This is a genomic window from Kitasatospora sp. NPDC042419 (genome assembly GCF_056437345.1).
Genome location: NZ_JBWKAW010000032.1, coordinates 57,672 through 113,027 on the forward strand (window position 1 = coordinate 57,672; position 55,356 = coordinate 113,027).

The 55,356-nt window shown below is 74.7% G+C and carries 44 protein-coding genes and 1 pseudogene (1 of these 45 cut by a window edge); 21 read left to right on the top strand and 24 right to left on the bottom strand.

The window, feature by feature from the left end; all coding sequences use genetic code 11:
- The 3 genes from AC067J_RS36985 to AC067J_RS36995 form a co-directional block, all read left to right on the top strand.
- Positions 1–172 carry the end of a sugar transferase gene (locus AC067J_RS36985; protein ID WP_478306891.1) on the top strand. The gene continues 695 nt to the left of window position 1, outside the view, so the window shows 172 of its 867 coding nt (coding positions 696–867); its start codon lies off the left edge, out of view; its stop codon occupies positions 170–172.
- 26 nt (positions 173–198) lie between these two features.
- A complete protein-coding gene (locus AC067J_RS36990) occupies positions 199–915 on the top strand; it encodes a NeuD/PglB/VioB family sugar acetyltransferase (RefSeq protein WP_478306893.1) in 717 nt (238 codons plus the stop codon).
- 224 nt (positions 916–1,139) lie between these two features.
- The gene (locus AC067J_RS36995) at positions 1,140–1,628 is read left to right on the top strand and encodes an NUDIX hydrolase (protein WP_478306895.1); all 489 of its coding nucleotides are present in this window, start codon (positions 1,140–1,142) and stop codon (positions 1,626–1,628) included.
- A gap of 18 nt (positions 1,629–1,646) precedes the next feature.
- Here the strand turns inward: AC067J_RS36995 and AC067J_RS37000 are convergent, their stop codons facing one another.
- Both AC067J_RS37000 and AC067J_RS37005 read right to left on the bottom strand, forming a co-directional pair.
- Positions 1,647–2,576: an NAD-dependent epimerase/dehydratase family protein gene (locus tag AC067J_RS37000; protein WP_478306897.1), complete on the bottom strand. Its 930-nt coding sequence runs from the start codon at positions 2,574–2,576 to the stop codon at positions 1,647–1,649.
- 155 nt (positions 2,577–2,731) lie between these two features.
- Positions 2,732–3,271: a PTS-dependent dihydroxyacetone kinase phosphotransferase subunit DhaM gene (locus AC067J_RS37005; protein WP_478306899.1), complete on the bottom strand. Its 540-nt coding sequence runs from the start codon at positions 3,269–3,271 to the stop codon at positions 2,732–2,734.
- Between the two features lie 257 nt (positions 3,272–3,528).
- On the opposite strand from AC067J_RS37005, the gene AC067J_RS37010 reads away from it, so the two are divergent.
- From AC067J_RS37010 to AC067J_RS37020, 3 genes are all read left to right on the top strand, one after another.
- Entirely contained in the window at positions 3,529–3,756 is a 228-nt protein-coding gene (locus AC067J_RS37010) for a DUF397 domain-containing protein (RefSeq protein ID WP_478306970.1), read from the top strand.
- Between the two features lie 783 nt (positions 3,757–4,539).
- On the top strand, positions 4,540–5,034 hold the full coding sequence (locus AC067J_RS37015; RefSeq protein WP_478306901.1) for a hypothetical protein: 495 nt from the start codon (positions 4,540–4,542) through the stop codon (positions 5,032–5,034).
- A 469-nt stretch (positions 5,035–5,503) separates the two neighbouring features.
- Positions 5,504–6,745 (top strand): acyl-CoA dehydrogenase family protein, encoded by a 1,242-nt coding sequence (locus AC067J_RS37020; protein ID WP_478306903.1) that lies wholly within the window; start codon positions 5,504–5,506, stop codon positions 6,743–6,745.
- Positions 6,746–6,850: 105 nt separating this feature from the next.
- Here the strand turns inward: AC067J_RS37020 and AC067J_RS37025 are convergent, their stop codons facing one another.
- Positions 6,851–8,077, bottom strand: a complete 1,227-nt coding sequence (locus AC067J_RS37025; protein WP_478306905.1) for an aminoglycoside phosphotransferase family protein — start codon at positions 8,075–8,077, stop codon at positions 6,851–6,853.
- Positions 8,078–8,552: 475 nt separating this feature from the next.
- On the opposite strand from AC067J_RS37025, the gene AC067J_RS37030 reads away from it, so the two are divergent.
- A complete protein-coding gene (locus AC067J_RS37030; RefSeq protein WP_478306907.1) occupies positions 8,553–10,040 on the top strand; it encodes a DNA-binding protein NsdB in 1,488 nt (495 codons plus the stop codon).
- Positions 10,041–10,143: 103 nt separating this feature from the next.
- Here the strand turns inward: AC067J_RS37030 and AC067J_RS37035 are convergent, their stop codons facing one another.
- Positions 10,144–10,659 (bottom strand): hypothetical protein, encoded by a 516-nt coding sequence (locus AC067J_RS37035; protein ID WP_478306909.1) that lies wholly within the window; start codon positions 10,657–10,659, stop codon positions 10,144–10,146.
- A gap of 283 nt (positions 10,660–10,942) precedes the next feature.
- Between AC067J_RS37035 and AC067J_RS37040 the strand changes: the two genes are divergently transcribed.
- Positions 10,943–12,475, top strand: coding sequence for a HEAT repeat domain-containing protein (locus tag AC067J_RS37040; RefSeq protein ID WP_478306911.1), 1,533 nt, complete (start codon positions 10,943–10,945; stop codon positions 12,473–12,475).
- A 231-nt stretch (positions 12,476–12,706) separates the two neighbouring features.
- Here the strand turns inward: AC067J_RS37040 and AC067J_RS37045 are convergent, their stop codons facing one another.
- Entirely contained in the window at positions 12,707–13,549 is an 843-nt protein-coding gene (locus AC067J_RS37045; protein WP_478306972.1) for an undecaprenyl-diphosphate phosphatase, read from the bottom strand.
- Between the two features lie 390 nt (positions 13,550–13,939).
- The gene (locus tag AC067J_RS37050; protein ID WP_478306913.1) at positions 13,940–14,635 is read right to left on the bottom strand and encodes a class I SAM-dependent methyltransferase; all 696 of its coding nucleotides are present in this window, start codon (positions 14,633–14,635) and stop codon (positions 13,940–13,942) included.
- A 250-nt stretch (positions 14,636–14,885) separates the two neighbouring features.
- Here AC067J_RS37050 and AC067J_RS37055 point away from each other — a divergent pair, with 250 nt between their 5' ends.
- Positions 14,886–15,437: a DUF4396 domain-containing protein gene (locus AC067J_RS37055; protein WP_478306974.1), complete on the top strand. Its 552-nt coding sequence runs from the start codon at positions 14,886–14,888 to the stop codon at positions 15,435–15,437.
- 102 nt (positions 15,438–15,539) lie between these two features.
- On the opposite strand, the gene AC067J_RS37060 is transcribed toward AC067J_RS37055, so the two are convergent.
- On the bottom strand, positions 15,540–16,073 hold the full coding sequence (locus AC067J_RS37060) for a PadR family transcriptional regulator (protein WP_478306915.1): 534 nt from the start codon (positions 16,071–16,073) through the stop codon (positions 15,540–15,542).
- Between the two features lie 105 nt (positions 16,074–16,178).
- Here AC067J_RS37060 and AC067J_RS37065 point away from each other — a divergent pair, with 105 nt between their 5' ends.
- Together AC067J_RS37065 and AC067J_RS37070 are read left to right on the top strand one after the other, a co-directional pair.
- Positions 16,179–16,949: an alpha/beta fold hydrolase gene (locus AC067J_RS37065; protein WP_478306917.1), complete on the top strand. Its 771-nt coding sequence runs from the start codon at positions 16,179–16,181 to the stop codon at positions 16,947–16,949.
- Positions 16,950–17,016: 67 nt separating this feature from the next.
- Complete coding sequence (locus tag AC067J_RS37070) at positions 17,017–17,940, top strand: aminoglycoside phosphotransferase family protein (protein WP_478306919.1); 924 nt, start codon at positions 17,017–17,019, stop codon at positions 17,938–17,940.
- Positions 17,941–18,048: 108 nt separating this feature from the next.
- Here the strand turns inward: AC067J_RS37070 and AC067J_RS37075 are convergent, their stop codons facing one another.
- Positions 18,049–18,996: a helix-turn-helix domain-containing protein gene (locus tag AC067J_RS37075; protein ID WP_478306921.1), complete on the bottom strand. Its 948-nt coding sequence runs from the start codon at positions 18,994–18,996 to the stop codon at positions 18,049–18,051.
- 97 nt (positions 18,997–19,093) lie between these two features.
- On the opposite strand from AC067J_RS37075, the gene AC067J_RS37080 reads away from it, so the two are divergent.
- The gene (locus AC067J_RS37080) at positions 19,094–20,125 is read left to right on the top strand and encodes a saccharopine dehydrogenase family protein (RefSeq protein ID WP_478306923.1); all 1,032 of its coding nucleotides are present in this window, start codon (positions 19,094–19,096) and stop codon (positions 20,123–20,125) included.
- A 437-nt stretch (positions 20,126–20,562) separates the two neighbouring features.
- On the opposite strand, the gene AC067J_RS37085 is transcribed toward AC067J_RS37080, so the two are convergent.
- The 5 genes and pseudogenes from AC067J_RS37085 to AC067J_RS37105 form a co-directional block, all read right to left on the bottom strand.
- Positions 20,563–21,417, bottom strand: coding sequence for a 5-oxoprolinase subunit C family protein (locus AC067J_RS37085; protein ID WP_478306976.1), 855 nt, complete (start codon positions 21,415–21,417; stop codon positions 20,563–20,565).
- Between the two features lie 650 nt (positions 21,418–22,067).
- Positions 22,068–22,670 (bottom strand): annotated as a pseudogene (pxpB, locus tag AC067J_RS37090) (5-oxoprolinase subunit PxpB); the annotation flags it as partial.
- 98 nt (positions 22,671–22,768) lie between these two features.
- Positions 22,769–23,545 (bottom strand): LamB/YcsF family protein, encoded by a 777-nt coding sequence (locus tag AC067J_RS37095; RefSeq protein ID WP_478306925.1) that lies wholly within the window; start codon positions 23,543–23,545, stop codon positions 22,769–22,771.
- Positions 23,546–23,619: 74 nt separating this feature from the next.
- Positions 23,620–24,174 carry a hypothetical protein gene (locus AC067J_RS37100; protein WP_478306927.1) on the bottom strand — a complete coding sequence of 185 codons (555 nt, stop codon included), beginning with the start codon at positions 24,172–24,174 and terminating at the stop codon, positions 23,620–23,622.
- Between the two features lie 186 nt (positions 24,175–24,360).
- Complete coding sequence (locus tag AC067J_RS37105) at positions 24,361–25,416, bottom strand: IPT/TIG domain-containing protein (protein WP_478306929.1); 1,056 nt, start codon at positions 25,414–25,416, stop codon at positions 24,361–24,363.
- Between the two features lie 296 nt (positions 25,417–25,712).
- Between AC067J_RS37105 and AC067J_RS37110 the strand changes: the two genes are divergently transcribed.
- From AC067J_RS37110 to AC067J_RS37125, 4 genes are all read left to right on the top strand, one after another.
- The gene (locus tag AC067J_RS37110; RefSeq protein WP_478306931.1) at positions 25,713–27,257 is read left to right on the top strand and encodes a hypothetical protein; all 1,545 of its coding nucleotides are present in this window, start codon (positions 25,713–25,715) and stop codon (positions 27,255–27,257) included.
- 136 nt (positions 27,258–27,393) lie between these two features.
- Positions 27,394–28,269 (top strand): hypothetical protein, encoded by an 876-nt coding sequence (locus tag AC067J_RS37115; RefSeq protein WP_478306933.1) that lies wholly within the window; start codon positions 27,394–27,396, stop codon positions 28,267–28,269.
- A 162-nt stretch (positions 28,270–28,431) separates the two neighbouring features.
- Positions 28,432–33,018 (top strand): hypothetical protein, encoded by a 4,587-nt coding sequence (locus tag AC067J_RS37120; protein ID WP_478306935.1) that lies wholly within the window; start codon positions 28,432–28,434, stop codon positions 33,016–33,018.
- Positions 33,019–33,037: 19 nt separating this feature from the next.
- On the top strand, positions 33,038–33,802 hold the full coding sequence (locus AC067J_RS37125; protein ID WP_478306936.1) for a metallophosphoesterase: 765 nt from the start codon (positions 33,038–33,040) through the stop codon (positions 33,800–33,802).
- On the opposite strand, the gene AC067J_RS37130 is transcribed toward AC067J_RS37125, so the two are convergent.
- The gene (locus tag AC067J_RS37130; RefSeq protein ID WP_478306938.1) at positions 33,778–34,272 is read right to left on the bottom strand and encodes a hypothetical protein; all 495 of its coding nucleotides are present in this window, start codon (positions 34,270–34,272) and stop codon (positions 33,778–33,780) included. The two genes, AC067J_RS37125 and AC067J_RS37130, sit on opposite strands and share 25 nt — an antisense overlap.
- A gap of 209 nt (positions 34,273–34,481) precedes the next feature.
- Positions 34,482–35,177 carry a FadR/GntR family transcriptional regulator gene (locus AC067J_RS37135; protein WP_478306940.1) on the bottom strand — a complete coding sequence of 232 codons (696 nt, stop codon included), beginning with the start codon at positions 35,175–35,177 and terminating at the stop codon, positions 34,482–34,484.
- A gap of 160 nt (positions 35,178–35,337) precedes the next feature.
- On the opposite strand from AC067J_RS37135, the gene AC067J_RS37140 reads away from it, so the two are divergent.
- Both AC067J_RS37140 and AC067J_RS37145 read left to right on the top strand, forming a co-directional pair.
- A complete protein-coding gene (locus AC067J_RS37140; protein ID WP_478306942.1) occupies positions 35,338–35,892 on the top strand; it encodes a gluconokinase in 555 nt (184 codons plus the stop codon).
- Positions 35,889–37,277: a GntT/GntP/DsdX family permease gene (locus tag AC067J_RS37145; protein WP_478306944.1), complete on the top strand. Its 1,389-nt coding sequence runs from the start codon at positions 35,889–35,891 to the stop codon at positions 37,275–37,277. The genes AC067J_RS37140 and AC067J_RS37145 overlap by 4 nt, the downstream gene beginning before the upstream one ends.
- Positions 37,278–37,397: 120 nt before the next feature.
- On the opposite strand, the gene AC067J_RS37150 is transcribed toward AC067J_RS37145, so the two are convergent.
- The 7 genes from AC067J_RS37150 to mmuM form a co-directional block, all read right to left on the bottom strand.
- A complete protein-coding gene (locus tag AC067J_RS37150; RefSeq protein WP_478306945.1) occupies positions 37,398–37,934 on the bottom strand; it encodes a hypothetical protein in 537 nt (178 codons plus the stop codon).
- Complete coding sequence (locus tag AC067J_RS37155) at positions 37,934–41,950, bottom strand: DNRLRE domain-containing protein (RefSeq protein WP_478306947.1); 4,017 nt, start codon at positions 41,948–41,950, stop codon at positions 37,934–37,936. The genes AC067J_RS37150 and AC067J_RS37155 overlap by 1 nt, the downstream gene beginning before the upstream one ends.
- A 279-nt stretch (positions 41,951–42,229) precedes the next feature.
- Positions 42,230–43,825, bottom strand: a complete 1,596-nt coding sequence (locus tag AC067J_RS37160; protein WP_478306949.1) for a glycerol-3-phosphate dehydrogenase/oxidase — start codon at positions 43,823–43,825, stop codon at positions 42,230–42,232.
- A 152-nt stretch (positions 43,826–43,977) separates the two neighbouring features.
- Positions 43,978–45,504 carry a glycerol kinase GlpK gene (glpK, locus tag AC067J_RS37165; protein ID WP_478306950.1) on the bottom strand — a complete coding sequence of 509 codons (1,527 nt, stop codon included), beginning with the start codon at positions 45,502–45,504 and terminating at the stop codon, positions 43,978–43,980.
- Positions 45,505–45,595: 91 nt separating this feature from the next.
- Positions 45,596–46,333 carry an MIP/aquaporin family protein gene (locus tag AC067J_RS37170; protein WP_478306951.1) on the bottom strand — a complete coding sequence of 246 codons (738 nt, stop codon included), beginning with the start codon at positions 46,331–46,333 and terminating at the stop codon, positions 45,596–45,598.
- A gap of 335 nt (positions 46,334–46,668) precedes the next feature.
- The gene (locus AC067J_RS37175) at positions 46,669–47,433 is read right to left on the bottom strand and encodes an IclR family transcriptional regulator (RefSeq protein ID WP_478306953.1); all 765 of its coding nucleotides are present in this window, start codon (positions 47,431–47,433) and stop codon (positions 46,669–46,671) included.
- Between the two features lie 198 nt (positions 47,434–47,631).
- Complete coding sequence (gene mmuM / locus AC067J_RS37180) at positions 47,632–48,552, bottom strand: homocysteine S-methyltransferase (protein ID WP_478306955.1); 921 nt, start codon at positions 48,550–48,552, stop codon at positions 47,632–47,634.
- A 173-nt stretch (positions 48,553–48,725) separates the two neighbouring features.
- Here mmuM and AC067J_RS37185 point away from each other — a divergent pair, with 173 nt between their 5' ends.
- The 3 genes from AC067J_RS37185 (at position 48,726) to AC067J_RS37195 (ending at position 52,492) form a co-directional block, all read left to right on the top strand.
- Positions 48,726–49,730, top strand: coding sequence for an NUDIX hydrolase (locus AC067J_RS37185; RefSeq protein WP_478306957.1), 1,005 nt, complete (start codon positions 48,726–48,728; stop codon positions 49,728–49,730).
- Between the two features lie 40 nt (positions 49,731–49,770).
- The gene (locus AC067J_RS37190; protein WP_478306959.1) at positions 49,771–50,319 is read left to right on the top strand and encodes an NUDIX domain-containing protein; all 549 of its coding nucleotides are present in this window, start codon (positions 49,771–49,773) and stop codon (positions 50,317–50,319) included.
- 136 nt (positions 50,320–50,455) lie between these two features.
- Complete coding sequence (locus AC067J_RS37195; RefSeq protein ID WP_478306960.1) at positions 50,456–52,492, top strand: acetoacetate--CoA ligase; 2,037 nt, start codon at positions 50,456–50,458, stop codon at positions 52,490–52,492.
- Positions 52,493–52,618: 126 nt separating this feature from the next.
- Here AC067J_RS37195 and ptsP read toward each other — a convergent pair whose 3' ends face one another.
- Together ptsP and AC067J_RS37205 are read right to left on the bottom strand one after the other, a co-directional pair.
- Positions 52,619–54,289: a phosphoenolpyruvate--protein phosphotransferase gene (gene ptsP, locus AC067J_RS37200; RefSeq protein ID WP_478306962.1), complete on the bottom strand. Its 1,671-nt coding sequence runs from the start codon at positions 54,287–54,289 to the stop codon at positions 52,619–52,621.
- 102 nt (positions 54,290–54,391) lie between these two features.
- Positions 54,392–54,841: a PTS sugar transporter subunit IIA gene (locus AC067J_RS37205; RefSeq protein ID WP_478306963.1), complete on the bottom strand. Its 450-nt coding sequence runs from the start codon at positions 54,839–54,841 to the stop codon at positions 54,392–54,394.
- Positions 54,842–55,356 lie beyond the last annotated feature (515 nt).

Sequence of the window (55,356 nt, forward strand, 5' to 3'; positions counted from 1 at the left end):
CCCCGGGCGCGAGCCGTTCCCCGCCATCAGCCTGCCCAGGCAGGCGACCGCACCGCGGCAGGCGGCGGCACCGAGGCAGGGCGTCCCGGCACGGCAGGCCGCCGCGTCCCGGCACGGCGGCACGCCGCGGCTGGCCCCGCCGGTCCGCACCGCCGTCGAGGAGGCGTCCTGAACCCGGAACCCGGCAGGATGGTCGCCATGACGTCCGAAACAGCACCGCACGGCCTCTGGATCGCCGGCGCCGGGGGTGTCGGCCGCGAGGCGCTGGACACCGCGCTCGCGGCCGGCGTCCCGGTCGCGGGGTTCCTCGACGACCGCCTGCACGGTGCCACCGTCCGCGGTCTGCCCGTCCGCAGGCCCGAGGACCTCGGACCCGGCGCCCGCTACCTGGTCGGCATCGCGGACCCGGCCATCCGGAAGCGGCTCACCGCCCTGCTGGACGGCCTGGGCGCGGAGCCGGTCACGCTGGTGCACCCGCGGGCGCTGATCGCACCGGAGACCGTGCTCGGCCCCGGCTGCCTGGTGATGGGCGGGGCGTACGTCTCCAGCGGGGTCCGGCTCGGCGCACACAGCCAGGTCCACTACAACGCCACCGTCGGCCACGACACCGTGTCCGGTGAGCGGGTGACGGTCTATCCGGGCGGGAACGTCTCCGGGGCGGTGCTGCTCGCCGACGGGGCCACCGTCGGCTCGAACGCGGTGGTGCTCCAGGGTCGGAAGGTCGGCGCGGGCGCTTTCGTCGGCGCGGCCGCCGTGGTGACCAGGGACGTGCCGCCCGGCGAGGTGGTGGTCGGTTCCCCGGCCCGGCCGCTGCACAAGGGCACGTCCCCGGGCACGTCGCCGAGCCCTTCCCCGGACACGTCCCCCGACACGTCCCCCGACGCCCCCGCGGGCGTCTCCCCGGGCGTCTCCTAGGCCGTGGGCCCGGGGGCGTACGCGACCCGGGCGGGAGGCGCCGTGCCCCCGCGCGCGGCACGCGGGAGCGGCGCGCGCCCGGCGCCGTGCGCCGATCCGGCGCGGCCGGCCGGGCTGCCCCTCCGGCGGGACCCGGCGGCCCCCTGACGGGCCCGGCGCCCCGGGCCGACCGGCCCGGGCCGAGCGGCCCGGACCGGCCCCGGGACCCGGATAGGCTGCGGGACATGGCCATTCCCGAATTCCTCGCGGACCTGCGCTCCGTGGTCGGCACCCGTCTGCTCTGGCTCAGCGCCGCCGTCTCGGTCGTGGTGGACGACGCCGGCCGGGTCCTGCTCGTCCAGCGCAAGGACGACGGCTGCTGGGCCCCGCCCGGCGGCATCCTCGACCCGGGCGAGCAGCCCGCCGACGGCGCGGTCCGCGAGTGCCTGGAGGAGACCGGGGTGGTCGCCGTGCCCGAGCGGCTCGCCTTCACCACCGTCTCGCCGCAGGTCACCTACCCCAACGGCGACATGACGCAGTACCTGGTGCTGGTCTTCCGCTGCCGGCCGGTGGGCGGTGAGGCCCGGGTCGACGAGGACGAGACGCTCGCGGTCGGCTGGTTCGCGCCGGACGAGCTGCCGCCGATGGCCGAGACGGAGCTGGAGTGCCTGCGGCACGCCCTCGCCGACCACCCCGGGGCGGCCTTCGCCTGGTCGGGCGCGGAACGGTCCTGAGGGCCCACCAGGCGGCCGCTAGAGCGTGCGGAACCAGGCGGCCGTGCGCTCCAGGCCCTCGCGCAGCGGCACCGGCCGGACGTCCGGGAACAGCTCGCGCAGCCGCGCGTTGTCGGCCTGCGAGTCCCGGACGTCGCCGCGCCGCGGCTCGGTGTGCGCGACCTCGACCGGGTGGCCGAGCACCGACTCCAGCTCGCCGACCAGCTCCAGCAGCGAGGTGCGGGTGCCGAACGCGAGGTTCACCGGGTCGGCGTGCACCACCCGGCGCAGCACCGCGTCGGTGATCACCTGGGTGACGGTGCCGACGTAGGTGAAGTCCCGGCTCTGCCCGCCGTCCCCGTGCACGGTCAGCGGCCGCCCGGCCAGTGCGGCGTCGAGGAAGGCCGGCACCACGGCCGCGTAGGCGTGCCCGGCGGGCTGCAGCGGGCCGAACACGTTGAAGAACCGCAGCGGCAGCACCCCCAGCCCGTAGCAGTGGTGGTACGCCGCGAGGTACGCCTCGGTGGCCAGCTTGCTGACCGCGTACGGGCTCATCGGCGCGGTCCGCATGGTCTCCCGCTTGGGGAGTTCGCGGTTGGCGCCGTAGACCGAGGAGGAGGACGCCGCGGCCACGTACGCGCCGCCGGCCCGGCGGGCCGCCTCCAGCACCTCCAGGGTGCCCGTGGCGTTGGCGTGGTGGCTGGCCAGCGGATCGGCCACCGAGCGGGGGACGGAGGGCAGCGCGGCCAGGTGGACGACCGCGTCGGCACCCGCGAAGGCCTCGTCCAGCAGCGCAGGGTCCAGGACGGTGCCCTCGTGGAGCACGGCGGCGGTCCCGGCCAGGTTGGCCTTGTCCCCGGTGGAGAGGTCGTCGACGACCCGGACCTCGTCCACCTCCGGCCGGTCCAGCAGGGCCCGGACCAGGTTGGCCCCGATGAATCCGGCTCCGCCGGTGACGACCACGCGCATGGCTGAGGTTCCCCCCTCGGACCACCCGGCCCGCTCGGCCGGTTCTGCGCCGATGGTAGCCGGGCGGTCACCGCCCGTGGGGTGGAACACCGAGAACGGCCGGAACCGGTGGGATCCGCCCGGGGCAGGACAGGTCCGGACGGGTCCGGACAGTCTCAGCCCTTGTGCTGGCGGTACGCCTCCTCGGCGGCGTCCAGGACGGCCGCGAGGTCGCCGCCGGCCGTGGCGGTGGCCACCGCCGCCACCGCGCCCTCCACGAACGGCGCGTCGGCGAACCGGACCGGGAACGGCAGGCCGTGCTCGTCCGCGTCGGTGAGCAGCGCGCGGACGGTGGTCACCGCGCCGCCGAGGTCGGCCAGGATCACCACCCCGTGCCCCTGGTCGACCCGGCGGGTGGCGGCGGCCACCAGCACCGCGCTGATGCCGGGTCCGGCGACGAGGTCCCCGCCGGTGGCGGAGACCGGTGCGGGGGAGTCGGAGTCGGCGAGCGAGAGCGCCATGGCCCGGACGGCGGTGGCCAGCTCCTGGCTGTGCGAGACCAGGACGACGCCCACCCGGCCGTGTGCGGGCGGGCGGCCCGGGGTCGGCCGGGGCAGCGGCGTGCGGGACGGCGGGGTGCGGGGCGCCGGGGGGTGGGCTGAGGGGGCCTCGGAGATGGGGATGACATCGGCGCGGGTGCCGTCCCGGCGGCTCATCGGCTGCTCCTGGGGGAGTTGGGCGGGGCGGTGGGGGCTTCCCACACTCTGGCAGCTCGTCCGCCGCCCGCCCGCGCGGGACACGCCCTAGCACAACCGGGGCGGCGGCGGGGCCGCTGACGGGCCGTCGGCCCCGGTCGGGGGAGTCCCGGGCGACCCGCTGACCGGGGCGGCCGCGGTGACTAGGCTGGGCCCGTCCAGGCCGTCGGGAGGAGATACCAGCAGTGGCAGCCAACAGCGGGACCGAGGTGGGTTCGGTGGAGCCGGTGGAGCTCGGGGCGAACGGGAAGCCGAAGGTGGACTTCGCGGGGGCCACCTGGCTGTGCAGCAGCCAGGGTGTCGGGGACGTCCAGATCGCTTTCGTGGACGGCTACATCGGCATGCGGGACGGCCGTCAGGAGGACGGCCCGGTCCTGGTGTTCACGCCGGCCGAGTGGCGCGCTTTCGTGCTCGGTGCGCGGGACGGCGAGTTCGACCTCACCTGAGGGTCGGAGCCGGGGCGGGGCAGGGGAGCCGGACCGCGGTCCGGATCGGGGTCCGGGCAGGGAGTCCGGACCCCGCCGCCCGGCGGTTCGGACGGCGTCCGGTGCCGGCCCGGACCCCCGGTCCGGCACCAAGGTCTCTGCTGGTCATCTTTCTGATCACATTTGAGCGTGCCCCGTCATAATTTCTGTTGACTGTTAGACAAACGCAGCTCAGAGTATGAGCACAGGCAGACGCCGTGCCCACCGCCCCCACGCGGCCAGACACGGCGCCTGCTGTGCAAGCCCGACAGCGCTGCCGGGCCTTCCTCCCAGTCATCCCCTGCGCACCGGGGTGCGTCGGCCGGTCCCGGCCCACGAGGGGCCGGCAGTCGCCGGGAGGATGGCGCCGAAACCGAGAGCGACTCGGAGCCGGTGCCTGTGCTCGGGACCCGCACGCCCCCACGCGGCGGCGTCCCGAGCAGGTCCACGGGAGCGACGGGCCGGGGCCCCGCGGACCTTGCTTGTGTGCATGGAACTGTTGGCTTGTGTGCTGTGCTGTGTGCGACGACGAAGCTGGGTGCTCGGCGGTTCGGCACGACGGTGTGCACAGTGAGGGAGTACGCGTGTAGGGCCGCGTTGCGACATGCCGTCCCCCCGAAGGGTGAAACCCAGAACGGCTGTCGTGCTGAACCGAACGTAGCCCGGACGGTTGCTCAGAGTCAACATTGGTCTCTGAGCGTGGATCTCCGTCCGGCGCCCCACCCACCCCGTGAGCGCGGTGTGCAGGGCACGTACGATGTTCCCATGTCTTTTCTCCGCCGTCGCTCCGGCCAGCCCACCGGCCCGGACTTCGACGTGCTCGCCATGGACCCGGGCGACTGGCCCGGGGACTTCGGCGCGGCCATGATGACCGGCCCCGACGGCTCCTGCCAGGGGATTTTCCTGCGCTACGACCTGTTCGGCGGCAGAGGTCCGGCGATGTTCATCGGCAACCTCCCCGAGGGGTCGCCGGCCCGCGAGACCGGGGACAGCGTGCCCTTCGAGGTCCGGCAGCTGCTCGCGGCGCTGGGCGACGAGGAACCGGTCGAGTTCGTCTCGGAGGAGGACTTCCCCGTCATGCTCGGGGATGACCTGCTGATCGTGAAGAAGGTCAAGGTCAGCGAGGGGCGGGTGTTCTGCTCCCAGTTCGGCAGGAGTGACGGGGTGCAGGTCACCATCGCCTCCTGGGACCGACCGATTTCGGACGACCTCTACCAGCTGCTCAAGCCGCTGCCCGCGGACATGTTCCAGCAGGGCTGACCGGAGCCGGAACCGTGCCCCGGAAGGCAGGGTTCCGCTTCCCGTTCGGCGCCCCTCCGGACGCCTGGCGGGGTGTCCCTCCAGGCATCCGGTCGCACATTCGGCCGAACGTCCGGTCGTGTGTTCGGTCGCACGTCCCGTCGTGGGGCCGGTCGGATGTCCGGTTCCGGGCACCGGGCGCTGCTTGACGGTTTCGATCACGGCTTCGTACAGTCGCGAACATGTCGTGCCGTCTCCCGCTGCTGACCCGCCGCAGCTACCTCGACCTGCGGCGCACCGCCAGCGCGGCGTGTCCGGGCTGCTGAGGGGGATTCGTCCCCGAGGCGGTGGGCGGCCGGCCGAGCGGCCGGCGCCGATCCGGGGGCGGGCGTTCCGCTGACCTCCGGGGCCGCCCACCGGTACCGCGCGCCCGTCCGGCGTGCCGCCCGCAGATGCCGAGCCCACGCTGCCGCCCGGAGGCACCAGCACCATGACCACCACCGCTGCCGACCAGTCGCCCGTCGCCCAGTCGCCCGTCGCGGCCGCCCTCGCGGGACTGCCCCGGGTCGTCGACCTGCTGGCCGCGCGGGCCGAGGAGCACGACCGCGACGCGACCTTCCCGTACCAGGGCATCGAGGCGGTGCACGAGGCCGGGCTGCTCACCCTGACCGTCGACCGCCGGTACGGCGGCCCCGGTGGCACGCTCGCCGACACCGTCCGGGTGCTGGCCCAACTCGGGCGCGGGGACGCCTCGGTGGCCGTGGTCACCGCGTTCACCCTGCTCCAGCACGCCGAGCAGGCCCGGGTGGCGGGCTGGCCGACGGCGGGCTACCGGCGGCTGCTCAACGAGTCCCGGCGCGGCCCGGCGCTGGTCAACACCCTGCGCGTGGAGCCCGGTGGCCGGACGGGCGCGCCGCCCGCCACGGTTGCCCGGCGGGACGGCGACGGCTGGCTGCTCAGCGGCCGGAAGACCTACTGCACGGGCGCCGAGGCGTTGGCGTGGATGGCGGTGACGGCGCGGACCGACGAACCGGTGCCGCGGGTCGGCACCTTCCTGGTCCGCGGCGAGAGCGAGGGTCTGGAGGTCGACCCGACCTGGGACCAGCTCGGCCTGCGCGCCAGCGCCAGCCACGACGTGGTCCTGGAGGACGTCTACGTCCCGGCGGAGCTCGCGCTCGGCCTCACAACGCCGAAGGGCGGGACCCCGAGGACCGGAACCGCCGCCTCCGCCCAGGCGCACGCCGCCGCCCCGGCCGCAGGCGTCCCGGCGGCCGAACTCACCCGTGCCTGGCACGACCTGGCGCTCTCGGCGGTCGCCGTCGGGGTCGCCCGCTCCGCCCAGGACTGGCTGGTCCGGTTCCTGCACCAGCGCACTCCGGCCAATCTGACCGAGCCGCTCGGCAGCCTGCCCCGGTACCGCTCCGCGCTGGGCGAGATCGAGGCCCAGCTGATCGGCGCCGAGGAACTGGTCCACGGCCTGGCCCCGCGCGTGGACCGGGCCGAGCCGGACGCGGTCGCCCGCACCGGTCCGGCCCACCTGCTGGCCACCCGGGCGGCCATATCGGCCGTCCAGCAGGCCGTTTCGCTCACCGGGAACCCGGGTCTGAGCCGGCGTCACCCCTTGGAGCGCTACCTCCGGGACGTGCTGAGCAGCAGGGTCCACCTCGCCCCGGAGGAGGCAGTCCTGGAAGCCGCCGGCCGGGCGGCGCTGGAGCGCGGCGCCCGACCCTGAGCCGAGGATCCGGAGCCCGGACCCCGAGCCGAGGACCCGGCCGCGGGGCCGGAGCCGGGTCCGGCCCCGGCCCCGGAGTTGGTGCCGGACCCGGGAAACGCCCGCTCAGCGGGTGCCGACGGCCGCCCGGACCGCGCGGCGGGCCAGCGCGGCGTCGTCGTACAGCCGGCGGATCATGATCCGCTGCTCCTCGCCGGCCCCCGGCACGTCGTACAGCCGGATCTCCCGCATCAGCACCAGCACCAGGTTCACCAGGAACGCGTCCCTGGCCATCGTGCCACCGCTCTGGGCGAGTTGGCTGATCTGGCGGCGGGCCGCGGTGTCCCCGGAGAGCACGCTCCACAGCACCGCCAGGTCGTAGCCGGGCAGGTACCAGCCGGCCTGCTCCCAGTCGACCAGGACCGGACCCGACGGCGCCAGCAGCATGTTGCTGAGCAGCGCGTCCCCGTGGCAGAGCTGGAGCGGCACGTGGCCGAGCCCGTGCAGCAGGCCGCGCAGGTCGCCGGCGTCCCGGTCGGTGAGCTGCCCCACCGAGTGGTACCGGGCGATCTCCAGCTGGTAGTCCAGCCGTGGCTGGAACACGTCGGTCGGCGGCCGCCAGAGGTTGAGCGTGCGGACGGCGGTGAGCAGCGCCCGGACCTCGCCCGGGGTGGGCGCGTTGACCGGGTGGCGCTCCCGCGCGGCCGGCCGGCCGGGGACGCGCTCCATGACGAGCACGCAGCGGTCGTGGTCGGCCGCCACCAGGCGGGGCAGCCGCACCGGCGGGCGGTGCCGGACGAACGCCCGGTAGACCGCGACCTCGTGGTGGAAGTCGGCCACCAGCTGCTCGAAGTACTCACTGCGGACCGCCTGCGGGGCCAGGCACTTGGCCACCACCGGCGCGCGGCCGATGGTGCCCGCCACCAGGATGTGGCGGCTCCCCTCGCGCAGCACCTGGCGCGGGGTGAACGCGGGGCATATCCGCGCGACCCCGGCGAGCGCGGCCCGGACCGCGGGGGTCTGCAGGGCCGCGGGGTCGATCCGCTCCTGGATGCCGGACTGGCCCGGGCGGAGCGGCGGGCGCAGCAGCCGGCCGTCGCCGGGGCGCGCGCCGGGAATCCGCGCGCCGGGGATTCGCGCGCCCGCCGGGAGGGCGGTTTCCGGTGCGCGCAGCCCCAGCGCGGTCCGGGCGGCCTGGCCCCGCGCGTCCGCGGACCGGCCGTCGGCGCCGCGAGGGGCGGCGGGCCGGGTCGGCGGCACCTGCTTCGGTCCGGGACGGCCGGCGGCTGCGGTGGGGGGGCGCAGCGCCGTGCGGGTCGCGGTCGGCGTCGGGGAGGTCGCTGAGGAGTACATGGGGTGAGGGGGGTCCCTTCCTGTCCGTCTGCGGGTGCACCCCGCCTGTGCGGGGAGGGCCGGTGCCGCGTGCTTCCTGGCGTGACGGCGGCCCTTGCTCGGTCCGTTGGGTGGTGCGCGGGCGCCGGGCACGGACGCCGGGGTCGGAACCCCGTGCTACGGCGGTGGACCGGCCGTCCGCACCCTGGGGAATGCGGTCGGCCGGTACTGCCGTGGCCGTGCCCGGCGCCCCCGCGCCACCCGGCCGCGCCACCCCCTCGGGTGAGGACCGGGGACGTCCCGCGATCCGCGGGGGCAACCCCCCTGACGGCCTGGGACGCCGCCCGACCCGGGGGTCGAGGTGGCGCACCTCTACATCACACCCGGATGCCGGTGGTTGGTAATGTGGCGGGCCCTGGCGAAGCCTGGCGAATGCTCGCCTGGCACATGACGGAGCCTCTAGCCTCGAACCAGCCGAGGAACCTGGGGGCTTCACGTGAGCAGGGGACCCAACACCCGACTCGCCGACCTGTTCGTCCTGACCGGATGGTCGAAGGGCGAGCTCGCGCGGCTGGTCAACCGGCGTGGTGCCGCGATGGGACAGCAGCAGCTGTCCACCGACACCTCGCGGGTCCGGCGGTGGATCGAGCAGGGCGAGGTCCCGCGCGACCCGGTGCCGAGGGTGCTGGCAGCCGTGTTCACGGAGCGGCTCGGCCGTGTCGTCACCACTGAGGACCTCGGTCTGGAACGACACCGGCCCACCAGGACCGGAGCGGCGCAGTCCGCCACCTCGTCGTTATGGGAGCCGGATCGAACGGCCGCGGTCCTCACCGAGTTCACGGGAATGGACCTCATGCTGAACCGACGTGGATTGGTGGGCGCGGGCGCCGCGCTCACGGCCGGGGCGGTCGTCGCCGACTCCCTCAAGGGCTGGCTGGGCGGGGACGCGGTCGCGTACGCGGCCTCGGCGCCCGGGCCCCGACCGGTGGTCGCCCAGGGCGGTGCCCGCCCGGTGGTGGACCTGTACGACGCGGGCCCGGTGGGGCCCGACGAGGTGGAGGCGCTGGAGCGCTCGGTGCAGGTGTTCCGGGCCTGGGACGCGGCCCGCGGCGGCGGCCTCCAGCGGAAGGCGGTGGTCGGTCAGCTCAACGAGGTGGGAGGCCTGCTGACGCACCGCCACGGTGCCGCCGTGGAGCAGCGGTTGTGGCTGGTCGCGGCCAACCTCGCGGTGCTGGCGGGCTGGATGTCGCACGACGTCGGCCTGGAGCCGACCGCGCAGAAGTACTTCATGCTCGCCGCCGAGGCGGCGAAGGAAGCCGGTGACCGGCCGCGCGCCGGGGAGGCGATCTCGCGGGCGGCCCGGCAGATGGTCCACCTCGGGCGGGCCGACGACGCGATCGACCTGATGACGGCGGCCAAGGCGGGCGGCGGCGGCCGGATGCTGCCGAGAACCCGGGCGATGCTGAACACCGTGGAGGCCTGGGCGCACGCCTCGATCGGGCAGTCGCAGGCGACCCGGCGGCTGCTCGGCGAGGCCGAGGACCTCTTCGCCGAGGAGGTCACCGGGCCGCCGCCGTCCTGGATGCAGGTCTTCGACGAGGCGGAGCTGCGCGGGATGCAGGCGCTGGTGCTGCGGACCCTCGCCGAGCACGACGCGTCGGCCGCCGCGGACGCGTGCCGGCACGCCGAGCGGGTGATCGCGCTGCGCGAGGGCACCGGTCAGCTGCGGTCGGCGCTGTTCGACCGGATCACGCTGGCCTCGGTGCACTGGATCACCGGGGAGCCGGACGCGGCGGGCCTCCAGGTCAAGATGGTGATGAACCTGATCGGCCAGAACTCCTCGCACCGGACCTGGGACCGGCTGCGGGAGATGTACCGGCTGACCGCGCGCTACCGGGGCGTGCCGGTGGTGGACGAGCTCCGGGCCGAGCTCGGCCGGGAGCTGCGGTCGGCGGACGCGAAGAACCGGCCGAGGCCGTCCTGAGCCCGGGTCGTCCTGAGTCCGGGCCGTCCGGCTCCCGGGCGGAGCCGCGGTGACGGGGTGGTGCGGCGGCTCGGTGGCGCGGTGACGAGGTGCGTCAGGAGGATCAGGAGGATTCGGCCCGGCGCAGCAGCATGCGCAGGGCGGTGACGGTGCCGTCGGTGCCGAGCACGGGCTCACCGCTGTACTCGACCGTGTCGTGCCCGCCGCCGGGGCGGCGGACCTGGAGGGTGCCGAAGGCGTGCCGCCCGTGCACCAGGGCGTCGGTCATCATCCGGCGCAGCTGGGGCCGGTCGGCGGCGTCCAGCCGGTCGGGCAGGCGGTCCAGGCTGAGCGGGCCGCGGCCGGGGTCGCATCCGAGCAGGCGGTAGGCGTCCGAGGACCACCGGGCGTCGTCGGTGAGCAGGTCCCATTCGGCCGAGCCGACCGTGGCGGAGTCGGGCGGCGCCTGCGTGGTGCCGTCCACTCTCTCGCCCGCCGGGTCGTCGTCGCCCGCGGGGCCGTCCCCGTCCGCCCGGACGTCCCCGTTCGCCGTGCGCGCGCCTGCCGTGGTGGCTGCGGTGGCCACGACGGCAGGCGCGGCGGCGCCCGGGGGGCCGGTGGCGGCATTCGTCATGATCATGGCAAGTCCAGTGATCCCGAGGTGGTGGGCGGGCCGGTCGGGTGGTGAGGAAGACTGTCGCACAGCGGCGTCACCCTTGTGGGCGATTTGGACAGAACGCAGGCAAAATTCCCCAGGCATATGCCAGTGCGCACAAAGGGTCGGTCGCCCTGTGTGCGGCAGGGTGCCCGAGGCGGTAACCTTCGGTGATTCCGGCGCCCGGGCGCCCACCGCAGTACCGACCAGAGACCCCGGCGACGGAAATCCCGTTGCCACTACGACCGCCGCAACGGATGCTGACCTCATGTTCGAGCCAGTGATAGCACCCAGTGCCAGCCTCCTCGGCCTCCTTCAGCGAGGTCGCGGTGACGGGCAGCTCCATGCGCTGGCCGCCGACCGCACCGAGGCCATCGCCGCGTTGGAGGAGTGCGTCACCAGGGACCCGAGAGCCGACTGGCAGGTCGAGAACCGTTCCCTCTACTACGCGCGCCTCTACATGGAACTGGAGGCGCCGCTCGACGGCATCGAGGACCACCTCCACTCCCCGGAGGACCTCCTCGACGAGGACGAGTCCCGGACCGGCCTCGCGCTCTCCGTCCTGGGCCACCTCGCCGCGTACGGACGCCGCGACGCGCTGCTGATGCTCCGCGAGTACGCCGCGACCGGCACCAACTGGGCCTGGGCCCTCGACGAGCTCGCGCTGCGCGACGACGACCGCGGCCTGCTGCTGCTCGGCACCGCCGTCCTGGACCACTTCGCGCCGGGCCCCGAGGGCGACGCCGAACTGCGCGAGACCATCCGCGCCGCCTACGAGCCCCGGCCCTGGCGGCTCTGGGCGGCCTACCACCCGCGGGTGGCGGCCGCCAGCGAGCAGTCCCCGTTCGACCTCTGGCAGCGCCAGCTGAACCGCAGCGGCGTCACCCCCGGCTGGTCCACCGCCGACGTGCTCGCCTGGGCCGACCAGGGCGAACTCGGGGGCCTGCGGGCCACCGCCTTCGCCGGGCGGCCCGACCGGACCGATCCGGCCCGTGACCTGCGGGACGGCCGCGATGCGGATGACACCGCCGGCCCCGACGCGGTGGACCGCCGCGCCGCCGCCGCCGCCCGCTGCCTGACCGCCGTGGTCCGGCCCGAGGACCGCCCCGCCGTACTGGAAGCCGCCCGCGCCGGCCTGCCCGGCGCCCGCCGCGCCGCCCTGCGGCACCTGGTGGACCAGCGGGACCCGGCCGCGGCCGACCTGATCGAGGCGGCCGCCTCCGACGTGGACGACCGGCTGGTCCGGTTCGCCCTGGAACTGCTCGGCCGGATGCGCGGCCCGGAGGCGCTGGCGCACGCCCGCCGCTGGGCCGACCCGGCCACCGGTGGCGCCGACAGCGCCCTCGGCGAGGCCGCCGTCCAGCTGCTGGCCGACGCGGGGGAGCCCATCGACGGCCCGCTGGTGGTGGCCGGGCTGCGCCGCTGGATCTCGGTCCGCGGGGTGGCCGGCGCCGGCACCGGGCTCGGGACGCTGGTCGACGGTGCGGGGCGGCTGGCCGCCGCCGGAGCCGTCCCGGTCCTGCGCCACATCTACGGGGAGTCCGTCTCCTCCGATCTGCGCGGCCGCGCCGCCCGGGCGCTCGCCGCGACGGACGTGCACTTCCCGGAGGGGCCGGCCGTCGAGTGCCTCTGGGACTGCGAGGAGTCCACTCGGGAGCTCGCCGCGAGGCACGTCGCCACCACCGGCGACGCCCGCGTGCTGGAGCGCCTGCGCCGCCTCGCCGCCGACCCGGCCGAGGAGGCCGAGGTCCACGCCGCCGTCCGGGGCCGGCTGACCGCCGCCCGGGAGCGGAGCCGGTAGCCGCCGGACACGACGAAGCGGGCCGGTCCACCTGGTGAAGGTGGGCCGGCCCGCTGTCGTCGGCGGGTGGAACGCGGTTCTAGTCGCGGTCCGATCCGGTGGTCCGGCCGTGGCGCCCGGCGCGGCTTCCGGCTCGGGCTCCGGCGCGGTTTCCGGCGTGGCTTCCGGCTCGGGCTCCGGCGCGGGAGCCCCGGCGGTTCCGGTCGCGGCCGAGCAGCCCGCCGGACCGCGTCACTTGACCACGCCGGCGTCCGGCGTCAGCGTCCCGACGGACACCAGGACGATGATCAGGATGCCGAGCGCGATGCGGTAGATCACGAACGGCATGAAGCTGTTGTTCGAGATGTACTTCAGGAACCAGGAGATCGCCGCGTAGCCGACCACGAAGGCGATCAGGGTGGCCAGGATGGTCGGCCCCCAGGCCGGTGCGGGGCCCTCGCCGATCTTGAACAGCTCCAGGACGCCGGAGGCCAGCACCGCCGGGATCGCCAGCAGGAACGAGTAGCGGGCCGCCGCCTCGCGGCTGTAGCCGAGCAGCAGGCCCGCGCTGATCGTGCCGCCGGAGCGGGAAACGCCGGGGATGAGGGCCAGAGCCTGGGCCATGCCGTAGCCGGCCGCGTGCGGCAGGGTCAGGTCGGTGATCGGCTTGGCGTGCCGGACGGCACGGGTCCGGTCGGCGACCGCCAGGATCACGCCGAACAGGATCAGCGTGGTGCCGATGATCCGCAGGTCGCGCAGGTCGTGCTCGATGGTGTCCTGGAACAGCTTGCCCAGGATGCCGATCGGCAGGGTGCCCATGATCACGAACCAGCCCATCCGGGCGTCCTGGTGCGAGCGGAGCGCGGGCCGGAACAGCGAGAGCGTCCAGGTCTTCACGATCGAGGCGATGTCGCGGCGGAAGTAGATCAGCACCGCGGTCTCGGTGCCGAGCTGCGTCACGGCGGTGAATGCAGCGCCCGGGTCCTTCCAGCCCAGCAGGGCCGGGAAGACCCGGAGGTGGGCGCTGGAGGAGATCGGCAGGAACTCGGTGAGCCCCTGGATCAGGCCGAGGACGGCCCCGTGGAACCAGTCGATCACCGGACACCCGCCGAGGGTATCCGTCGCTCGATGCGCATTCAGCGGTCCTTGTTGGTCGGTGCGGGAACAGGCCCCTGCGGCATGCGGCCGGCGCATGCGAGTGGCACGGTCCGATGGCAGGCGAACCACCGGTCCCGCCCGGCGCTCGGGCCGCGCGCGGGCCCGGCGTGCGCCTGCATGCTACGCCGTTCAGGTGACGGGCTGTCGCTCGCCCCCGCCGCTGCGCACACCCCCCCGGCCGTCCGGTCCCGTCCGGTCCCGTTCGGGGGGCCGGGGCCCGTCCGGGCCGGCCGGGCCGTCGGCTGGGGCCGACCGGGGGCGGGCTGCTCGGGGTGAGGGCGAGGGCGAGGGCGGGTGAGGGTGGGGAGTGGGCGGACGGGCGGCGGCTCAGCCGGCGACGGGCCGGGCCCGCACCCAGACCCGGTCCTCGGTGAGGTAGGACTCGACGGCAAGCCCGGCCTCGGCCAGTGCCCCTTCGAACTGATCCGTGTCGAGCGGCCGGGAGAGGAAGGTCTGGGTCCACCGCGCGTCCGGGAACTCGTACTCGACGTGCACGCGGTTGACGCCGTCCGCGACGGGTGTGGCCGAGACCACCCGCACCAGCCCGTCCGGGGCGAGCGGCCGCTCACGGGGCACGTTCCGCTGCCAGTCCTCGCCCTCGCGCTGGAGCAGCACGCAGCCGTCCGCCGCGACGTGCCGCCGACAGGTGTCCAGCAGTCCGCGCCGGACCGCCGCATCGCCGGCGTGGACCAGGAACGACCCGAGCAGGACGACGTCGAACCGCTCGCCGAGGTCCAGTCGCTCGATCGGGCTGCGGACGGTCCGTGCCCCGCGCACCCGGGCCAGCATCTCGGCCGACTCGTCCACGGCCGTCACCCGGAACCCGAGGTCCAGCAGCGGGTGCGTCACCCGGCCCGCGCCGCAGCCGAGTTCGAGGATGCTCGCGCCCGCCGGGGCGGCGCGCCCGATCACCTCCGGCTCGCCGTTGGGCCGCAGCCGCCCGTACATCTCGACCGCGCAGCCGTCCGGCGTGATCGCCCCCGGGCCGGTCCCGTCGTACCCCGTGCGTCGTTCGTCAGCCATGCGATCCATCCGAACACGGCGGGCGGAGGGTGGGAAGAGGGCGTGCGGATCCATGGTTGTCACATACCCCTGGGGGGTATACATTCATCGACGAACCGGGAAGCGGACAGCGACCGAGCAAGCGGAGGACGACATGGCACACCCCGCCCAGCACGAGCACCGGCAGCACGAGGGCCACGAGCACCTCGGCGCCCACGAGGGGCACGGCGGCCACCAGGGCCACCAGGGCCATCGGGGTCACACTGGAGAGATGGACCACTCGGCGCACGCCGGCCACGCCCAGCACGGACAGCACGGACAGCACGCCCGGCACGGGCAGGCCGAACACGGCGCCCAGCACGGGCACGGGCACGGCGTCGGCGGCGCGAGCTGGCGGACCGCCGCGCAGGCCACCCTGCACTGCCTCACCGGCTGCGCCATCGGCGAGATCCTCGGCATGGTGATCGGCACCGCCCTCGGCCTGCACAACGGCGCGACCGTGGTGCTCTCGGTCCTGCTGGCCTTCGTCTTCGGCTACGCGTTCACCATGCGCGGCGTGCTGAAGGCCGGGCTCGACGTCCGCGCCGCGGTGAAGGTCGCGCTCGCCGCCGACACCGTCTCGATCCTCGTCATGGAGCTGATCGACAACACCGTGATGATGACCGTCCCGGGCGCGATGGACGCGGGCCTCGGCAACGTGCTGTTCTGGTTCGCGCTGGCCGGCTCGCTGCTCCTGGCCTTCGCGCTGACCGTCCCGGTCAACAAGTGGATGATCGGCCGGGGCCGTGGTCACGCCGTGGTCCACGCCTACCACGAGCACTGACGGCGCCGACGCCTGTTCCGCCCGGTCCGACGGCCGCGGCCCGCACCGACCCTCCCGGGGGTGGTGTGGGCCGCGGCCGTTCCGCGTGCGGCGGGTGTGCGGTCAGCGTGCCCGGTCCAGCTCCGCGAGGGTCGCGTTCAGCCAGCCCAGCTCGGCCTCGGTGGTGGCGCGGGCGATCAGCAGCATCCCCCGGCGGAACGGGTCGTCGACCTCCTCGGCGCCGACCGGGCGGCTGCCGTCGTAGAAGAAGCTGGCCGGCTCGCTGAGGAACGCGAGGCGGCGGCGGAGCACCGCGGCCTGGGCGGCCGGCTCGTCGTCGAGGTGGCGCAGGAAGGCCAGGGTGGTGAACCAGCGGTTCTCGTCGCTGATGTCCAGCTCCTCCGGGGTGCGGAGCCGGTCGAGCAGGGCGGCCCGCCCCGCGTCGGTCAGTCGGAGCGTGTGCCGGGGGGCCGCCGCCGCGCCGGGCTCGGTGGCGCGGACGAGCAGGCCGTCGGTCTCCAGTCGCTTGATCGCCGGGTAGAGCGTGCCGTCGCTGATCGGCCGGACGTGCCCGGTGAGGGCCGCCAGGTGCCGGCGCAGTTCGTAGCCGTGCAGCGGCCGGTCGTGGAGGAACCCGAGGATCGCGAGTTTCAGCATGGGGCCACTCTCTCAGATGCCGGCGTGAATATATCGATATTGCTATACCTCGGAGTCGAGGTATGGTCGTGCCGTCACCCCACCGAACCGAGGAGGAACACGACCGTGCGCGAAGCCACCGTCACCCCGAACGGCGACCGAATCCGCTGGGTGGAGGTCCCCGGCGTCGAACCCGCCCGCCTCTACCTGCACGGCCTCGGCTCCAGCTCGCCCGTCTACTTCGCCGCAGCCGCGGCCCACCCGCTGCTCACCGGGCACCGCTCGCTCCTGCTCGACCTGCTCGGCTTCGGCATCAGCGACCGGCCCGCCGACTTCGCCTACACGCTGGAGGACCACGCCGACGCGGTCGCCACGGCGGTCCGGGCGGCAGGCCTGGACCGGGTCGAGGTGATCGGCCACAGCATGGGCGGCGCGGTCGCGATCGTGCTCGCCCACCGGCACCCCGGGCTGGTCGCCAACCTCGTCCTGGTCGACGCCGCGATCGACCCGGCCGCCCCCGTGCCGGGCCCGGGCAGCAGCGGCCTCGCGACCTTCACGGAGGAGGAGTTCCTGGCCGGCGGCCGGGACAAGGTGGAGGAGTGGGCCGGCCCGTTCTGGTGGGCGACCATGCGGCTGGCCGGCCCCGAGGCGCTCCACCGCAGCGCCGTCCACCGCGGCCGGGGCACCGTCCCGACCATGCGCGAGCTGCTGATCGGGCTCGACCTGCCGCGCACCTTCCTCCACCCGGCCGAGGACGGGCCGTACCCCGGTGCGGAACAGCTCCGGGAGGCCGGGGTGGTGCTCGCGGCACTCCCGGACTGCGGGCACAACATCATGTTCGATAATCCGGAGGGCTTCGCGACCGTCACCGCCGCCGCGCTGGCGCGCCGCGACTGAACACCCCGCGGCACCCCGCCGCACTCCGCCGCACTCCGCCGTCCTCCGACCCAGGGAGCCGTCCGACATGGTGATCCACGTCCCCGAGGCGCTGGCCGCCTCCCTCGTCGGCTTCCTCGGGGAGCCCGGCCGCGCGTGGGCGGCCGGGCTCCCCTCCCTGGCCGACGGCCTGCTGGAGCGCTGGTCCCTCCGCCCCGACGGGCCGGTCGCGCACGGCGTGGTCGGCCTCGTCCTCCCGGTCCGGTGCGACGACCGCACCCCCGCCGTGCTCAAACTCCAGCCCGTGGACGAGGAGACGGCCGGCGAACCGCTCGCCCTGCGGACCTGGGGCGGGCGGAGCGCGGTGCGGCTGCTCGACCACGACCCGGTGACCGGCTCGATGCTGCTGGAACGCCTCGACCCGGCCCGCTCACTGCTCGCCGAGCCCGACGACCTCGCCGCCGCCGGAGAAATCGCCGCACTGCTAGCCGAACTGACGTCGCATCAAGCACCTGAAGGGGTACGCGCATTGGCGGACGTCGTCGACGCGATGCTGGCCGACCTCCCGGAAGCGCTCGCCGAACTCGCCGACCCGGCCGACCGCCGGCTGCTCGCGGACTGCGCCGCCGCCGTCCGCGAGGTCCGGCCCGAACCCGGCGACCGGCTGCTCCACTGGGACCTGCACTACGGCAACGTGCTCGCCCCGCCCGGGCCGGATGGCCGCGCCCCCTGGCTCGCCATCGACCCCAAGCCGCTCGCCGGCGACCCGGGCTTCGAGCTGCTCCCCGCCCTCCGCAACCGCTGGGCCGACCTCACCGCCACCGGTGACCTGCCGGGCGCGCTGCGCCGCCGCTTCGACCTGATGACCGACCGCCTCGCCCTCGACCGGCCGCGCGCCGTCCGCTGGACCCTCGGCCGGGTGCTGCAGAACGTCCTGTGGGACGTCGAGGACGGCGAGGAGGAGATCGACCCGGCCCAGCGGGCCGTAGCCGAGGTGCTGTTGGGGCGATAGGAGCGTGGGGGTGAGAGGAGCGCCGGAGCGAGAGGAGCGCCGGGTGGTGGGGGTGCCGGGCGGTAGGAGTGCCGGGGCGTCGCCCTCGGGTCGCCGCGCCCGCACCCCTCAGGCGGGCCGTGCGCTGCGGAACGCGTGCCGGTAGCTGGCCGGCGGGACCCCGACGACCCGCTTGAACTGGCGCCGGAGCGTCGTGGCCGTGCCCATGCCGGTGGCGACCGCGATCGCCTCGATGCTCTCGTCGGTGGACTCCAGCAACTCCTGTGCCCGGCGGACGCGTTGGTCCAGCAGCCACTGGATCGGGGTCTGTCCGAGCACGGACCGGAACTGCCGGCCCAGATGGCGCGGACTGGTGTTCGCCCGTCGGGCCAGGTCGGTCACCGTCAGCGGCTGGTCGAGCCGCTGCTGGACCCAGGCGAGCAGCTGGGCGAGCACGTGGTCACCCGTCGCCTGCACCGGCGTGGCCACGAACTGGGCCTGGCCGCCGGGCCGGTGGGGTGCCATGACGAGGCGGCGGGCGACGGAGTTGGCGATCGCGGCTCCGTGGTCGACGTGGACCAGGTGGAGGCAGAGGTCCACGGCGGCGGCCTTTCCGGCGGCGGTCAGCACGCTGCCGTTGTCCGTGTAGAGCACGTCCGGATCGACCACGGCCAGCGGATGGCGGGCACTCAGCTCCGCGGCGTGCGCCCAGTGGGTGGTGGCCCGCTGGCCGTCCAGCAGGCCCGCGGCGCCGAGCACGAACGCCCCGGTGCAGAGGGAGGCGACGCGGGCGCCCGACTCGTGCGCGGCGCGTACGGCCTCGACCACCTCGGCCGGCGGCGGCTCGTCGATGTCGGCCCACGCGGGCACGATCACCGTGTCGGCACGGGCCAGTTCCTCCAGTCCGTGGTCGGGCTCGACCACGAACGGGCCGACCCGGACCGGTCCGGGACCGCAGAGCCGGACGTCGTACCAGTCGCCCCGGGCTTCGATCGGGGGGTTGCCGAAGATCTCGTAGGCCACCGCGAGTTCGAAGTGCAGCAGGTGACCAGCGGCCAGCAGTGCGACAGTCGGCATGTCCGAAAGTGTACGGGTGATGTCGTTCCGGACCATCACGGTTCGGAGCGCGCAGCGCCGAGACTTGATCCATCAGCACGGCGAAAGCGGGGGAATCATGAGTACAGCGGATGCAGTGGTGGTCTACGGGGCGACCGGGCACACCGGGCGCTTCATCGTCGCCGAACTGCGCAGGCGCGGCTTCGCCACCGTCGCCTCCGGCCGTGACGCGGCCAAGCTGGAGGCGCTGGCCGCCGGGTGGGACGACGTGGTGGTGCGTCCGGCGACCGTGGACGACCCCGGCTCGCTCGACCGGGCCCTGGCGGGTGCGGCGGCCGTCATCAACTGCGCCGGACCGTTCGCGGTGACGGCGGGCCCGCTGGTCGAGGCGGCGCTGCGTGCGGGGATCCCGTACGTCGACGTCGCGGCGGAGATCGAGGCGAACGCCCAGACGTTCGCCGACTACGCGGAGGCGGCCCGGAAGGCCGACGTGCCCGTGGTGCCGGCAATGGCGTTCTACGGCGGGTTGGGCGACCTGCTGGCGACCGCGGCGATGGGGGAGTGGACGGCGGCGGACGCGGTGCACGTCGCGTACGGGCTGAACAGCTGGCACCCCACCGAGGGGACCAGGGAAGCCGGTCGGGTGTCGCACGAGCGCCGAGCGGGGCGGCGGGTGCGGTTCGCCGACGGCGAGCTGCAGTACCACGACGACGAGCTGTCGCGGCAGGACTGGCACTTCCCGGAGCCGCTGGGCGAGCGGGCGGTGATCGCGGAGTTCACGATGGCCGACGTCGTCACGCTGCCGAGCCACCTGGCGGTGCCCGAGGTCCGCACCTACATGTCCGTCGAGGCCGCCGGCGACCTCGCCGTGGCGGAGACGCCGGCACCGCGCCCGGTCGACGACCTGGGGCGGTCGGACCAGACCTTCGTGGTGGACGTCCGGGTCAGCGCGGGTGGCGTCGAGCGCCGCGCCACGGCCGGCGGCCAGGACATCTACGCGATCACCGCGCCCCTGGCGGTGGAGGCGGTCCGGCGGATCCTGGCCGGGCAGACGCGGACCACGGGTGTGGCCTCGGCCGGCGCGATGTTCGAGGCGGCGGACTTCCTGGAGGCGCTGAGCCCGTACCTGTCGGTCGAGCTCCCGCACTGACCGGTACTCCGACCGGTACTCCGAGCGGTGTCCCGACCGGTGTCCCGACCGGTGTCCAGGGCCGGGGCCCATACCCGCCCGGGGTAGTGCGGGCGGGTTTCCGGAGCCGCGCGAGAGGGAAGCCGGGCCGGCCGGCCTCCTCTCCGGGGACGGTTGGGCCGGGTGCGGGGCTGGCGTGAACGAATATGCAGACCGGTCTACAGATCGTGGATATGTAGACCGGTCTGCATATACCAGACGTGTAGACCGGTCTACATATTTCGGGAGTGCGGAAGCCGGGGGCGGCGGACCCGCAGCCGATGCGGCGGGTTGCGCGCAGGAAGTCGGACGGGCCGACTTCCTGCGCAGGAGCCGGCCTCGGGCGAGTGCCTCGGAGCCTCGGAGCCTCGGGGTTCGGGCTTCGGGGCTCGCGGGTGCTCCGGGGCCGGGCGAGGCCGCTACCGCCCCCGGACCACCGTGAAGCGGATCGGGGTGCCGGGCCGCGCCTGGGCGGCGGCGGCCAGGTCGGCGGACGGGACGACACCGATGACGGGGTAGCCCCCGGTGGTCGGATGGTCGGCCAGGAAGACCACCGGGCAGCCGTCCGGCGGGATCTGCACGGCGCCCAGCACCATGCCCTCGCTCGCCAGTTCGTCGGTGCGCGCCCGGACGACGGGCGGCCCCTCCGTCCGCAGCGCGATCCGGTTGCCGGCCGGCGCCACCCGGTACGGATCGCGGGCGAGCCGGGCCAGCGCCTGCGGGCCGAACCAGTCGGCGCGCGGGCCGGGCCGCAACCGCAGCACCAGGACGGTCGGCGGTGCGGGCAGCGGGACCAGGCCGGGCGTCGGCCGGTACGGCGGAGGCGGGCCGACCGGCAGCCGATCGCCGGCGGCCAGCGGGGCCGGCCCGAGGCCGGACAGCAGGTCGGCCGAACGACTGCCGAGCACAGGGGGTACGGCGATCCCGCCCGCCACCGCCAGGTAGGCGCGCACGCCGTGCGTCGCCGCGCCGACCTCGACGACCGCACCGGCGGGTACGGCCACCGGCGCGCCCCAGGCGGCTGCGCGGCCGTCGACCCGGACCGGCGACGGCGCACCGGTGACCGCGACGACGAGCGGCCGGAGCGCATGCAGTGCTACGCCGCCGAGCGTGGTCTCCAGGGCCGCCGTGCCGGGCTCGTTGCCGACCAGCCGGTTGGCCGCGCGCAGCGCCGGCTCGTCCAGCGCGCCCGCGCGGGGGACGCCGAGGTGGGCGGTGCCGTGTCGGCCGAGGTCCTGGACGGTGGTGAGTGGTCCGGGCCGGACGACCACCATCCCGTCGGCCGCGGTCACACCGCACCCCCGGGTTGTCCGGTGGGGGCGTCGACCGCACCAGCCGGACCAGCCGGACCGGCCGAACCAGCCGAACCACCGCTGCCGCCGGTCCGGCCCGTGCCGACCATGGCATCAGGCCCGCCCGCACCGCTCCCACGGTCTGCCGCACTCCCACCGTCTGCGGCGCTGGTGGGACCGGCTGAGCCCGGCCCGCTCCCGCCGCCCGCCCGGCCCGCAGTCCCCGGCCCGCCGACAGGACTCACATCGCTCGCCGGGCTCGCACCGCCCGGGTGGTCTGCGGGGGCCCGGCCGGCGGCGCGGCTCCCGGTACTGACAGGAACCGGGCCGTCCGGGGTGCGAGCGGCGGCCGCATCGTTCTGCCCGCCCACGGCGATCACGCCTTCGTGGGCACCCGGTTCGTCGGCCCTCCCCGCAGTGTCCGTGGCGTTGGTACCGCCCGGACCGCCCGCTGCATCCGCCCCGTCCGCATGGTCGGCTCGTTCCGCGCTGTTCGCCGGGCCCGTGTCGCTCGCCGGGCCCGTGTCGCGGGTGTCGTCCGGACGGGCGTCCGTCCGACCCGACGGCCGGCCGGCACCCGCCGACCGCGAACCTCCGCCGTCGGCGGTCGGGCGGTCGCGGCCGCCCGGCAGCGGGGTGAACCGGACCCGCACGCCGGGGGCGAGCAGGGCGGCCGGCTCGCGGGCGGCGTCCCAGAGCGGCAGCGCGGTCCGCCCGAGGAGCTGCCAGCCGCCGGGCGACGAACGGGGGTACACCCCGGTGTACGGGCCGGCCAGCGCGACCGAGCCGGGTGGGACGGAGCTGCGCGGGGTGGCGCGGCGCGGGACCGCGTACCGGGGCGGCAGGCCGGTGAGGTAGCCGAAGCCGGGGGCGAAGCCGCAGAACGCGACGACGTACTCGGGTTCGCTGTGGATCCGGACGGCGGCCTCGGGGGAGACGCCCCAGAGGGCGGCGACCTCGGCGAGGTCCTCGCCGTCGTAGACGGTGGGCACCTCCACCAGTGGGCCGGGCACGGTGTCGGCCGCCGTCGGGCGGGCGGAGCGGAGCAGCGCGGTCAGCGCGGGGAGGTCGGCGACGCCGTCCAGCAGGACGGTCCGCGCGGCGGGGACGATCTCCTCGACCTCGGGCAGCTCGCCGGCGGCCTGGCGCTCGCGCAGCCAGCCGTACAGGGCCGTCACCGCGGCCGGGTCCGGGACCTCGGCGAGCAGGGCCCGGTCGCCGACCGGGTGGAGCACGACCGCCGACCCACCGTCCGCCCCGCCACCGCCCGCCCCGCCCCCGTCGGCACGGCTCTCGTCCGCCCCGCCGCCGTCGGCCACCGGCGCGGCCGTGCTCACGCGAAGGCCTCCACCCGGACGCCCGCCGAGGCGAGCGCGCCGCGGATGCGCCAGGCCAGCTGCGCCGCGCCGGGGGTGTCGCCGTGGACGCAGAGCGAGCGCGCCTCGACGGTGATCGGCTCGCCGCCGACCGCCACCACCGAGCCGTCCCGGGCGATGCCGACCGCTCGGGTGATCACCGTCTCCGGGTCGTGCACGACGGCGTCCGGTTCGCGGCGCGGGACGAGCGTGCCGGCCCAGGTGTAGGCCCGGTCGGCGAACGCCTCGGCGACGACCGGCAGGCCGACGCCGTCGGCCACCGCGAGCAGCCGGGAGCCCGGCAGGCCGAGGACGGGCAGCGGCCCGTCGCAGACGGCTCCGGCGCGCAGGATGCCGGCGACCACGGCCTCGGCCTGCTCGGAGTCGGTCACCACCCGGTTGTAGAGGGCGCCGTGCGGCTTGACGTAGGAGACGCGGGAGCCGGCCGCGCGGGCGAAGACCTGGAGGGCGCCGATCTGGTAGGCGATCTCGTCGGCCAGTTCCTCGGGCGGGACGTCCATGGCGCGGCGGCCGAAGCCGGCGAGGTCGCGGTAGGAGACCTGGGCGCCGATCCGGACGCCGCGCTCGGCGGCCAGGGAGCAGACCCGGCGCATGGTGGACGGGTCGCCGGCGTGGAAGCCGCAGGCGACGTTGGCGCTGGTGACGACGGAGAGCAGTGCCTCGTCGTCGGTCAGCGTCCAGCGTCCGAACCCCTCACCGAGGTCCGCATTGAGATCGATCACCGCATCGGCCACGCCCGTCCGCCTCCCAGCAGCTGTTGAGCCAGATGGTAGGGCCTGCGGGTGAGGGCGGAGTGCCGCTCGTCCGGTCAGCCCACTGCCGGGGCCGGGCGGCCTTCGGCCCGCTCCAGCAGCGGCCGCAGCGCGCGCAGCACGATCAGCAGCGGCACCACGCCCACGATCCCGAACGACATGTCGACAAGCCGCCAGTACGGCGGGATGCCCCGGAGCGGCCCGCAGATCAGCGCGAGGGGGATGATCCCGGCGCAGGCCAGGACCGCCCACCGGATCACCCAGACGTTGCGCACCGGGTCCTTGATCGGGCCCCGGAACGCGGCCGCGATCACCAGGTGGGCGAAGGCCAGCCAGTCGGTGCCGTAGGCGAGGAAGGGGTACCGGGCGTTGGTCTCGGCGATGCCGTCCCGTACCCGTTCGGTCCAATCCAGCAGGGCGGGGAAGCGGTCGGTCACCGGGGCGCCGGGGCCGGCCGCCAGGTCGGCGAGCCAGCGGGTCTCGGTCTCCAGGGGGAACGCGGTCAGGCCGCTCAGGACGAGGCAGACCACGAAGGTCCACAGCCATCGCCGGACGTGTCGCAGCGCCGCCCGTTCGGTCGCGGTCGTTCCGCTGCCGGTCGTGTCGCTCATTGCGCAAACCCCCGTGCCGAGGCGGCAGGCCGGGCTGTTCCCACCTGCACGGGAGTGACTCCAGACCTGGAATTGAACGCGTTCAACTCACCTTCGGGCCAAGCCGTGAACGGTGGGACGGTGGGGCGGCGGACGTGGAAGGGCCCGGCACCGCACCGGTGCCGGGCCCGTGGGGGAGGAGGGCCGTCAGGGCGTGTAGGTGAACCGGTCCGCGGTGACGGGCGCGCTCGTCCCGCCCGCCGTCGTCACCGTCACGTCGACCGTGCCCGAGCCCGCCGGGGCGGTCGCCGAGCAGAGCGCCGGGCCGCAGGAGTGGCGGGTGGCCGGCACGCCGCCGAAGCTCACCGTGCCGTTGGCCAGGTTGCTGCCCTGGACGTAGATCTGGGTGCCGCCGGCGGCCGGGCCGGTGCTGGTGGTCAGGCCGCTGACCGCCGGTGCGGGGGGAGCGGGCGGAGCGGCGCCGGTGTAGTCGAAGCCGGCGGCCGCGGTGGCGGAGCCGCCGGGGGTGACCACGGTGACCGGCACGCTGCCCGAGCCGCCGGGGGTGGTCACGGTGCAGCCCGTGCTGGTGCAGCTGCCGGCCGCGACCGAGCCGCCGAACAGCACGAAGCCGTTGTCAAGGTTGGTGCCGGTCAGGGTGACGGGGGTGCCGCCGGTGCCCGGGCCGGTCGTGGTGCCGACGCCGGTCACCGCGGGGGCCGCCTGGGTGGCCGGGGCCTGCGGGCCGCTGCCGAGCAGGTAGCTGGAGACGTTGTCCGACGGGTCGGCGTCGTTCGGGTTCGCGGCCGTCACCTTGATCGTCCCGGACGGCCTGGTGCCGTGGGAGGCGACGGTGAGCTTCATGAACTCGCTGCGCCCGGGTGCGCGGTTGCCGGTGAAGTAGGCGTCGAGCCGGCGGCCGTCGGGCGAGACGGTCTGGGTGAAGGTGTAGTCCTGGAAGGAGGTGATCATCGCGCCGCCGGTGGTCAGGCCGGGCGGCAGTTCGACGGTCAGGTGGGTGACCCCGGTGAGGTCGGCGGTGCCCGAGGACTTCCAGGACACCGAGATGTTGGTGTTGTCGATCGGGAAGATCGGGTAGTTCCCGCTCTGCGACACGGTCACGTTCTGGCCGGTGACCGCCGTCTTGGCGGCGGCTCGGGCAGGGGTTCCGGCGGCCGCGGTGGTGGAGACGGCGGCGCCGGTGGTGAGGGCGGCCACGGCGAGGGAGGCGGCGAGGCCACCTCGTACCAGTCTGGTGATCATACGAAGAATCATGGCGGGCTCGATCTGCCTGCGGGGCCGTTTCTCGAAAGCGGGTTCTATTAGCCCGCCTTCCGTTGCACTCCGTTGTCCTCCGCGTTCCGCGCCCGCGCGCGGCCCCGCCTCCCCGCCTCCCCGCCCCGCCCCACCTCTCCGCCCCGCGCTCCCCGCCCCGTCTCCCCGTCCCGCCTCCGAGCCCCGCGCGCGGCCCCGCCTCCCCGCCCGGCCCGGGTGCCCGGGCGGGTGCCCGGAAGGTCCGTTTCGGTCGATGTCGGCGCCTACCTCTAGTCTTGTCCACCGTGACCGTCATCGCTGACCAGCCCACCGAGCTCGGCTCCCGGCCGCCCGCCGGGCCCGCCGTCGCCGCCGCGCGGCCCGCGCCCGGCCCCGCCGCCGACGAGGGCCTGGCCCGCCGGCTCAAGGCACTGGCCTGCACCGCGCCGCTGCACGACCTGGACAGCCGCAAGGTCATGCTCGCCGGCGAGTACGGCGGCTACGCGATGGCCGAGGTCGGGCTCGCCGCGATCGACCTGGTCACCCTCAACATGGACTTCGACACCGGCGCCGACCGCGAGATAGTGCTGGCCCGACTGCTGCCCCGGGTCGCCGCCCAGGCCCCCGCCCGGTCCACCGCCGAGCACCAGCGGGTCGGCCGCTGGGTGCTGGAGTCGCTGATCAACGTCGGCAGCGTGGACCGCGGCTTCCGCGCCGTCTACGGCACCTTCGACGCCGAGGGCGCGTACGTCCGCCGCGACTACGACTTCAAGCTCATCGAGGAGGTCCCGGGCCCCGACGGCGGCGTCTACCTGCGGACCACCGACGAGGCGGTCAACGTCCTGGTCGGCGCGCTCGACACCGACGTCACGTCCGCGCAGATCGCCGCCGAGGTCAAGCTGGAGGTGCTGATCCGGCGCGGCCGCCTGGCCGACGCCCAGCTCGCCGCCGAGCAGGCCCGCTACCGCACCGTCCAGTACGCCGAGACGCTGCGCCGCGCCCTCGACGCGACCCGCCGCAACGTCCGCGCCGTCGACTGGATGCAGGCCGTTCCCGACCTCATCGACGAGGCGCTCGACCACATCGCCGACCGCTACCGGCACGAGAACGCGATTCTCACCAACATCCGCAAGGCCCGCGACGAGGCCGAGGACCAGGAGCACAAGCGCCGCGCCGCCGAGCTGGTCGACATCGTCAAGGACTGCATCCGCCGCCACACCCAGCTGCAGACCAGGCTGCTGGAGGCCGGTCCGCTGTTCCGCGCCGAGCAGGACCGGCAGGCCTTCGCCACCCCCGGCGCCCGCAGCGGCATCGACCTCTACGGCCAGCTGCTCGCCCCCGTGCTCCGGCTGCCGATAGAGCAGGCCGTCCGGCCCACCGGCGCGTTCTTCGCCCGCGGCGTCGGCCTGCGCACCCCGGTCTCGGTCCGGGTCAGCGACCTGGTCGACCTGCTGCTCACCCCGCCGGTCGAGCGTGAGCACCTGGGGGCCGAGCTGCCCGATCCGGACCTCGTCGCCACCCCCGACGACAGCCGGTTCTCCGAGGCCCAGCTGGAGGCCGCGCTGGAGCTGCTCGACCTGCCGGCGGACGCGCCCCGGCGGCTCTCCGGCCTGCTCGCCGACGCCCGCAAGCAGGATCCGGAACTCCCGTACCTGGTCGCCCTGCTGGCCGTGCACGCGGCCAGCCCGCCGGTCGGCACCGCCTACCGGCAGGGTGAGGAGCGGCTGCTCTTCGCGGTCGACGACGGGACGGTGCTGCGCGACCAGGAGTTCGGCGGCGCCGACCTCATCGTCGGCAGCGCCCTGCTCGACGCGGTCGGCATGGCGGCCGACCGCAAGGACGCCGGCTGACGCGCATGCCGACCCGCCACAGGACCAGCCACCAGCCGCCCGGCACTCGGCCGCCCGGTCACCAGCCGCCCGGCCACCGGACACCCGCCCGCCGGACCACCCGCACCCCCAGCAACGCCCCCGAGGAGCACTGCCCGTGACGACCCACCACGACACGTCCTGGGCGCCCGAGGCCGAGCCCGCCGCGCCCGCGCCGATCACCCCGGCCGACGTCGCCGACGCCGCCCGGCTGGTCTCCTTCGGCCTCCAGGCCAAGCTGCTCCCGGCCCGCGACGCCGAGTACGCCGAACTGGTCCGCCGGCACCGCGAGGACCCGCCCTTCGCCCGGCTCGCCGACGCCGTCGCCACCGGCATGGGCCTGGTCGTCCTGGAGGTCTCGCCGCGCGCCGGCATGGCCGTCGCCGCCGCCGAGGAGTCCGTGTTCGCCGTCCGGATGGGCGACTACTCCCGCCGCGCCGCCTCCGAGTCCACCGACCGCTTCCTGCACGGCCTGGCGCACCTCGCCGTCGCCGCGATGGCCTTCCCCCGCCCCGAGGACCTCGCCGACGACGGCTACCTCGGCCGGATCACCGTCAACGGCGTCGACACCTTCGTCCGCCAGGCCTGCCGCCGCCTGGAGGAGCAGGCCACCGCCGACGGCGCCAACACCGACCCGCACAGCGACGCCCCCGGACTGGAGGCCGCCTGGCGGGTCTGGGCCCGGCGCACCGCCACCGGCGCCACCAAGGACGCCCGCCGGCTCTCCGGTTCCACCATCGGCATCGTCGCCAAGGCGGTGCTGTTCCTGGTCGACTCCGGCTTCCTGCAGAAGGTGTCGGACGACGCCGGCGGCACCTACCGCACCACCGCCCGCTACCAGCTCCAGGTCCGTGACCTGGCCGGCAGCGCCGCCATGGCCGAGCTGCTCGACCTCGGCGTCGTCCCGGTCTCCGACGGCACCGCCTCCCTGCTGCCCCCGGACACCGGGGACGAGCTGGTGGCCGACGCCGGCCTCCCGTTCCACTCCCTCTGACTCCGGCCGAACCGGCCCCCGCCGCACCGAACCCCAACGCAGCGACCCCCAACGCAGCGAACCCCGCCGCACCGAACCCCGCCGAACCGGCCCCCACGGCACCGGCCCCCACCGCACCACGAGCCAGCTCCCACCCACCCGCCTCCTGGAGAACCGCCGCACATGTACGAGCTCAACCGGGTCCGCCTCTACTCGATCGGACCGGCCGGCGCCCGCTACGCCGACACGGTGCTCGACCTGCGCGGCGTCGGCGAGCCCGTCGCCGACCCGGTCCCCCAGCAGATCGGCCTGTTCGGCGAGGAGACCGACGGACCGGTGCGCCGCCCGGCGCCCGCCGGCGTGCTCTTCCTGGAGAACGGCGGCGGCAAGTCCGTCCTGCTCAAGCTGATCTTCTCGGTCATGCTCCCGGGCCACCGCAACACCCTCGGCGGGGCCAGCTCCGGCGTGCTCCGCAAGTTCCTGCTCGCCGACGACTGCGGCCACGTCGCCCTGGAGTGGCAGCACACCGTCACCGGTGAGCTGATCGTGGTCGGCAAGGTCAGCGAGTGGCGCGGGCGCCAGGTCTCCTCGGACCCGCGCAAGTTCGCCGAGACCTGGTACTCCTTCCGCCCCGGTCCCGGCCTCACCCTGGACTCCCTCCCGGTCTCCGAGCGGGTCAGCCTGGCCGGCGACCAGAAGGCCCGCGGCCGCCGCCGCACCATGAAGGGGTTCCGGGACGCCCTCACCGAGGCCGGCAAGGCCCACCCGCACCTCGACCTGGTCTTCGAGGACGGCCACGACCGCTGGACGGAGCACCTCGGCGAGCTCGGCCTCGACCCCGAACTCTTCCGCTACCAGCGTGAGATGAACGCCGACGAGGGTGAGGCGGCCGGCCTCTTCGCGGTCAAGCAGGACAAGGACTTCACCGACCTGCTGCTGCGCGCCGTCACCGACACCCGCGACACCGACGGCCTCGCCGACCTGGTCCACGGCTTCGCCGCCAAGCTCGGCCTGCGCTCCGAACTCACCGCCGAACGCGACTTCACCGCCGGCTCGCTGGAGCTGCTGGAGCGCATCGCCGAGTCCACCACGGCCCGCGAGTCCGTCCGCGAGACCCACCGCACCGCCGAGCGCCGCACCCGCAGGCTCGCCCAGGCCCTCGGCTCCCGGGCCGGCGCCGAGCGCGACCGCGCCCAGGACCTCGCCGTCGAGGTCGCGGCCGCCGCGGGCGCCGTCACCGCCGCCGAGACCGACCGCACCCGGCACACCCTGATCGCGGCCGAGCTCACCCACCGGCACGCCACCCTCGCGCTGGCCGCCGCCACCGCCGAGGCCGCCGCACTGCGCCGCGAACTCACCGACGCCCGCACCCTGCACTCCGCCTGGCAGGCCGCCGAGGCGGTGCTCCGCCAGCGCGCCGCCGCCGACCGGGTGACCCGGGTCGCCGCCGCCATCCGCGAGGCCGAGCTGGACGCCGCCCCCGCGCTGGCCGCCCGCGCCCGCGCCGCCGGCGCCCTGGCCCGCGCCCTGGAGAGCGCCGCCGCGGCCGTCGAGGACCGCGCCGACACCGAGGAGCAGCGCGCCGCCGAACTCCAGGCCGACGGCGCCAAGTCCCAGACCGACGCCACCGAGGCCGCCACCGCCGCACAGAAGGCCCGCAGCGAGGCCGAGCACCTGCGCCAACGCCTCGCCGAGGTCGAGCAGGAGACCGCGGCCGCCGTCGAGGCCGGCTGGATCGACCCCGACACCGCGGAGCCGGACCCGGCCCGCGCCGCGCTGCACGCCGCCGACGTCGAGAAGACCGCCAGCGCCGCGCTCGCCCAGGCCCGCACCGCCGCCGAGTCCGCCGCCGCCCGGCTGCGCGAGTCCGCCGCCGCCACCGGTCGCGCCGAACTCGCCGACGCCCGCGCCACCGACGCCCGCAAGGCCGCCGCGCGGGCGCTCGCCACCGAGCAGCGCACCGCCGCCCTGCTCGCCACCGAGCCCCGGCTCGCCGACCTGCTCTCGCTGACCCCCGCCCCCACCGACTGGCACGAGGACGGGTCGGGTGTCGACGAGGACGCCGGCTTCCTCACCCCCGCCGTGCTCGACCGCAACGCCGAGTACCTGCGCGAGCTCCTCGACGAGGCCATCGCCACCGCCGAACGCACCCTGTTCGACCTGCGCACCGCCGCAGCCGACGACTCCCGCATCCTCGCCGCGCTCGGCGACGGCGGCCTGCTGCCGCCCGGCCCGGACGTCCTCGCCGCCGTCGAGTACCTCGCCGAGCACGGCATCCCCGCGCTTCCCGGCTGGCGCTACCTCGCGCAGTCCGTCGACCCGGCCGACCACGAGTCGATCCTCGCCGCCCGCCCGGAACTCGTCGACGGCGTCGTCATCACCGACGCGGACTCGCTGGACCGGGCCCGCGAGGCCCTGCAGTCCGCCGCGCTGCTGCCCCGCTCCACCGTCGCCGTCGGCGCCGCCGCCTCCCTGATCGCCCCGATCACCGACGAGCCGGCCTTCTTCCTGGTGCCGCCGAACCCGGCCATGCACGACGAGTCCGCCGCCGACGGCGAGCGCCGTGAGCTGCGCGCCCGCGCCACCGCCCGCGAGGAGCACATCCGGGAGCTCGCCGCCCGGCTGGGCGGCGACCGCGCGCTCGCCGCCCGCCTCGCCTCCTGGCACGCCAGCTGCCCGCCCGGCACCCTCGCCGAACTCGCCGAGGCCGCCGAGGCCGCCCGCGAGCACGCCGAGCAGGCCGCCGCCGCGCTGGCCACCGTGCGCGCCGAGCACGACGAGGCCGAGACCGACCACGCCACCGCCGCCTCCGCCCACGAGGAGCACCGGGAGGCCGCCCAGCGCGCCCGCCGCCGCGCCGACGCCCTCTCCGGCCTCGCCTTCCGGCTGCGCGAGCGCGCCAACTGGAGCCGCCGCCAGCGCGAACTCGCCGAGGACGCCGCCGAGTGCGACCGCCGCCAGGCCGTCTGCGCGGAACGCGCCCGCACCTGCGACGAGGACCGCCGCGCCGCCCAGCGCGCCGCCGACGACGCCCGCCGCACCGCCCGCACCCTGCGGGCCGAACGCGCCGAGATCCCCGCCGCCGAGCAGGACGACGAGCCCGCCGAGGCGGCCCCGGCCGCACTGCCCGCGCTCCGCGAGGCCTACCGCTCCGCGTCCCAGCTGTACGAGAAGGTCGGCGTCGGCGCCGACCTGCGGGCCGAGCAGGCCCGCGCCGAGGGCGACGAGGCCGCCGCCGCGGCCGAGCTCGACCGCCTCACCAACAAGGTCCGCACCCGCGCCGAGGAGCTGCTGGGCAGCCCCGACGGCGCCGACGGCCCGGCCCGCCAGGCCGCCGCCGCCCGCGCCGAGGAGCTGGTCGCCACCATCGAGGCCCGCGCCGCGGGCGCCAGCGAGCAGCTCGGCCGGCTCCGCGGCGAGGCCGAACGTTCGGCCCCGGCCGACGGCGAGGCGCACACCGAGCTGCCCGAGGAGCTCGTCCCCACCGACCCCGAGCACGCCCAGACCCTGCTGCGCACCGCCACCAGCCGGCTCGCCGAACGCCGCGAGGCCCTGGACGCCGCCCGCACCGCGCACGCCGACCTCCAGCGCACCTTCGACGCCGCCCAGGCCGCGGCCGCCGACTTCGACGAGCACGCCGGCCAGCTGCGTGACGGTCTGCGCGAGCACCACGACGACGCGGACCAGCCGGCCGAGCCCTACCTCGGCTCGCTCGCCGACGCCCGCGCCGCCGCGGCGGAGGCCCGCCGCGCCCTGCGCACCGCGGCCGCCGAGCTCTCCTCCGCCGAACTCGCCGTCCGCGACGCCTCGGACGCCCTGGTCCGGCACGCCAACGCGGCCCGCTACGAGGCGGTCCGCACCCCGGCCCGCCAGCAGATCCGCGAACTGCCCGCCTCCGCGCTGCCCGACCACGCCGCCGCCTGGGCCGTCGCGTTCGCCCCCCGGCTGCGCGTGCTCACCGACGAACTCGCCCAGCTGGAGCGCAACCGCGGCTCGATCGTCGACCGCCTGCGCGGCCTGGTCGAGTCCTCGCTCACCACCCTGCGCGCCGCCCAGCGGCTCTCCCGGCTGCCCGAGGGCCTGGGGGAGTGGTCCGGGCAGGAGTTCCTCCGGATCCGCTTCGAGGACCCGGACCACGCGACCCTGGTCGAGCGGCTCGGCGAGGTCATCGACGAGGCCACCCGCGCCGCCGTCCGGAAGAACAGCGACCTGCGCCGCGACGGCATGTCCCTGCTGCTGCGCGGCGTGGCGGCCGCGATCGGCCCGCGCGGCGTCTCCGTCGAGATCCTCAAGCCCGACGCGGTGCTGCGCGCGGAGCGGGTCGGCGTCGGCCAGATGTCGGACGTCTTCTCCGGCGGCCAGCTGCTCACCGCGGCGATCGCGCTGTACTGCACGATGGCCGCGCTGCGCGCCAACGACCGCGGCCAGTCCCAGCTGCGGCACGCGGGCACGCTCTTCCTCGACAACCCGATCGGCCGGGCCAACGCGACGTACCTGCTGGAGCTCCAGCGTGCGGTGGCCGACGCGCTCGGCGTCCAGCTGATCTACACCACCGGGCTCTTCGACACCACGGCGCTCGCCGAGTTCCCGCTGGTCATCCGGCTGCGCAACGACGCCGACCTGCGGGCGGGGCTGAAGTACATCTCGGTGGAGGAGCACCTGCGGCCCGGCCTGCCCGCCCCGCAGGACCCGGACGGCCCGGCCGTCCACGGCGAGATCACCGCCACCCGGATGTTCAAGCGGCCGGCGGAGGTTCCCGCCCAGTCATGACCGACGTACGGTGGAACGCATGTTGACGATCGTTCACTTCAGCGACATCCACCTGGGCCAGGACCACCACGGGGACGGCGGTGAGCGGGCCCGCCGGCGGGCCGAGCAGGTGATGGCGTACCTCGACGCCCTGCCCGGCGCGCCGGACGCCGTCCTCGTCTCCGGCGACCTCGCCGACCACGGCCTTCCCGCCGAGTACCGCGAGGTCGCCAAGGTGCTGACCTCCCGTCACCCGGTGCTGCTCTGTCCGGGCAACCACGACGTGCGCGAGCCCTACCGGGAGGTGCTGCTCGGGGAGGAGCCCGCCGGCGGCCCGGTCAACCGGCTCCACCGACTGGCCGGCGCCGACGTGCTGATGCTCGACTCCTCGATCCCCGGCCGGCACGACGGCCTGCTCGACGAGGAGACCCTCGGCTGGCTGGACCGCACCCTCGCGGAGGGCGGGCCGGAGCGTCCCGCGCTGGTGGCCTTCCACCACCCGCCGGTGACCCTCAGCCTGCCGTACGTGGACCCGATCCGGCAGTTCGGCGAGGAGCGGCTCGCCGAGGTGCTGGCCCGTCACCCCCGGGTGAGGGCGCTGCTCTGCGGCCACGCCCACACGGCCGCGGCCACCACCTTCGCCGGGCTGCCGCTGCTGGTCGCGCCGGGTGTGGTCTCCACCGTCGCGCTGGCCTGCGAGGGCGGGCCGGACGTCACCTTCGAGCAGCCGCCGATGGTCGCCTTCCACGTGCTGGACGACGCGGGCCGGCTCACCACCCACTACCGGGTGGTCACCTCGGGCTGACGCGGTCCCGCACCGGCCGGCGGAGGCGTCTGCGGGTACGCCTGCGGGTGTGCGGGCGGGTACGCCTGCGGATGCCCCGGCGCATACCCCGGCGGGTACGCCTGCGGGTGCGCCGGCCCGGGCCGTGCGGGAGCGCCCCTCGGCCCCGGAGGCCCCGCCGGCCCTGCCGGCCCCGGCTGTCGCGGCGCGGCCGGGACCCGGCTGCCGGCCATCGGGGAGGCGGCGTTCGGCCCGCGCATCCGCTGCGCGGCCACCTGGCGGGAGATCAGGATCTCCAGCAGGCACCACATCGTGCCGAACACCCCGAGCCCCATCGCCATCAGCGCCGGTGTCATCAACCAGCTGTCCGCGTAGGAGGACAGCGTCGCGAGCACGATGCCGACCAGGGTGAAGGCGAGGCAGAGCACCGCCCGGACGACGGCGGCCCGCACCTCGTCGGGCAGACGGCGGCGACGGCGTGCGGATGACATCGGGCGACCCCCAGGCGCGGTCACGGCGGCGTACGCGGGCGGACACGGGTGGAACCGGTCGGGGCGGGTGGGACTCCACGGGGACGGGCGCCCCGGAACGCGCCCCTGCGCACCACTCTGCCCTGTCGTACCCGGACTATGCGCACGAATCCCCCGAACTGACACCAAATCGTGTGATCAGGCCCAGAGCGGCCGAAACCCCGGGGGGCTCAGCCCAGTTGACGACTGAGCTCCTCCAGCGCGCCCGCCACGATCGTCCGCATCGCCCGCTCGGCGTGCTCGGCGTCCCCCGCGCAGACCGCCTCCGCGACCTCGCGGTGCAGCCGGATCGCGTACGGCTCGGGCTGATGGGGCATCAGATGGTACTCGGTCCGGCCGGTGAGCACCGCCCCGACGGTGTCGCCGAGGTGCGCGAACATCTCGTTGCGGGAGGCCCGCAGCACGGTGGCGTGGAAGTCGATGTCGTGCTGGAGGAAGGCGGCCAGGTCGGCGGCGCGCGCGGTCATCGTCAACTCGACCGCCAGGGAGCTGAGCCGGCGCCGCTCGTCGTCGGTGGCGTGGTGTGCCGCGAGGGCGGCCGCGGCCGGTTCGACGGCCAGCCGCAGCGAGCCGAGTGAGCGCAGTTGCGCGGGCCGGTCGGCGCCGGCCAGCCGCCAGCGGATCACCAGCGGGTCGAAGACGTCCCAGTCCGACTTGGGCTGCACGGTGATCCCGACCCGGCGGCGGGAGGCCACCATGCGCATCCCCTCCAGGATCCGCACCGCCTCGCGGACCACCGTCCGCGACACCCCGAACCGCTCCTCCAGCTCCTCGGCGCGCAGCACCGAGCCCTCGGGGACCTCCCCGGACGCGATGGCCGGCCCCAACTCCGCGAGCAGTCGGCCGGGCAGCCCCTGGATCTCCATCCGCCCAGCCTAGACGCCCGAGCGCGGCCCGGAGCCCCCGACCCCGGTCCCCGGGGTGCGCCCGGCCTCACGTAAAAGTATGACGATTTGATTTCCAGTACTTGAATACGTCATATCTTTGAGGCGATAGTGGCGGCCAGGCAACGAAGGAGCACCACCCATGGCTCTCAGCGTCGAGAACCACGACACCCCGGAAGCACCCCTCACCGTCGTCGTGATGGGCGTCTCGGGCGTCGGCAAGACCACCCTGGCCCGCCTCCTGGCAGACCGCCTCGGCCTCCCCTTCGCCGAGGCGGACGACTTCCACCCGGCCGCCAACATCGCCAAGATGACGGCCGGCACCCCGCTGGACGACCAGGACCGCGCCCCCTGGCTGCGTGCCATCGGCGCCTGGCTGGCGGAGCGCACCGAGGCCGGCACCGGCGGCGTGGTCACCTGCTCGGCACTGAAGCACGGCTACCGCGACATCCTCCGCGCCGCCTGCCCGGACGCCTGGTTCCTGCACCTCAGCGGCGGTCACCGGCTGGTCGAGGACCGGCTCGCCCACCGCACCGGCCACTTCATGCCGACGTCGCTGCTCGACTCGCAGTACGCCGCCCTGGAACCCCTCGGCGCGGACGAGCGCGGCGCCGTCCTGGACGTCGGCCCGTCCCCCGAACACCTCGTCGAGAAGGCCGTGGCGCTGCTGCGGCCCGTCAATGGAGACCTCGCGTGACCACCCTCCTCGCGGCCGCCCCGGCGGCCCTGCCGCACACCGACAGCGACACCCGGCTGTTGATCGCGGTCCTGCTCAGCATCGGCGCCATCGTGCTGCTGATCACCAAGCTCAAGCTGCACCCGTTCCTGGCCCTCACGCTCGGCTCGGGGCTGCTGGCGGCCGTGGCGGGCGCCCCCTTCGACAAGCTGCTCGGCAGCTTCTCCACGGGCTTCGGCGCCACCGTGGCCGGCGTCGGCCTGCTGATCGGCCTGGGCGCGATGCTCGGCAAGCTGCTCGCCGACTCGGGCGGGGCGAACATCATCGCCGACACCGTGCTGGCCCGCTCCGGCCCGAAGGCGCTGCCCTGGGCGATGGCGCTGATCGCGGCGGTGCTCGGCCTGCCGCTCTTCTTCGAGGTCGGTGTCGTCCTGCTGATCCCGATCGTGCTGCTGGTGGCCCGCCGGGGCAACGTCCCGCTGATGCGGATCGGCATCCCGGCCCTGGCCGGCCTCTCGGTCCTGCACGGCCTGGTGCCGCCGCACCCTGGCCCGCTGGTCGCCGTCGACGCGCTGAACGCCGACCTCGGCATCACCCTCGCCCTCGGCCTGCTGATCGCCGTCCCGACCCTGGTCGTCGCCGGCCCGCTGTTCGCCCGCGTCGCCGAGCGCTGGGTCGGCCCGCTGGAGATCCCGGAGAACACCGCCCCGGCCGAGGCGGCCGACCGGCCCGAGCGCACGCCGTCCTTCGGCGCCGTCCTGGCGACCATCCTGCTGCCGGTGGTGCTGATGCTCGGCAAGGCCCTGGCCGACGTCGTCATCGACGACCCGAAGGCGCTCCCGCAGCGGGTGTTCGACTTCATCGGCTCGCCGCTGATCGCCCTGCTCGCCGCGACCCTGCTCGGCATGGTCACCCTCGGCCGGGCGGCCGGATTCGACCGGGACCGGATCTCCGACACGGTCGGCAGGTCGCTCGGCCCGATCGCCGGCATCGTCTTCATCGTCGGTGCGGGCGGCGGCTTCAAGCAGACCCTGATCGACGTGGGCGTCGGCAACGCGGTCAGCGAGTGGTCTGCCCGGTGGCACATCTCGGCGCTGCTGCTCGGCTGGCTGATCGCCGTGCTGATCCGTCTCGCCACCGGGTCCGCGACGGTGGCCACCATCACCGCGGCCGGCATCGTCGCCCCGCTGGCCGCCGACATGTCCTCCACCCACGCGGCCCTGCTGGTGCTGGCGATCGGCGCCGGCTCGCTGTTCTTCTCGCACGTCAACGACGCCGGCTTCTGGCTGGTGAAGGAGTACTTCGGGATGAGCGTCGGTCAGACCCTGAAGTCCTGGTCGGTGATGGAGACGGTGATCTCGGTGGTCGCGATCGCCCTGATCATGCCGCTCAGCCTGATCATCTAGCGGGACCCGGGGCCCGGGGCCCGGGGCCGGCGGACGCGCCCGGCCCCGGAAACGGCGGACGGGCGGGCACTCCTTCGAGGAGTGCCCGCCCGTCCGCCGTTCAGGCCGGTTCCGGCGGAGTCACGGCACGGCCGGCGGCAGGGTGCCGCCGGGCGTCGCCGGGGCCCAGGTGGGCGGGGCCGCGGCCTCCTGCGGATCGGTCTCCCGCAGCAGGACCCGCCAGCCGTCCGCGCCCGCGACGCCGTCGAGGCGCAGCTTGAGCTGTTTGACCTGCCGGCTGCGCTCGAAGTAGAGCACCACGGACTGCCGGACCGAGCCCTCGCCGTGGAACTCGGCGGTCACCGGGCCCTGCGCCCCCTGCCGGAAGCTCCGGACCCAGTTCGCCGCCGTGGTGTCGGCCTCGGCGGCCGACCCGTCGGAGGTGGCCAGCGCCGCCAGCCCGTCGCGCGAGCCGTCGGCGAGCCGCCACACCACCTCCTGGGTGAGCCGCAGGCTGCCAGTGGAGGGGTAGCCGACCACCCTCAGCGGCTCGTGGGCCGCGTAGTCGTCGGCGTACCGCAGCCCGTCGTCACCCGAGAGCCACCAGGCGGTGATCCCCGAGGCGGCGACGGCGGCTGCGAGGGCGGCGGCGGTCGCCGCCTTCCAGTGGCGAGCCATCAGGAGCTGCCCAGCGGCCGGACGATCCAGAACCGCTCGACCGGCGTGCCGAAGCGGCGCTGGCGGGCGAGGGCGTCGTAGAGGGTGGTCTGGTCGGTCAGACCGTGCTGGCGCAGTTCCATCTTCCGTCCGTAACTGACCACGACGGCGGCGTGGTTGATCCCCCAGTCGCTGTACCACTTGAAGAACACCAGGTCACCGGGCTTGGCGGAGTGCACGCTCATGATCGACTGCGTGTACCGGTAGCCGGTCAGGTGATTGTAGAGGTTCTGCGCGGCGGACCAGGTGTAGCTCTTGAAGGGCTTCCAGAACAGGTAGCCCTGGTCCCACCAGGCGTAGTCCCGGGTGCGGTTGCCCTGCCGGGTCCGCATGCCGCCGCCGTGGTACAGCGCCTTGGAGACGAAGTTGGTGCAGTCCTGGCCGTACTCGCGGCGGACCCCGATGTTGCGCCGGGCCCAGTCCGCGGTGCCGTTGCCGTAGACGCCCGCGTAGCTCGCGGTGGTCACGCCGGCCGGGGCGGCCGGCTCGGGCACCGGGAAGCCGTCCGCGCCGAGCGGGATGTCGCCGGTGGTGGGGGCGGGCGTCTGGTCCGAGCCGGTGACGTCGACCTGCGCCGCCGCGGCGGCGGAGGAGCCGAGCTTCTGCTCGGCCGAGTTGTCGTCGGCCTCCGAGACGAGCTTCGCGGCACCGCCGTTGACGGCGAACTCGAAGCGGCGGTTGGCGACGTTCTCGGTCGGGGTGTCCACCCCGGCCTCGCGGATCCGGGTGACCTCCTTGACGGTCGCCCGGACCACCACCTTGGCGGGGTTCTGCTGGTCGACCACGACGTCGGCCAGCGTGGACGCGGCCGCCACGTAGGCCTGGCCCTGGGTGGCGAGGCCCTCGCGGCTGCCGACCACCGCGTCCTCCTGGGTGGCCAGCAGGTCGACGAAGACCGTGCCGTGAGCGGCCTCCGCCGCGGCGTCGGGCACCGTCGCCCCGGTGGTGACGCGCACCTTGTTGCGGGCGTCCAGGTACTCCTGGACGAAGCCGCGGTAGAGGTCGCTGCCGCCGGCGGCGGGCTTGCCCTGGGTGTAGCCGGAGGCCGTCGGGGTGCTGGCGCCGAACGAGTTGTTCGTCGTCACGACGAGCCGGTAGCCGCGGGTGTTGTCCAGGCCGGCCGCCACCGCGCGGGTCTCGGCGGTGGTGAACTGCTGGACGACGGCGCCCGTGTCCTGCGCCTCGACCTTGACGGTGTAGTAGAGGTCCTCGCTGGCACCGTGGTCCACCGGGCTGTTCCAGCCGCCCACCAGGCCGGCGTCGCCGACGCTGACGGTGAGCTGCTGGGGCGCGGCGGGCGCGGTCGGCGTGAGGTAGTCGATCCTCAGCCGGGGCCGCTTCGCCTGGTCCGCGGCGGCGGCCGAGTGGTAGGCCGCGGGGGCCGCGCCGGCGGCCGGTCGCAGGGCGATGCCGTAGGGCTGGCCCCGGTCGGTCCAGGACTGCAGGACCGACGCCAGGTCGAGGTCGGCGAGGGTGGTGGCCGCCGCGTAGCTCTCGATGCCGGACGCCGCCACGAGCTGGGCGCCGGTCTGGCCGGGAGCCCACTCGCTGCCGAGCTGGAACACGTCGGCGGTGGTCGCCGGGCAGTCGGCGGCGCAGTCCGCGCGGGTGAGCTCCAGCTTGGCCGCCGTGATCCGGGCGCCCCGGGGGAGCGCGGTCAGGTCGGGCTTGAGCCAGCTGGACCACGAGGTGCCGTCGAAGGTGCCGACCCGCAGGGTGGCCGGGTCGGCGGCCGGGCAGGCGCCGGTGTCGCAGCCGGTGCCGGCGGTGGCGGCCGAGGCCGCGGCGAGGGACGCGTCGCCCACGGTCAGGGTGACCGGGACGGGCGGGACCGGCGGGGCCTGGACGTGCACGGTCAGGTCCTGGTCGGGCGTCCACGCCGAGCAGCCCACGGCGGTGCAGGCCCGGGCGGCCCAGCGGTAGCCGACGCCGTCGGTGAGCGCGCCCTCGGGGACCTGGACGGTCGCGCGGACACCGCTCTCGGTGGAGGCCGGCGGCAGGCTGGTCGGCAGCGGGGTGCCCGCGGCGTTCTTCAGGACGAACTCGGTCCTGACCCGGCTCTGGTTGGGGCTGGTGGCCAGGGCGGAGAGCAGCGGGGTCAGGGTCTCCTGGGCACCGGTCTGCAGCGCGGCCGGCACGTCCGGGAGCGGGCTGACGCTGAAGGTGGTCCAGGCGGACCAGTTCAGGTTGTAGTGCAGGCCGTCGTACGGCGAGGTGCGGAACCGGTAGGTGTGCCCGTACTCGAGCAGGCCCGCCGGCACGGTGACCTCGGAGGGGGTGCCGCTGGCGACGTAGCCGGAGACGTTGACGTTGCCCACCTGGACGCCGGAGATGGCGTCGACCAGCTGGAAGGTGCCGGTCACCTTGTCACCGTCGGGGTCGACGAAGGTGTCGCGGAGCACCGGGGTGGTGGTGTCGACCCGCCAGGTGCCGGTGCCGTCCTGCAGGAACGGCGGGCCGGCCTGCTGGTTGGTGCCGCTGCGCGGGCGGTAGTTGTAGGTGACCGTCAGCTTGGGGACGTTGGTGGCGGCGTTGGCGGAGTTGACCTCCTTCCAGTACTTCGTGGAGACCTCGTCGGGCGCGCGCAGGCCCATGCCGGAGGTGTTGCTCTTGGCGGAGGCCCAGGTCTGGACGAGGTTGGTGACGTCGGCGTTGATCCACCCGTCGCCGCCGCAGGCGTCGCGGCCCTTGGTCTCCGTCGAGGTCGCCTTCTTGGCCTTCCAGGCCGGCTGGGCGGTCCACCGCGAGGCGGTGGAGGCGAGGCCGGTGTCCCAGACCTCCCAGGTGTACGGCTGGCAGTCGCTGTTGCCGGAGTGGAAGTCGTACAGCGACAGGGTCGCCTTGGAGACCAGCGCGTCGGCGATGGAGGCGGTGTTCCAGTTGACGAACGCCCGGGCCTCGCGGGAGCTGCCGTCGGCGTTCTTGGTGCCGGAGTTGCCCCAGTAGATCTCGGTGTCGGACGACCAGTCGACCGTCTCGCCCTTCTGCACCCGGGTGTCGAAGGCGTTGCCGAGACCGGCGGTGGCCGGGTCGACGGTCACCGGGTAGACGGTGGCCGGGTCGGTGAGGAAGGCGGCGTCCGGGGTGAAGACCAGGTCGACGGTGTCGCCGCGCTGGACGACCTTCAGGTCGACCTTGGCCTGCCGGGCGTGCTCGCTGGAGCCGGGCTCGGTGGTGGCGTCCCACATCACCGGCGCGGGCAGCACGGCGCGCTTCTGGCCGTTCCCGCGGTCGCTGAACAGCACGCTGCCGTCCGGCTGCGCCTCGGCCTTGATGCCCTTGGCCCGCAGCGGCATGGTGTACGAGTAGCCGCCGGCCGCGGGGCGCTGCTTGAGCGTCACGAACTGCTCGAAGCCGGTCCGGGTCGCCTCGACGACGAGGTCGCCCGCGCCGTCGCCGATCGCGTCGCGGTAGGTGGCGCGGGTGCCGTTCAGCTCGGGCCTGGGCAGGCCGCCGCGCCACTGGAGGGCCAGCTCGTCCTCGCCGGAGCCGAGCGAGACCAGGGTGCGGACCGTTTCCGCACCGGCCTGCATCCCCTGGGCCTGGGACTCCTGGAGCGAGCGCGGACGCTTGCCGCCGGCGCCGGCCAGCTTCAGGGCGTTGGGGTGGGCGGCCGGGGCCACCGAGCCGTCGGAGGCGGCCTTGAGGGTGAGGTCGACGTCGGCCCACTTGCCGTCGCGCAGGAAGCGCACCGGGCCGGCCGACAGCTCGGTGGTGAGGGTGCCGTCCGGGTTGACCCAGGTGGTGGAGACCTCGCTGCGCTCGGCGACGGCCTCGACGCGCTTGCCGGTCTTGCGCGCGGCGACCCGCGCGGTGGCGATGCTGCCGGTCGGTTCGAGGGCGGCGGCGCTGGGGGCCTTGCCGGGGGAGGGCTTGGGCTGGGGCTTGGCCGCGACGGCGACCGGTGACCCGGCTGCCAGCGCGAGCGCCAGAGCGAGGGTCAGCGGGCCGCTCAGGGCCCGACTTGAGACGTGCATTGCTGCTCCTTGACCCACTGTTGATCAACAGTGATGCCGGGAGCATATGGAGGAACACATGACAAGATGATCATCGCAAAATGGGGCAAAAATACCCATTGCCTGAAGATTTCCTGAGAACTTTGACCCGATCGTGACGCACCGTGTGCGCACCATCGCACCGGCGCCGCCACGGTCGTGCCTGCGCCGCCGCGGCCGTGACGGGACGCCGTCCGGGCACGCCGGAGGGCGGGCACCCCCAGCCCTGGGGTGCCCGCCCGGCATGGTCCGGCCGCGGCCCTACTTGCCCTGGCGCTTGCCCAGGAAGGCCTCGACCTCGGTGCGGATCTCCGGGGTGTCCAGACCGCGGACGGTCATCGTGGTGCGGCGGCGCAGCACGTCGTCCACGGTGTACGCCCACTCGCTGTCGGCCGCGTAGGCGACCTGCGCCCAGACGTCCGGGCCGTCCTCGTGGATCGGCCGGCCGAGCTCCGGGTTCTCGTCGATCATGCGGGCGATCTCGAAGGACAGCGTGCCGTAGTGGCTGGCCAGGTGCCTGGCGACCAGCGGCTCCATCCGGGAGCCCGGCTCGCGGTCGATCAGCAGGCGGTGCGCGACGGCGTTCGGCGCGCCGACGCCCGGCAGCGGGACGGTCGGGGCGATCGGGGACATGTCCTCGCCGAGGGAGGTGCCGGGCACGTGGGCCAGCTTCTCCAGCACGGTCCGGCCGATGTGCCGGTAGGTGGTCCACTTGCCGCCGGCGACCGACAGCATGCCGCCCTTGCCCTCGGTGACGACCGTCTCGCGCTTGGCGGCGGCGGTGTCGCCCGGGCCGCCGGGCAGCACCCGCAGGCCGGCGAAGGAGTAGGTGATCAGGTCGCGGTCGAGGTGCTCGTCGCGGATCGCGTGCGCGGCCTCGCCCATGATCTGGTCGATGTCCGCCTCGGTGGCCCGGACGTCCTGCGGGTCGCCGGTGTACTCCTCGTCGGTGGTGCCGAGCAGGACGTGGTCCTCCCACGGGATCGCGAAGGAGACGCGGTACTTGTCGATCGGGATGGTCAGCGCGGCGCGCCACGGGGAGCGGCGCTTGACGACGACGTGGGCGCCCTTGGAGAGGCGGATCGACGGAGCGGCGCCGGCGTCCTCCATCCGGCGCAGGTGGTCCACCCACGGGCCGGTGGCGTTCAGCACCAGGCGGGCGTCGACACCGAACTCGGTGCCGTCCAGGCGGTCCTTGAGGTCGGCGCCGGTGACCCGGCCGCCGGTGAAGCGCAGGCCGGTGACCTCGGCGTGGTTCAGCACGACCGCGCCGGCGTCGACGGCGGCGCGCACCGTCATCACCGCGACGCGGGAGTCGTTCATCTGGTGGTCGCCGTAGACGGCCACCGAGCGCAGGCCCTCGGTGCGCAGCGCGGGCACCTGCTGCGCGGCGTGCGCGGCGGTGGAGACCCGGCCCATGCCGTCGCGGAACGCGGAGAGCGCGGAGTAGAGGAAGACTCCGGCGCCGAGCTTGGGCGCGCTGTGCGGGCCGCCCTTGTAGACCGGCACGAAGAAGGTCAGCGGGTTGACCAGGTGCGGGGCGACGTCGGTGGCGAGCGCGCGGCGCTCCTTGTGGTTCTCGGCGACCAGCTTGACCGCGCCGGTCTGCAGGTAGCGCAGACCGCCGTGGACCAGCTTGGAGGAGGCACTGGAGGTGGCGCCCGCGAAGTCGCCGGCGTCGACCATGGCGACCTTGAGACCGGCCTGGGAGGCCGTCCAGGCGACGGCGGTGCCGAGGATGCCGCCCCCGATCACCAGCAGGTCGTAGGTGGCCTTGCCCAGCAGCTCGCGGGTCTCGGCACGGGAGGCGGTGTGGCCGGCGGTGCGCTCGGCGCCCAGGGTCGGGATGGTTGCCATGGTGTGTGTACGGCGCGCGCGGGTCGGGCGGCGCCGCTACTCCTCTCGGTGTGCGTACGGCCCCTGGGAAGGGCCGGGTCGGCCCGGTGCGGCGGGCCGGTGAAACGGGAGCGGGCCGGCCGGGGCACGGGGCCCCGACCGGCTTCGCGCGATCAGTTGTTCTCGTCCTCCTCCACCCAGCCCATGGTGCGCTCGACGGCCTTGAGCCACTTCTTGTACTCGCGCTCCCGGGTGGCCTCGTCCATGCGCGGGGTCCACTCGGCGGCGCGGTGCCAGTTGGCCCGCAGGGTGTCGAGGTCGCTCCAGAAGCCGACCGCCAGACCGGCCGCGTAGGCGGCGCCGAGGGCGGTGGTCTCGGCCACGTACGGGCGCTCGACCGGGGCGTCCAGGACGTCGGCGATGTTCTGCATGAGCAGGTTGTTGCTGGTCATGCCGCCGTCGACCTTGAGGGCGGTGAGCTCGACGCCGGAGTCCTTCTGCATGGCGTCGACGACCTCGCGGGTCTGCCAGGCGGTGGCCTCCAGGACGGCCCGGGCCAGGTGGCCCTTGGTGACGTACCGGGTGAGGCCGGCGATCACACCGCGGGCGTCGGAGCGCCAGTACGGGGCGAACAGGCCGGAGAAGGCCGGGACGAAGTAGGCGCCGCCGTTGTCCTCGACGGTGTTGGCGAGGGTCTCGATCTCGGCGGCGGTCGAGATGATGCCGAGCTGGTCCCGCAGCCACTGGACGAGCGAGCCGGTGACGGCGATCGAGCCCTCCAGCGCGTAGACCGGCTTCTGGTCGCCGATCCGGTAGCCGACGGTGGTCAGCAGGCCGTGGTACGAGTTGACGATCTTCTCGCCGGTGTTCAGCAGCAGGAAGGTGCCGGTGCCGTAGGTCGACTTGGCCTCGCCCTCGTTGAAGCAGGTCTGGCCGAACAGCGCGGCCTGCTGGTCGCCGAGCGCGGCCGCGACCGGCACGCCGGCCAGGTCGCCGACGGCCTCGCCGTAGATCTCGGCGGAGGAGCGGATCTCCGGGAGGACGGTCAGCGGCACGCCCATCGACTCGGCGATCTTCTCGTCCCAGGCCAGGGTCTGGAGGTTCATCAGCATGGTGCGGCTGGCGTTGGTCACGTCCGTGACGTGCTTGCCGCCGTCGACACCGCCGGTGAGGTTCCAGATGACCCAGGTGTCCATGGTGCCGAAGAGGATGTCGCCGGCCTCGGCGCGCTCGCGCAGGCCCTCGACGTTGTCCAGCAGCCAGCGGATCTTCGGGCCGGCGAAGTAGCTGGCCAGCGGGAGGCCGGTCTCGCGGCGGAAGCGGTCCTGGCCGACGTTGCGGCCCAGCTCGCGGCAGAGCGCCTCGGTCCGGGTGTCCTGCCACACCAGCGCGTTGTGCACCGGCTCGCCGGTGTGGCGGTCCCACAGCACGGTGGTCTCGCGCTGGTTGGTGATGCCGATCGCGCGGATGTCGTCCTTGGTCAGGCCGGCCTTCTCCAGCGCGCCGCGGACGACCGACTGCACCCGGGTCCAGATCTCGGCGGCGTCGTGCTCGACGTAGCCCGGCTGGGGGAAGATCTGCCGGTGCTCCTGCTGGTCGACGGAGACGATCCGGCCGTCGGCGCCGAAGATGATGCAGCGGCTGGAGGTGGTGCCCTGGTCGATCGCGGCGATGTAGTTGCCAGTGCCAGTGGAGGTCATGAGGGTCCTCGGCTCGTTCAACGGTGTTCGGGGATGGGTGGGTCCGACTCTCGGTCAGTCCCCGTGCTCGGGTCGGGCGGAAACCCGTGGGTCAGAACGCGACGTGGTACAGGCCGCCGGCCAGCAGGCCGCCGATGACGGGGCCGAGCACCGGGATCCAGGCGTAGGACCAGTCGGAGCCGCCCTTGTTGGGGATCGGCAGCAGCGAGTGGACGATGCGCGGGCCCAGGTCGCGGACCGGGTTGATGGCGTACCCGGTCGGGCCGCCGAGCGACAGGCCGATGCCGACCACGGTGAAGGCGACGATCAGGATGCCCGTGCCGGAGAGGCCGAGGCCCTTGGTGAGGCCCTGGGTGAGGATGGCGAGGCAGAGCACGAAGGTGCCGATGACCTCGGTGAGCAGGTTCTGGACCGGGTTCCGGATCTCGGGACCGGTCGAGAAGATGCCGAGGGTGGGCTCCTGGTTGGCCTGGAACTGGCCGAGGTAGGTGAGCCACACGAAGACGGCGCCGATCATCGCGCCGAGCAGCTGGGAGCCGAGGTAGAGCGGGGCCTTGCTCCAGTCGCCGCTGTCCACGGCGACGGCCAGGGTGACGGCCGGGTTCAGGTGGGCGCCGGACTTCGGGGCCGACATGTAGGCGGCGATCATCACCGCGAAGCCCCAGCCGAAGGTGATCGCCAGCCAGCCGGCGTTGAGGGCCTTCGACTTCTTGAGCGTCACGGCGGCACAGACGCCACCGCCGAGAAGTATCAGGGCGGCGGTGCCGAGGGTTTCGCCGACGAAGATGTCGCCGTTGGAGAACGCGGACACAAAGACTCCCTTGTCCATATGGCCCGGAGGTGCGGGTGGGGGCAGGGGCCGGGCGACCGCGGGGCGGGTGAGCGCTCTGTGGGATGGAGTCGCACGGCCATCGTTCGACAATGTCGACCGTCATGCGGAAGCTTCCTCCCCGGGTCGCCCTCTCGTCAAGGCCGGGTTACGCAGCTGTGACCCTTTGCCCGGCCTGCTACCCGGTGTCACCGACTGGATAGTCGCAATTTTGGACAAAACGGTAAGGCGCGGACAGGCGACTCGCCTGTCCGCGCCTCAGCGTGAACGTCGTGTTTCCGGTGGGCGCCCCCGTGGACGCCCCCGCGTCCCGGTGTGCCGGGGCCCCGGGAGGGTCAGAACCGCCCGGCGCCCAGGTCCCGGGAGATCGCCCGTGCGGCGCTGCGCACCGAGGCGACCAGCGACGGCCTCACGAAGCCGTCCTCGCAGACCCGCTCCACCGCGCCGCTGACGCACACCGCGCCGACCGGGTTGCGCCGCCGGTCCTGGATCAGCGCGCCGATCGAGGCCACGCCCTCCCAGGTCTCCTCGATCGAGTCGGCCCAGCCCCGCTCGCGGGTCAGCGCCGCCTCGGCGTCCACGTCGGCCGCCGTGGTCAGCGTCCGCGCGGTGTACGGCTCGAACGGCCCGTCGCCCAGCTCGCCGCGCGCCACCGGGTCGTACGCCAGCAGGACCTTGCCCAGGGCGGTGGAGTGCAGTGGCTGCATCGAGCCGACCTCCAGCACCTGCCGGGTGTCGTCCGGCCGGAAGACGTGGTGCACGATCAGCACGCCCTGCTGGTGCAGCACCCCCAGGTAGACGGTCTCGCCGGCCGCCCTGGCCAGGTCGTCCGCCCAGACCAGGGCCCGTGCCCGCAGCTCGTGCACGTCCAGGTAGCTCTGGCCGAGCCGCAGCAGCTCCGCGCCCAGCTGGTACTTGCCGCTCTCCGGGTCCTGCTCGACGAACCCCTCCTGCTGGAGGGTCCGCAGGATGCCGTGCGCCGTCCCCTTGGCCAGGTCCAGCGCCGTCGCGACCTCCGACAGGCCCAGGCGGCGCTCACCGCCGGCCAGCAGGCGCATGATCGCGGCGGCCCGGGAGAGCGACTGGATCGGGCCGGGCATTGGTACCTCCGCGCTGACAGGCGGTCGACAATGTCGACCGCAGTGGTGACGGCACGAGTCTGCCAGGCCGCGGCCCGTCCGTGCACCTTCCCCCTCGGTAACCTCGCCCCCGGGTCCCGGCGGAGTGCCGCCCGCGACCCGCCCGCGACCCGTCCCCGCCGCGCCCCCGCCGGGTCCGGACCCGGCCGCGGCCCGGCCTCAGGAGCGGGCGCGGGCCACCTCGTCGGCCAGCTCCCGGATCTGAGCCCGCCCCACCCGGCAGCAGCCGCCCACCAGCCGCGCGCCGTCCGCCAGCCAGCCGGTCACCCGCCCCGCCGCGAACGTCGGCTCGCCGGTCCAGCCCCCGGCCCCGGCGTCCCAGCCCTCGCCGCTGTTCGGGTACGCCACCACCGGCTTGCCGGTCACCCGCGCCGCCAGCGCCACCGCCCGGTCCGCCTCCTGCGGCGTGCAGCAGTTCACCCCCACCGCCACCACCTCGTCCACCTCCGCGGCCGACGCGAACGCCTCCGCCAGCGGCTGCCCCGCCCGGGTCCGCCCGCCCGCCACGCCGAACGACAGCCAGGCGGGCACCCCGAGCCCGCGCACCGCCCGCAGCAGCGCCCTGCCCTCGTCGGCGTCCGGCACCGTCTCCAGTGCCAGCACGTCGGGCCCGGCCGCCGCCAGCACCTCCAGCCGCGGCCGGTGGAACGCCTCCAGCTCGGCCACACCCAGCCCGTAGCGGCCCCGGTACTCCGACCCGTCCGCGGCCACCGCCCCGTACGGGCCCACCGACGCCGCCACCCAGCGCCGCGGGCCGGGCAGCCCCCCGGCGGCCTCCCGGGCCAGCTCGACGCTGAGCGCCAGCAGCCGCTCGGCCCCGGCCCGGCCCACCCCGCGCCGGGCGAACCCCTCGAAACTCGCCTGGTAGCTCGCGGTGATCGCGACCTCGGCCCCCGCGTCGAAGTACGCCCGGTGCGCGGCCACCAGCGCCTCGGGCGCGTCCACGAGCAACCGGGCCGACCACAGCCCGCCCGACAGGTCGTGGCCGGCCGCCGCCAGCTGCTCGGACAGCCCGCCGTCCAGCACCAGCGGACCGGCCGCCAGTGCCGCGGCGAAGTCCGGCGGGGGAGTGCTGGGCATGACGGCCTCCTCGTGGCGAAGCACCTGGTCACAGCCTAGGAGACGGCCGCCGCCCGGTCCCCGGAAAACCATTTGCCGGAGAGGCAACGGATCGCTACGTTGTGCTCATCCCGAGAACGACGACACCGGCCACGGCCGGCGCCGAAGCAACGGCCGACGGAGAGGAGCGCGCCGTGACCACCCCACCCGACACCCGGGGCCGCACGGCCGCCGAGCAGGAGTGGCTCGCCTCCTACGACCCCCGGGCGTACACCCCGGTCGCCGTCACGGTCGACGTGGTCGCCCTGACCCTGCGCCACGGCATCCTGCACGTCCTGCTCGTGGAACGGGCCCTCCCGCCCTACCAGGGCCGCTGGGCGCTGCCCGGCGGCTTCCTGCGGGCCGGCGAGGAGAGCCTCGACGAGGCCGCCGCCCGCGAGCTCGCCGAGGAGACCGGCCTGCACGGCACCGTCGAGGCCGCGGCCGCGCTCAGCCGGATGCACCTCGAACAGCTCGGCACCTACGGCGCCCCCGACCGGGACCCGCGCATGCACGTCGTCGCCGTCGCCTACCTCGCCTTCGCCCCCGACCTGCCCGACCCGCAGGCCGGCACGGACGCGGCACGGGCCGCCTGGCACCCCGTCACCGACCTCGACCTCCGGCCGGCCGGCCGGTCCGAGACCGCCGGTGCACCTGCCGACACCCACGGGGGTGGCGTCGGCAGGTGCACCGGCCCCCACACCGGGGCGCCCGCGGCGGCCGGGCCCGCCACGAGCGACGCCGCCCCGATCGAGCTGGCCTTCGACCACGCCCGGATCGTCACCGACGCCCTCGACCGCGCCCGCGCCAAGATCGAGTACAGCCCGGTCGCCACGGCCTTCCTCCAGCACGACTTCACCATCCCCGAGCTGCGCGCCGTCTACGAGGCCGTCTGGGACGAGAAGCTCCACCCCGGCAACTTCCACCGCAAGGTGCTCTCCGTCCCCGGCTTCGTCCAGGGCACCGGCACCACCACCAAACACGGCGGCGCACGCGGCGGCCCGCGCGCCCGGACGTACCACGCCGGGGACGCCCGCCTCCTGCACCCCGCCCTGCTCCGCCCCGCCCGCGAGGACGAGGCGGACGGAGCGCCGGAGGCAGCGACCGGAGAGGCGACGGGACACCCGGCGACGCGAGCGACGGGCGAGCGGATCCGATGACCGGCTCCGGCGCCATGCCGACCCGCACTACCATCCGGCCATGACGACTCACGAGGCCGAAACGGCGCGCCACCGGCCCAACTCCCACTGCCACTTCTGCGGCGCCCCCTACCAGACCGGCACCGACGGCTGGCCCCGCACCTGCCCGCGCTGCGCCGAGATCAGCTACCGCAACCCACTCCCCGTCGTCGTCACCCTCCTCCCCGTCACCCGGGACGACGCCGCGGACGGCCTCGTCGTCATCCGTCGCACCATCGAGCCCGGCTACGGCGAGCTCGCCCTCCCCGGCGGCTACATCGACTACGGCGAGAGCTGGCAGCAGGCCTGCGTCCGCGAACTCCGCGAGGAGACCGGCATCCTCGCCGACGCCGCCGACATCACCCTGGTCGCCACCGACTCCGACACCCGCGGCGGCTTCCTCTGCCTCTTCGGCCTGCTCCCCGCCCGCCCGCTCACCGTCCTCCCGGCCTCCCGGCCCACCGACGAGACCGACGGCTGGCAGCTCTCCGCCCCCGACACCCCACTCGCCTTCCCCTTCCACACCCGCGTCTCCCGCTCCTGGTACAACGGCGAGTTCACCCGCCCCTGACCAGCGCCTGACCGCGCCGGGCAGACCCTGGCGCACCGGCCGATCACGTGGCAGGGTCTGCACCGACAGCCCCCAACCGGACGCGGGCCCTGCCACGAGCAGCCCCGTCCTTACCACCGGCCGGGAGACCACCACCGTGAGCACCCCACCCCAGGACCAGCCGCTCTGGCGCCCCACCCCCGCCCGCGCCGCCAGCACCGGGATCGTGGCCTTCCAGGCCTGGGCCGCCCGACACCACGGCGCCCCGGCCGCCCCGCTCGCACCCACCGCCTCCGACGCCGAGGCCGCCGCCCGCTACGCCGCCCTGCACTCCTGGTCCGTCGAGGACCTCGACCGCTTCTGGACCGCCGTCACCCAGTGGTTCGACGTCCGGCTCACCACCGACGCCCCCGCCGGCGAACCGCACGGCGTCCTGACCGACGCCACCATGCCCGGCGCCACCTGGTTCCCCGGCAGCCGGCTCAACTACGCCGAACACGCCCTCCGCCACGGCGAGGACCAGGCCAACGCCGACAAGCCGGCCATCCTCCACCTCGACGAGACCACCGAGCAGCCCGTCGTCCTCACCTGGTCCGAACTCCGCCGCCAGGTCGGCGCCCTCGCCGCCGCCCTCCGCGCGCAGGGCATCGGTCCCGGCGACCGCGTCGGCGCCTACCTGCCCAACATCCCGCAGGCCGCCGTCGCCCTCCTCGCCACCGCCGCCGTCGGAGCCGTCTGGACCAGCTGCGCCCCCGACTTCGGCGCCCGCAGCGTCCTCGACCGCCTGCAGCAGATCGAACCCGCCGTCCTCTTCGCCGTCGACGGCTACCACTACGGCGGCAAGGACCACGACCGCACCGAGGTCGTCGCCGAGCTCCGCCGCGAACTCCCCTCGCTGCGCACCGTCGTCCACGTCCCCCTGCTCGGCGCCCCCGCACCGGAAGGCGCCCTGCACTGGGACGACCTGGTCGCCGGCGACGTCGAGCCGGTCTTCGAGGCCGTCCCGTTCGACCACCCGCTCTGGGTCCTCTACTCCTCCGGCACCACCGGCCTGCCCAAGGCCATCGTCCAGAGCCAGGGCGGCATCCTCGTCGAGCACCTCAAGCAGGCCGGCCTCCACCTCGACCTGGGCCCCGAGGACCGCTTCCTCTGGTACACCTCCACCGGCTGGATGATGTGGAACTTCCTCGTCGCCGGCCTCCTCGTCGGATCCACGATCGTCACCTACGACGGCAGCCCCGGCCACCCCGACACCGGCGCCTTCTGGTCCGTCGCGGCCCGCACCGGCGCCACCGTCGTCGGCACCTCCGCCGCCTACGTCATCGCCAGCCGCAAGGCCGAACTCCGCCCCGGCCGCGACCTCGACCTCTCCGCCGTCCGCTGCATCGGCACCACCGGCTCCCCGCTCCCGCCCGACGGCTTCCGCTGGATCTACGACGAGGTCAAGGACGACGTCTGGCTCGCCTCCGTCAGCGGCGGCACCGACGTCTGCTCCTGCTTCGTCGGCGGCGTCCCCACCCTCCCGGTGTACCTCGGCGAGATCCAGGCCCCCTGCCTCGGCGCGGCCGTCGAGTCCTGGGACGTCCAGGGACGCCCGCATACCGACGAGGTCGGCGAACTCGTCGTCACCAAGCCCATCCCGTCGATGCCCACCGGCTTCTGGAACGACCCCGAGGGCGTCCGGTACCACGACAGCTACTTCGACACGTACCCCGGCGTCTGGCGCCACGGCGACTGGATCACCGTCACCTCGCGCGGCACCGTGGTCATCCACGGCCGCTCCGACTCCACCCTCAACCGGCAGGGCGTCCGGATGGGCTCCTCCGACATCTACGAGGTCGTCGAGCGCCTCCCCGAGATCGCCGAGTCCCTGGTCATCGGCCTGGAGGAGCCCGACGGCGGCTACTGGATGCCGCTCTTCGTGGTCCTGGCCCCCGGCGCCGAACTCGACGACGCCCTCGTCGGCCGCATCCGCACCGCGCTGCGGACCGAACTCTCCCCGCGCCACGTCCCCGACGAGGTCATCGCCGTCCGCGGCCTGCCGCACACCCTCACCGGCAAGCGCATCGAGGTCCCGGTCAAGCGCCTGCTCTCCGGCACCCCGCTCGACCAGGCCGTCAACCCCGGCTCCGTCGACAATCTCGACCACCTGCGCTTCTTCGAGCAGCTCCGGCGTGAGCGCCTGGCGAAGTAGGCAGGCGCGCTCCGGGGGCTTCCGGCACTCCCGGTGCTCCCGGAAACGCCGGAGGGGCCCTTCCACAGCCACGGTGGAAGGGCCCCTCCTCGACGGCGGCGCGCGTTTCCGCGTGCCCACCCGCCACTACTCGCCGGACAGCACCTGCTGCGCCGCGGCACGCGCCTCCTCGGCGCTGTCCGCCGCCCGCGCGGCCTCGGCCGCCCGGCGGCACTGCGCCAACGTGTACTTGGCCAGCGTGCTCCGCACGTACGGGATCGACGCCGCGCCCATCGAGAGGCTGGTCACCCCGAGACCGGTCAGCACCACGGCCAGCAGCGGGTCGGAGGCGGCCTCGCCGCAGACGCCGCAGCTCTTGCCGACGGCCGCGGCGGCATCGGCGGAGAACGCGATCAGGTCCAGCAGCGCCGGCTGCCACGGGTCCTGGAGCCGGGCCAGCGCACCCACCTGACGGTCGGCGGCGAAGGCGTACTGGGCGAGGTCGTTGGTCCCCAGCGAGAGGAACTCGACCTCCTGCAGGATCGAACGAGCCCGCAGCGCGGCCGACGGGATCTCGACCATCGCACCGAACTTGGCGTTCAGCCCGGCCTCACGACACGCGTCGGCGAAGTCCTTGGCGTCCTTGCGGTCGGCCACCATCGGGGCCATCACCTCAAGGTGCACCGGCAGGCCCTCGGCCGCGGTGGCCAGCGCGCGCAGCTGGGTCTGCATGACGTCCGGGTGCTCCAGCAGCGTCCGCAGACCGCGCACGCCGAGCGCCGGGTTCGGCTCGTCGGCCGGGGTCAGGAAGTCCAGCGGCTTGTCCGCGCCCGCGTCCAGCGCCCGGACCACGACCCGGCTCTCCGGGAACGCCTCCAGCACCTTGCGGTAGGCCTCGACCTGCTTCTCCGCGCTGGGCGCCTTCGCCGAGTCGTCCAGGAAGAGGAACTCGGTCCGGAACAGGCCGACGCCCTCCGCGCCCGCCTCCAGCGCGGCCGGCAGGTCGGCCGGGCCACCGATGTTGGCCAGCAGCGGCACCTTGTGCCCGTCCGAGGTCTGGCCCGGACCGGAGGAGGCGGCCAGCGCCGCCCTGCGCTCGGCGGCGATCCGGCGCAGCTCCTCCTGCTTCTCCGCGGACGGCTCGACCAGGACGTCGCCCGAGCTGCCGTCCACCGCGACGACGGTGCCCTCGGCGACGTCGGACGCGCCCGGCAGCGCGACCACGGCGGGGACACCCATGGCCCGCGCGAGGATGGCGCTGTGGCTGGTCGGCCCGCCCTCCTCGGTCACGAAGCCGAGCACCAGCGTCGGGTCCAGCAGCGCGGTGTCGGCCGGCGCCAGGTCCCGGGCGAACAGCACGTACGGCTCGTCGCTGTCCGGGACACCCGGCATCGGCACGCCCAGCAGCCGCGCCACGATGCGGTTCCGCACGTCGTCCAGGTCGGCCACCCGGCCGGCCAGGTAGTCCCCGGCCGAGGCGAGCAGCGCCCGGTAGGCGGCGAACGCGTCGTAGACACCGCGCTCGGCGCTGCTGCCGACGGCGATCCGGCGGGCGACGTCGGCCATCAGCTCCGGGTCCTGGGCCATCAGGGCCTGGGCTTCCAGGACGGCCTGCGCCTCGCCACCGGCGAGGTTGCCGCGGGCGATCAGATCCGCGGCAACCGCCTCGACGGCGGCCTGGGCGCGGGCCTGCTCACGCGGAGCGTCCTCGGTGGGGATCTGGGTGGCCGGCGGCTCCAGCACCGCCGTACCCATGTGCCGCACCTGGCCGATCGCGACCCCGTGGCTGACACCCACGCCGCGCAGCGTCTTCTCCATGTATGTCTCCGCTGAGGGAAGCGGCCCCGCCGGGTACCGCTGTGTGCCGGGCCGCCCCGTCCGGTGCGGAGGGGCGGGTGTGTCGGGAAGGGTAGAGAGGGGTCAGCTCCAGCTGAACAGGGCGTCGCCCACGGCGACCTCCCCGTCCTCGCGGACGTCGCCCAGCGCGTCGGTCGAAGCCTCGAGCGCGACGATCGGCGAGATCGGCGACTTGCCGGCGGCCTCGACGGCGGCCGGGTCCCACTTGATGACGGCCTGGCCGCGGGTGACGGTGTCCCCCTTGTTGACGAGGAGCTCGAAGCCCTCGCCGTTCAGCTGGACGGTGTCGATCCCCAGGTGCGTCAGCACACCGTGCCCGTCCGCGTCCACGACGACGAACGCGTGCGGGTGCATGGAGACGACCACGCCGTCCACCGGGGCGACGGCCTCGGTCGGGCGGCGCACCGGGTCGATCGCGGTGCCCGGGCCGACCATCGCGCCCGAGAAGACGGGGTCCGGCACGCCGGCGAGCCCGACGACCTTGCCGGTCAGCGGCGACGTCACAGTGGTCATGGTTGAGCCTCCCAAGTGCGCAGTACAGCAAGTACAGGCGAGCGGCCGCGAACAGCGGCAGGGTGATCGAGGGGTGATCGACTGAAGCCTAGATCATGTCAACTTTGGACATCTGCTGACATTCCCGGGCGAAGCGCCCTGCCTGCCCGCCCTCACCAGCTGGCCATCTCGCCGACCGCTAGTGGTCTAGTCCTCTTGGCCGATGCGCCGCACTCTACAGGCATCTTGGCGAATCGGGACCATTGCTGTATATGCTCGCGAGAGCAACAAATCACGCCGCCGACCGGGTGACGCCCGGCGCGGCTCGATTCGCGCTCCGGTCGGCGACCCGCTATGGTTGGTCGAGTCGCCGCGAGACGACGGTTAACACCAGGTTTCAGATACGAAAAGCGCCGGTTAAACAACGGCAAACGGATCTGCTAAGCTGGAAACACGAAAGAACGAAGCGCCCGGAGGGCCGGTGTGAAAGCCGCCTGAAGGAAGTGTCCGTTCCTTGAGAACTCAACAGCGTGCCA

Coding starts and splice junctions, on each gene's coding strand:
- AC067J_RS37140 (WP_478306942.1), top strand. CDS start 35,338: ATGGCTCTCAGCGTCGAGAACCACGACACCCCGGAAGCACCCCTCACC.
- AC067J_RS37100 (WP_478306927.1), bottom strand. CDS start 24,174: ATGAGCGACACGACCGGCAGCGGAACGACCGCGACCGAACGGGCGGCG.
- AC067J_RS37015 (WP_478306901.1), top strand. CDS start 4,540: ATGTCTTTTCTCCGCCGTCGCTCCGGCCAGCCCACCGGCCCGGACTTC.
- AC067J_RS37105 (WP_478306929.1), bottom strand. CDS start 25,416: ATGATCACCAGACTGGTACGAGGTGGCCTCGCCGCCTCCCTCGCCGTG.
- AC067J_RS37075 (WP_478306921.1), bottom strand. CDS start 18,996: ATGCCGACTGTCGCACTGCTGGCCGCTGGTCACCTGCTGCACTTCGAA.
- AC067J_RS37040 (WP_478306911.1), top strand. CDS start 10,943: ATGTTCGAGCCAGTGATAGCACCCAGTGCCAGCCTCCTCGGCCTCCTT.
- AC067J_RS37150 (WP_478306945.1), bottom strand. CDS start 37,934: ATGGCTCGCCACTGGAAGGCGGCGACCGCCGCCGCCCTCGCAGCCGCC.
- AC067J_RS37005 (WP_478306899.1), bottom strand. CDS start 3,271: ATGAGCCGCCGGGACGGCACCCGCGCCGATGTCATCCCCATCTCCGAG.
- AC067J_RS37120 (WP_478306935.1), top strand. CDS start 28,432: ATGTACGAGCTCAACCGGGTCCGCCTCTACTCGATCGGACCGGCCGGC.
- AC067J_RS37050 (WP_478306913.1), bottom strand. CDS start 14,635: ATGGCTGACGAACGACGCACGGGGTACGACGGGACCGGCCCGGGGGCG.
- AC067J_RS37020 (WP_478306903.1), top strand. CDS start 5,504: ATGACCACCACCGCTGCCGACCAGTCGCCCGTCGCCCAGTCGCCCGTC.
- AC067J_RS36995 (WP_478306895.1), top strand. CDS start 1,140: ATGGCCATTCCCGAATTCCTCGCGGACCTGCGCTCCGTGGTCGGCACC.
- AC067J_RS37025 (WP_478306905.1), bottom strand. CDS start 8,077: ATGTACTCCTCAGCGACCTCCCCGACGCCGACCGCGACCCGCACGGCG.
- glpK (WP_478306950.1), bottom strand. CDS start 45,504: ATGACCTCCACTGGCACTGGCAACTACATCGCCGCGATCGACCAGGGC.
- AC067J_RS37125 (WP_478306936.1), top strand. CDS start 33,038: ATGTTGACGATCGTTCACTTCAGCGACATCCACCTGGGCCAGGACCAC.
- AC067J_RS37085 (WP_478306976.1), bottom strand. CDS start 21,417: ATGGTGGTCGTCCGGCCCGGACCACTCACCACCGTCCAGGACCTCGGC.
- ptsP (WP_478306962.1), bottom strand. CDS start 54,289: ATGGAGAAGACGCTGCGCGGCGTGGGTGTCAGCCACGGGGTCGCGATC.
- AC067J_RS36990 (WP_478306893.1), top strand. CDS start 199: ATGACGTCCGAAACAGCACCGCACGGCCTCTGGATCGCCGGCGCCGGG.
- AC067J_RS37060 (WP_478306915.1), bottom strand. CDS start 16,073: ATGCTGAAACTCGCGATCCTCGGGTTCCTCCACGACCGGCCGCTGCAC.
- AC067J_RS37155 (WP_478306947.1), bottom strand. CDS start 41,950: ATGCACGTCTCAAGTCGGGCCCTGAGCGGCCCGCTGACCCTCGCTCTG.
- AC067J_RS37160 (WP_478306949.1), bottom strand. CDS start 43,825: ATGGCAACCATCCCGACCCTGGGCGCCGAGCGCACCGCCGGCCACACC.
- AC067J_RS37170 (WP_478306951.1), bottom strand. CDS start 46,333: ATGGACAAGGGAGTCTTTGTGTCCGCGTTCTCCAACGGCGACATCTTC.
- mmuM (WP_478306955.1), bottom strand. CDS start 48,552: ATGCCCAGCACTCCCCCGCCGGACTTCGCCGCGGCACTGGCGGCCGGT.
- AC067J_RS37035 (WP_478306909.1), bottom strand. CDS start 10,659: ATGATCATGACGAATGCCGCCACCGGCCCCCCGGGCGCCGCCGCGCCT.
- AC067J_RS37205 (WP_478306963.1), bottom strand. CDS start 54,841: ATGACCACTGTGACGTCGCCGCTGACCGGCAAGGTCGTCGGGCTCGCC.
- AC067J_RS37175 (WP_478306953.1), bottom strand. CDS start 47,433: ATGCCCGGCCCGATCCAGTCGCTCTCCCGGGCCGCCGCGATCATGCGC.
- AC067J_RS37135 (WP_478306940.1), bottom strand. CDS start 35,177: ATGGAGATCCAGGGGCTGCCCGGCCGACTGCTCGCGGAGTTGGGGCCG.
- AC067J_RS37080 (WP_478306923.1), top strand. CDS start 19,094: ATGAGTACAGCGGATGCAGTGGTGGTCTACGGGGCGACCGGGCACACC.
- AC067J_RS37055 (WP_478306974.1), top strand. CDS start 14,886: ATGGACCACTCGGCGCACGCCGGCCACGCCCAGCACGGACAGCACGGA.
- AC067J_RS37130 (WP_478306938.1), bottom strand. CDS start 34,272: ATGTCATCCGCACGCCGTCGCCGCCGTCTGCCCGACGAGGTGCGGGCC.
- AC067J_RS37070 (WP_478306919.1), top strand. CDS start 17,017: ATGGTGATCCACGTCCCCGAGGCGCTGGCCGCCTCCCTCGTCGGCTTC.
- AC067J_RS37000 (WP_478306897.1), bottom strand. CDS start 2,576: ATGCGCGTGGTCGTCACCGGCGGAGCCGGATTCATCGGGGCCAACCTG.
- AC067J_RS37190 (WP_478306959.1), top strand. CDS start 49,771: ATGACGACTCACGAGGCCGAAACGGCGCGCCACCGGCCCAACTCCCAC.